The organism is Dolomitihabitans soli (assembly GCF_022213955.1).
Lineage (GTDB): Bacteria > Actinomycetota > Actinomycetes > Streptosporangiales > Streptosporangiaceae > Streptosporangium_A > Streptosporangium_A soli.
Window position 1 is genome coordinate 346029 of record NZ_JAKNTW010000002.1, and the last position, 57671, is coordinate 403699.

A 57671-nucleotide genomic window follows, 5' to 3' on the forward strand; every position below is an offset into this window, starting at 1 on the left:
GGGGGCTGGCCTCCGAGCGGATCACCAAGACGCTGGGGAGGCTCAGCCCGAACGAGACGATCAGTGGCATTCCGGGCTCGCCCACCGATCACTTCGGGGTTCCCTTCAGCATCACCGAGGAGTTCGTGGCCGTCTACCGGATGCATCCGCTGATGCCCGACGACTACAGCCTGCGCGCCGCGCTGGACGACTCCGGCATCCGCCGGTGCACCCTGCGCGACCTGGCCGGCCCGGCCGCCCTGGAGGTCGCCTCGGCCGTCCCCGCCGCGGACCTGTTGTACTCCTTCGGGACCGAACACCCGGGGGCGATCGTCCTGCGCAACTTCCCGCGCACGTTGCAGGAGTTCCTGCGGCCGGACGGGCAACCGGTGGACCTGGCGGCGACCGACATCCTGCGCTGCCGCGAACTGGGCGTGCCCCGCTACAACGAGTTCCGCAGGCTGCTCCACCTGACGCCCGCCCGCTCGTTCGACACGCTCACGGACGATCCGGCGCTGGCGGCGACGCTGCACGAGGTGTACGAGGGACGGCTGGAGGACGTCGACCTGACCGTGGGGATGTTCGCCGAGCGGCGCCCGAAGGGATTCGCCTTCAGCGACACGGCCTTCCGCGTCTTCATCCTGATGGCCTCACGGAGGCTCAACAGCGACCGGTTCCTCACCACGGACTACGCCGAACGGGTGTACACCCGGACCGGCCTGGACTGGATCGCGGACACCACCATGATCTCGGTGCTCCTGCGCCACCACCCGGAACTCCGCCCGGCCCTGCACCGCGTACCGAACGCCTTCGCCCCCTGGCGCCGCACGGGCCGCACGTGACTGCCGGGCTCGGTGAGACTGCCGGGATCGGCGGCCTGCGCGGGCGCTCCGGCCAGGACCGCGGCCATTGCATCGGGAAGGGGCATCGATGGTCCGGTGCTTGGTGACGGGGGCGACCGGCTACATCGGTGGCCGGCTGGTTCCCGAACTGCTCGCGGCCGGTCACGACGTCCGCTGCATGGTGCGGTCACCGGGAAGGCTGCGCGACCTGCCGTGGGCGGAGCGGACGGAGATCGCCCAGGCGGACGCGTCAGACCCCGGGCAGACCAGGGAGGCCTTGGAGGGGATCGAGGTCGCCTATTACCTGATCCACACGATGGGCACGTCGGGCGACTTCACCGAGGGGGACCGCCGGGCGGCCCACACCTTCGCCGCCGCCGCCGGGCAAGCCGGGGTACGGCGGATCGTCTATCTCGGCGGGCTCGCCTCCGGCGGGGGGACCTCCCCTCACCTGCGCTCACGCACCGAGGTCGGCGAGATCTTCCTGCGGTACGGCGTGCCGGCGGTGGTGCTGCGGGCCGCCGTAATCATCGGGTCCGGTTCGGCGTCCTTCGAGATGCTGCGCCACCTGACCGAGCGACTACCGGTGATGACCACGCCCAGGTGGGTACGCAGCCGTACCCAGCCCATCGCCATCCGCGACGTACTGCGCTATCTGACCGGCTGGGCGAGCGTTCCCGGCGTGGTCAACCGGGCGTTCGACATCGGTGGCCCCGACGTGCTGACCTACGCCGACATGATGCGGGGATACGCCGCCGAGGCGGGCCTGCCGCGGCGGGTGATCATCCCGTTGCCCATGCTCACCCCCGGGTTGTCCAGCCTTTGGGTCGGCCTGGTCACTCCGGTCCCGGCGGGCATCGCCCGGCCCCTGGTGGAGTCGTTGCGCAACGAGGCGGTCTGCGGTGAGCACGACATCGCGCACCACATCCCCGATCCGGCGGGCGGGCTGATCGGATTTCGCCGGGCGGTGTCACTGGCGCTCATGAAGATCAAGGAGGCCGACGTCGCCACTCGCTGGTCCTCGGCCTCGACGCCCGGCGCGCCCAGCGACCCGCTGCCCACCGACCCCGGCTGGGCGGGCGGCAGTCTCTACATCGACAAGCGCAGCAGGCCCGTCGAGGCCGATCCGGACGCGTTGTGGCAGATCATCGAAGGCATCGGCGGCGAGCGAGGCTGGTACTCCCTGCCCGTCGCATGGTGGACACGGGGATTCCTGGATCGGCTCGCCGGCGGCGTGGGGCTGCGCCGCGGCCGGCGAGACGCCGACCGGCTGCGGGTGGGCGACTCGGTCGACTTCTGGCGGGTGGAGGAGGTGGTGCCCGGCCGCCTCCTGCGACTCCGCGCCGAGATGCGCCTGCCCGGCCTCGCCTGGCTGGAACTGGGCGTCGTCCACGCGTACGGCCGGACCGTCTACACCCAGCGGGCGATCTTCCACCCTCGCGGGCTGCTCGGGCACCTCTACTGGCGAGCGCTCTCCCCTTTCCACGGACTGATCTTCGGCCAGATACCGATCCAGGTCGCGAGGGCCGCGGCCCAGACCTCATCGCGCTGACCGCCAGTTCGGCGCATGGAACGGTCCAGCCTGTATGCCCAACCGGGCTCCGGACCGCTCTCTGCCGTGGTCGATCGCGTGGATACCACGGCCGGTGACGCGCGGGCAGGAGTCCCATAAATCCCTTTTGCCTTGACTGCACCAAATCTGGCCCACTAGCGTCACTCTCTACGATACATCGTCTCTCTGAGAGAGACTGCAATAAGGGATGTGAACGCCCGTGAAGAGGGTGCAACTTGCGGCGGCGATGTTGGTGTCCGGGGTGACGCTCGTCGGTTGTTCGACGCCGACCGACGCCGTCCAGGACGATCAGGCGAAGAGCGGCCCGGTGAACAGCGAACAGGCCGACACGTTCCCGCAGATCGCGCCCAGTTCCGAGGTCGAAGCACTGCTTCCCGCCGGGTTGAAGAGCTCGAAGAAGATCACGATCGCGCTCAGCGCGGGTGCTCCGCCGACGTCGTTCATCGCGCCCGACGGCAAGACGAGCATGGGACTGAACGCCGACATCGGGCGGGCGCTCGCCAGGACCATGGGAGTGGAGCCCACGCTCGTCTCGATCCCGCTCGACGGCATCATCCCCGGCCTGCAGTCGAAGAAGTACGACATGGCCGTGGCGTCCATGTCGCCGAGCCCGGAGCGGCTCCAGGTCCTCGACATGGTCGCCTTCACCAAGGGCGGCTCCGCGATCGCCGTGCCCACCGGCAACCCGGACAAGCTGACCTCGACGACCCTGTGCGGGCTCCAGGTGGGCGTCGCCGTTGGATCGTTCCAGGCCACGACCCGGCTGCCGAAGCTCAGCGAGGAGACGTGCACGAGCAACGGCAAGCCGGCCATCAAGGCGATGGAGTTGCCCGACCAGAGCCAGGTGCTGCTGGCCATGTCGAGTGGACGCGTCAAGGCGGCCATGGCCGACGGCCCGGTGCTCGGCTACGCGCAGAAGACCCGGAACGCCAAGTTCGAAATTCTGAAGGACGAGTCCAGCCTGACCTCGACCGGTGGCATGGCCGTCGTCAAGGGCGCCGAGCTGACCCCGGCGGTCGTCAAGGCGATGGAGGTCCTGCACGGGCTTCCCGAGTACAAGAAGATCTATGAGAAGTGGGGGATGGCCGGCTATGCCCTCCCCGCCGGCGAGCTGGGCCAGCTCAAGGGCTGAGGCGAGCGAACCTGTGAGCGTTACCACCGGGGTCCGTCCGCGGACCCGCCGTCCCAGGAAGAAGAGCCCGTGGCGCTACGTCGCCATCGCGGTGATCCTCTTCATGGTGCTGTCGCTGGCCGACGTGGCGCTGACCAACCCGAACTTCGGGTGGCCGGTCGTGGGCCAGTACCTCTTCAGCGCCGTCATCCTGCACGGGCTCCTGCTGACGCTGGAGCTGACCGCCGTCGTCATGATCATCGGCTCCGTGCTGGGCGTCCTGCTGGCCATCATGCGGACGTCCTCCAACGAGTTCGTGGCCAGGGGCGCGTGGACCTACGTCTGGTTCTTCCGCGGCACCCCCCTGCTGATCCAGGTCATCTTCTGGTTCAACATCGCGGCCCTGTTCCCGGAGATCGAGCTGGCCGTGCCGTTCGGCCCGACACTCGTGGGCTTCGACGCCAACGCCCTCGTCACGCCGTGGACCGCGGCGGTGCTGGCGCTGTCGCTCAACGAGGGCGCGTACATGGCCGAGATCGTGCGCGGCGGCCTGCTGGGGGTCGACCGGGGCCAGTACGAGGCGGCACAGGCGCTCGGCATGCGGCCGAACAAGGTCTTCCGGATCATCATGCCGCAGGCCGTGCGCACCATCATCCCGCCCACCGCCAACCAGCTGGTGACCACATTCAAGAACACCGCGCTGGTCAGCGTCATCGGCCTCGCGGATCTCCTGCACAGCGCCCAGGTCGTCTACGCGCTGAACTACCAGACGATCCCGCTGCTCATCGTCGCGGCCTTCTGGTACCTGCTGCTCACCTCGCTGCTCAGTTACTTCCAGGCGCTGCTGGAACGCAAGTACTCCAAGGGGTACGCGCCCAGGTCGCGCCCGCAGGCCAAGTCCGAGCCCGCCGTACCGAAGGAGGTCTAGTGGGAACACCGATGATCGTCCTGAACGGGATCCAGAAGCGGTTCGACTCCGTGCACGTCCTCAAGGGAGTCGACTACTCCGTGGCCGGGGGCTCGGTCAGCTGCCTCATCGGGCCGTCAGGCTCGGGCAAGTCCACGCTGCTGCGCTGCATCAACGGGCTGCAGCCCGCCGACGAGGGCGAGGTCTGGGTCGACGGCGACCTGATCGGCCTGCGGATCGAGGGCGACCACCTGATCCCCCTGTCGGAGAAGGAGGTCGCCGACCAGCGTCGCCAGATCGGCATGGTCTTCCAGCGGTTCAATCTCTTCCCGCACATGACCGCGCTGGAGAACGTCATGTCCGGGCCGCTGCGCGTCAACCGCGCCCAGAAGGCGGAGACCCGCGAGCTGGCCAGGCAGTTGCTCGACCGGGTGGGCCTGGCCGACCGGGGCGACCATTACCCCAACGAGCTGTCGGGCGGGCAGCAGCAACGCGTCGCCATCGCCCGCGCCCTGGCGATGAAGCCCAAGGTCATGCTCTTCGACGAGCCGACCTCGGCGCTCGACCCCGAACTCGTGAACGAGGTGCTCTCGGTCATGCGCACCCTCGCCGCCGAGGGCATGACGATGATCGTCGTCACCCATGAGATGGGTTTCGCTCGCGAGGTCGCCGACCACGTGTGTTTCATGGACGATGGCGTCATCGTGGAGGAAGGCCACCCGGACGCGGTACTCGCCAATCCACAGACGGTGCGAGCACGAGAATTCCTGCGTAAGGCTGCCAACAGTGATCAACAGAATTGACATCCAGCGGGTACGTGATGAGACACCCGGCACCCGGAACCTGGTCCATCTGAACAACGCCGGCTGCGCCCTGCCCCCCTCGGTCGTCGTCGACACGACGATGGACTACCTCCGGGCCGAGGCCGCCCACGGAGGTTACGAGGTCCAGCGCGAGCGCGCCGGCCAGATCGAGGCGACCTCCACCTCGCTGGCCCGCCTGATCGGCGCCGACCCGTCGGAGATCGCGCTGGCCGACAACGCGACACGCGCCTGGGACATGGTGTTCTACGGCATGCGTCTCGCGCCGGGAGACCGGATCCTCACCTGCCGGTCCGAGTACGGCAGCAACGCCATCGCCTACCTGCAGCAGGCGAGGCGTTTCGGCGCCGAGGTCAAGGTCGTCGACGACGACCCGAGCGGGCAGATCGACCTCGATCTGCTGGAGGAGGAGCTGAAGGACGACAGGGTCAAGCTCGTGTCGATCACTCACGTCCCGACGCAGGGCGGCCTGATCAACCCGGCGGCGGCGGTCGGCGGGCTGGCTGAAGCCGCCGGAGTGCCCTTCCTGCTCGACGCCTGCCAGTCGGTCGGTCAACTGGCCCTGGACGTCGCCGACCTCAAGTGCGACGTGCTGACGGGAACCGGCCGGAAGTACCTGCGCGGGCCGCGCGGCACGGGCTTCCTGTACGTACGGGCGAGTGCCATGGACACGTTCGAGCCGGCCGTACTGGACAACGGGTCGGCGGTGTGGACGTCGCCCGCGGAGTTCGAGCTGAACCCCGACGCCCGGCGTTATGAGACGTGGGAGAAGAACTACGCGGCCGTCGTCGGCCTGGGCGCGGCCGTGGACTACGCCCTTGACCTCGGGATGGACGCGATCGAGGCCCGGGTGCTGGCACTCGGCGACCTGCTGCGGCGCACGCTCACCGGGATCGGCGGCGTCCAGGTGCACGACCTCGGCCAGAGCCGATGCGGGATCGTGTCGTTCACCGTCGACGGCCTCACAGCCGACGCGGTGAAGAGCGCGCTGACCGGCCACGGGGTCAACGTGAGCGTCTCCAAGGCCACGTCGTCGCAGTGGGACCTGCCCACGCGGGGACTGGCCGATGTCGTCCGTGCCTCGGCGCACTACTACAACACGGAGTCGGAGATCGAGCACGTCGGCTCGCTGATCGCCGGACTCCGCTGACCGGGGGAATGGATGCGATGATCACTGGAGCCGACTCGCGACTGGAGGAAGACGTGACAGAGGGGCCCGTCAAGCCGGTGTCGTTGCAGGGCGTGGACCGGGTGCTGACCGTGCTGGAGGCCTTCGTGGGGCAGGCCGAATGGCGCGTCTCCGATCTGGCCAAGCACCTGAACATGCACAAGGCGGTGACCCACCGGATCGTCCGTTCTCTTGAGGCCCGGCACTTCCTGGAGCAGGCCGAAGCGCGCGGCTCCTACTCCCTCGGCCCGGCCGCGGTGGCGCTCGGCCGGGCGGCCGGCCGGCGGGCGCCGCGGACGGCCGCCCGGCGGCACCTGATCCGGCTGGCCGAGCAGACGGGCGAGGTCGTGCTCTTCTACACGCTCAGGGGGCATCGGTACGTCTGCGTCGAACGGCTGGACATCAACGCGGAGACGGCGGTCACCGTGGAGATCGGCGACACCATCGGGCTGAACGCCGGAGCGGGGAAGACCCTGCTGGCGTTCCAGGACGAGCGCTTCATCCAGGAGGTCCTCGGCGCGCCGCTGCCGCGTTACACCGACAGGACGCCGACCGATCCGGAGGTCATCCGGGGCCAGCTCGACCGGATCAGGGCCGAAGGGATCTGGACGAGCATCGGGGAGATCACCCCGCACACGGTCGGCGTGTCGGCTCCGGTCCGGGACACCGAGGAGTCGGTGCGGTACTGCGTCTGCGTGACGATGCCGGCCCGGACCGTGGACGACAGGCGGCTGGCCAGCCTGTCGGCAGCCGTTCAGGACACCGCCACGGCCGTGTCGCAGAGCTTGGGATACCGCGAGGGCGGCGTCGAAGGGGATCGGACGACCACATGAGGATCGCGTTCAAAGCCGCAACTGTGATCACGGACCTGCTCGCCGACGACGCCGTCGACGACGCGATCGTCCTCGTGGAGGACGATCGGATCGCCTGGGCCGGACCGGCCGCGGCGGCGCCCGGCGGGGAGTACCCGGTCGTCGACCTCGGCGAACGCGTCCTGCTGCCCGGGCTGATGGACGCGCACGTGCATCTGGCCTTCGACGCCGGCGCCGACCCGGTGGCGAGCATGCTCGCCAGGGACGAGGAGGCACGACTCGACGGGATGCGGCTCGCGGCACGGCAGCTGCTGGACAGCGGCGTGACCTTCGCCAGGGACCTGGGCGCGCCGTACGGGCTGTCGGTGCGGATCCGCGACGAGATCCGCGCCGGCACGACGCCGGGCCCCCGCCTGATGGTCGCCGGCCGGCCGCTGACCCGTCCGAACGGGCACTGCTGGTTCATGGGCAACGAGATCGACGGACCCGGCCAGGCCCGGGCCGCCGTCGCCGAGGAGGTCAAGGCGGGGGCCGATCTCGTCAAGGTCATGGTCACCGGGGGGCGGATGACCCACGGCACCGATCCGCTGCGGTTCGAGGTGTCGGAGGCGTCCCTGGCGGCGATCGTGGACGAGGCGCACCGGCTCGGCGTCACCGTCGCCGCGCATGCCCAGTCGACAGTGGGGGTCCGGGCGGCCGCCGCCGCGGGGGTCGACTCGGTGGAGCACGCGACGTTCATCTCACCCGAGGGCGGCGACGGCTACGACCCGGCCGTGGTCCGCGACCTGGTGAGCGCCGGCACCGGGGTCTGCCCCACGCTCGGGGTCGCCGGCGCGCACGCCCACCCCATCGCGTTCGACGTCAGGGGCGGCTGGATCGCCCGGTTGCACGCCGCCGGCGTGCCGATCCTCGCGGGGACCGACTCCGGCATCCCGCGGCACCCCCACGCCGGCGGGGTCGTCGACGGGCTGCGCGGTCTCGTCGCCTCCGGCCTGTCGGTACGGCAGGCGCTGGCGGCGGCCACCGAGACCGGGATGCGAGCCGCCGGGCTGGAGAAGGCCGGCGCGGTGAAGCCCGGTTACCTGGCCGACCTGATCGCGGTCGACACGGACCCGCGTTCCGGCGTCGACGCGCTCCTCGACCCGGCGTTCGTCGTCGCGGCCGGCCGGGTCGTCAAGGACACCGTCCCGCGCTGACGTGGCCATCCGCCACCCGGCCCGCGGACGTGAGCTTCGCCGGGAAGCCGGCCGCTCGTCGGCATTCCGGCCCTGACGCCGGGGGCCCGCGCCCCCGTCATGGGATTCATAAGGGCAGCATCACGGGTGGCGGGCCGTCAGTATTCACATCGATCGATCCCGCATACAGCCCATGGGGCGCTGGCTGGCATGTGTGGACGCGCTGAAGATAGCTGAGGGACATTGGAGTCCGCGTCAAGCATGATTCTCACCTTGACTCGGACTCCGTTATGTTCGTTTCGTGTGTCGCACATCGGAATTCAGCACGATCAACGAGCCGGAACCCTGCAGGCACCAGTTCGACATATCCAGGTGCGCGAATTCTTTCGCGTTCGGTTGGACGCTGCCTCCCGAGGCCATGAAGTGGTCTCCCTCAAGGAGGAGCGACCCGTCGGCCAGTCGAACACCCTTCTTGCCGTCTTTGACAGCGGGTTCGACTCCGTCGCTCCATACGAGGACCCCGTGCACGCCCGCCCCGTATCGATTCTTGATGACCAGACATTTTCCTGCGCTGCTGTATTCTAGCTCGCCGGAGATCGAAGCTTGCATCTCGATCGGCATGACGTGCACCAAGATACGCGGATCAGCGCCGATGAAACGTGCCCTTGGCAGTGCCGGATCGCCTGTCTCGCCCGCCAGGATACCGCCGCATCCGCTGATCAGCAGAGTCAGAACTGCTAATCCGACACATGAACAAACCGTTCTGCGGGTCATCACCACTCCAGGGCAGAGCAAGGCCTACAGCACAACTCTATGACACAAGAAGCATGACGTTCTGCCATCCCACAGCACGGTGAGATGATCTCAGAAGAAACGATCCCGATTTATACCTCAAACTTAATTGAACTGCCTGTCTTCGGCTTCCGCCCCTGATGGTCTACGGCTGGAGCAGCCGGGCGGGGACGGCGTCGGCCAGCGCCTTGTATCCGGCCGGGTTGAAGTGCAGACCGTCGCCCACGTCGTACGCGGGCAGGAGGCGACGGGGGGCGGCGGGGTCGCGGGTCGCCTGGTCGAAGTCGAGCACCGCGTCGAACCTGCCGCCGGTCCTGATCCACTCGTTGACGGTCTGCCGGGCCGCCTCGCGGTATCCCTCGGGGTCGTCGTAGGGGTCGTTGCCGCCGAACGGGGTGAGGGTCGCGCCGTACACCTCGATGTCCTGGGCGTGGGCGCGGACGACGATCTGGTCGTAGGCGGCGATCAGATCGTCGGCGACCTGCTTCTGGGCGTCCTGGGTGGCTTCGGCGGTGCCGATGTCGTTGACGCCCTCGAAGACGACGAGCCATCTGACGCCGCTCTGCGCGAGCACGTCGCGGTCCAGCCGGGCCAGCGCATTGGGGCCCAGGCCGTCGTTCAGCACCCGGTTGCCGCCCGCCGCCTGGTTGGCGATGGCGACGCCGGCGGTCCGGGGGTCGTGCCGTAGCCGGCCTGCGAGCTGGTCGGGCCAGCGATCGTCGCGGTTCGTGGTGGCTCCTCTGCCGTCGGTCAGCGAGTCGCCCAGGAGGGCGAGCGCGGCGGCCCGCTCGGACCGCACCTCGACGCCGCTGAGGAGGTACCAGTGGTCGACGGGGGTCGCCTCCCGCAGGTCCCCGGCTTCGACCTGGTCGCCCGGCGCCAAGTAGGAGGTGGTCCGGGAGCCGGGGTGCGAGGTGACGGCGTCGGACGCCAGTCCCTCGGCGAGGTGGACGGTCACGGTCAGCACGGAGCCGGGCGCCGGCGCGAGGTCCAGCGGGTCGGACACGATCTGCGCCCCGACCGGGACGATCGCGGAGGAACGGCTGTAGAAGGTCACGGGCCGGGCGGTCCCGGGCCGGATCGCGCTCACCCCGGACGTCCCACCGCTCGGGAGGGCCACGGTGACCCGGGTGAGAGGCAGCGGCGCACCTCCGAAGGCGTTGGAGAAACGCAGCCGCACCTGTCCTCCGCCCACCGAAACCCGCACGGTCTGCCGCAACGTGCTGTCGGCCAGAACCCCGCCTTCCCGCGTGTACGGCGGTGGCGGCATGTTGTCCGGCTCGGCGCGTTGCGGCATCGCCGTCCACGTGACTACCCATCGACCCGCCGACGGCATCACCCCGCGCCTGGGGAACGCGGTGGCCGTGGCCCCGATCTTCAGTGCCTTATCCATGAACGGCTTCATCCTGTTTCTGACCATTCTCGGCGGAGGCTTGGCTGGTCGGCGCGGACCGCGACAGGAGACGCCGCCGCTCGCCGGTCGCAGGTCGGCGCCCTGTTCCTGGGCGGGTTCTCAGGGTGGGGTTCTCAGGGTGGGGTTCTCAGGGTGGGGTTCTCAGGACGGGTTCTCAGGACGGGTTCTCAGGACGGGTTCTCAGGGCGAATTCCAGGGCGGGTTCTCAGGGTGGGTTCCAGGGTGGCCGTTCTGGAACGTCCGAGCTCAGGCGTGGTGCGGCACCGGCACCTCGTCCCAGTTCTGCTCGGCTCCCCGGGCGAACGCGACCGCGAAGTCCGCGTCGCTCATGGCCGCCCGGATGACGGCGGTGATGCGGTCGACATCGCCGCGCTCGGCGGCGGGGAGGGGGGATCCCACTGACGCGCGGGCCGCGGCGGCGGCTCCCAGCAGCCGGGTGGCATCCTCGTGGTGTCCGGCCAGCGCCCGCGCGCCGGCGAGTCCTTCCAGGGCCAGGGCGACGGCGCGCGGATCGCCGGTGTCACGGGCCGCGGCCAGCCCGTCCAGGTGCAGGGTCAGCGCGGCGTCCGCGTCGCCGCGCAACTCGGCGACGAAGCCGAGTTCGGCCAGAATCAGCGCCGCGCCGTTCTCGGCGTCGAACAGCCGGTTCCACTCCAGCCACCTGCCCAGATACGTCACCGCCGCGTCGTACCGTCCTTGCCGCCGCGCGATGAGGGCCAGCCCCACCTCCGCGAACTCCTCGGCCGGTTTGTCACCCTGTTCCACGGCCAGCCGCCGGCCCTGCTCGTGGAACTTCTCGGCCTCGGCGAGATCGCCGGTCAGCAGGGCGATCCGGCCGAGCTCGGACCATCGCGTGGAGGCCTCGGTCCACAGCCCGAGACCTTCGGCGATGCGCAGCCCGTCCTGATGCCACGCGCGGGCCCGAGGGTAGTCTCCCGCTATCTCCGCGAGTCTGCCGAGCACGCCCATCGCCTGCGACTGCCCCCACCGGTCGCCCACCTCGCGGAACAGTGCGAGGCTCTCCTCGCCGTGGCGTCGGGCGGAGACGAAGTCGCCGCGGACGTAACCTTGCGTGCTCCGGGTGACGAGAGCGGCGGCGATGCCCCACCGGTCGTCGAGGGCGCGGGACTCGGCCAGTGTCCGCTCGGTCAGTTCCTCGGCCACCGCCATGTCGCCGAACCTGGTGAGGGCCAGGCCGAGGAACCAGCCGGGCCGGGTCCGCTCGTCCGGGTCGCGGATGTCCTCGTACAGCCTGGGCACGGACCGGCTCTGCCAGGCCGGGCTGGTCCGATCGCCGGACAGCATGCTCATGCCGGCCTGCCAGGCCACGATCCGCGAGCGGTCGCAGGCATCGCGGGCGGCTTCCTCGCCGCTCTCCGCGGGTGCCCCGCCGTACTGGTTCACGGCTTTCTCCTCCACGGCGAGAGGCACGGCCAGGGAGCGCTTGGCCTCGGTGAGCCGGCCGCGCAGGAACCAGTACCAGACCAGCGCGTGGACGAGCCGCCGCGCGAGCCGCGCGTCGCCGTCGGCCGCGGCGCCGTCGAGCGCGCCGCGGAGATTGGCCGTCTCCGCGTCGAGACGCCGCAGCCACAACTGCTGGTGGTCACCGCGCAGGAACGAGTCCGCCTGCTCGGCGAACGAGGTGTAGTAGCGGGCGTGGGCACGCCGTACCCGCTCATGGTCGCCGGCGTCCCGCAGCCGTTCCAGGCAGTACGCCGCCACCGACTCGGGCAGCCGGTAGCGGGGGCCGTCGGGCTCGTGCGCGACGAGCACCAGGGAACGGCCGACGAGCCGGGCCAGCAGATCCACGACCTGGGCGAGCTTCACACCGGTTCCTGCGCAGACCGTCTCGGCGGCGTCCAGGGTGCAGCCGTCGGAATGGATCGCGAGCCGGCGCAGCACGATCTGCTCGGCCGCGGTCAGCAGATCCCAGCTCCAGTCGATCATCGCCCGGAGGGTCTGCTGCCGTGCCGGAGCGTGCCGCCGGCCACCGGTGAGCAGCCGGAACCGGTCGTCCAGACGCTTGGCCAGCTCCTGCGCACCGAGGACGCGCATCCGGACGGCCGCCAGTTCGAGGGCGAGCGGAATCCCGTCCAACCGGCGGCAGATCGCGGCCACCGCCCGGACGTCGTCGTCGGAGAGGTCGAAACCGGCCGACGCGGCCGCGGCCCGGTCCATGAACAGCCGGACCGCACCGGACCGCAGCGCCGCCGCCGGCGAGGCATCGGGTGCCGGCAGGTCCAGCGGCGGTACCGGCCTCAGCTGCTCGCCGGCGATGTCGAGTGGTTCCTGACTGGTCGCCAGGATCCGTACGCCCGGTGCGGCGGCCTGGAGCAGCGCCGCGGCCAGCCTGGCCGCGGGCTCGATGACGTGCTCACAGTTGTCCAGGACCAGCAGCAGGCGCTTGCCGCGCAGAGCGTCGGCCAGCCGGCCGATCAGACCGCGCGGCGCCCCCGCCGGTGCGGGCCCCGAAGCGGTGTCGTCCCGGATCCCCAGGGTCGCGGCCACCACCTCGGCCAGTTCGTCCGTCGCCTCCGCCGCGGCGGAGCCGATGGTGCACGGATGCGCGGCCAGTTCCACCAGCCACGTTCCGTCGGGGAAGGATTCCGCCAGCGTCGACGCGGTCTCCAGAGCCAGCCTGGTCTTGCCGACGCCGCCCGGACCGGTCAAGGTGACCAACGGGCTCGACATCAGCAGGGAGCCCACCTCGGCCACGAACTCCGAGCGCCCGATCAGGTCGGTGAGCGGTGTCGGCAGGTTGGTGCGGGGACGCGGTCCGGCGGTCGCGGGTACGGCTCGCAGGCCGGGATCGTGGCGCAGGATCTCCTGGTGCAGTGCGGCGAGTTCGGCGCCCGGCCGCACACCGAGCTCCTCGTCCAGGCGGCGGCGTAGTTCGTGGTAACGGTCCAGGGCTTCGCTCTGGCGGCCCGCGCCGTACAGGGCACGCATCTGCGCCGCGCGCAGCCGTTCCCGCAGGGGGTGCCGGTCCGTCAGGTCGGCGAGCTCGCCGACCAGCGGGCCGTGTTCTCCCAGCTTCAGGCGGGCTTCGGCCTGTTCCTCGATCGCCAGCAGGCGCCGTTCCTCCAGCCGCGCGATCGCCACGCGGGTGAAGGGCTCGTCCGCGAAGTCGGCGAAGGCGGGGCCCCGCCACAGGGCCAGCGCCGAGGTCAGCAGGGAGACCTGCGCTCGGGGATCCTCGGTCGTGAGCGCCTGAGCGGTCAGCGCCGTGAACCGGCTGCTGTCCACCGCGTCGTCGGTCACCCGCAACGCGTATCCCGGTGGGCGGTGGATCACCAGGTCGCGGCCCCCGCCCTGGGCCAGGGCGCGCCGCAGCCGCGACACGAGGGTCTGCAGCGAGCCTGCGGGATCGGCCGGCGGTTCGGTCCCCCACAGATCCTCGATCAGCCGGTCGGCCGAGACCACCAGTCCCGGCTCGGTCAGCAGCTCGGCGAGCAGCGCGCGAACCTTCGACTCCGGTACGGCCACGGGATCGCCGTCGGCCGTCCAGACGGCCAGCGGACCCAGCACCCCGAAACGCATAGGTCCCAGGTTATCTCCGGCGGCCTCGCGGAGCCGCGTCAGCGCACCTCAAGCGGATCGACAGCCGACCGCCAGCGCCGATTCCCAGGATGGACTCCGCCGGACAAAGCAGGCGTCACACCTGACCAAGGAGTCACTGATGAGCAGGTTCGCGGGGAAGAAGGCAGTCGTCACGGGCGGGACCCACGGAATGGGTCTCGCCATCGTCAAGGCGCTCCTCGAAGGCGGGGCCGAAGTCGTCCTCACCGGCCGCAACGAGAAGAACATCGAACAGGCGCGCACCGAGTTGGAGTCCGAGGCGGCGCACGTGGTGCGCTCCGACGCGGCGAGTATGGCCGACATCACCGCCCTGGCCGAGATCACTCGTACCCGGCTTGGACGTGTCGACTACGTCTTCGTCAACCACGGCATCGCGGAGTTGCAGTCGCTGGAGGAGGTGACGGAGGCGTCCTGGGACCGGCACTTCGACATCAACACCAAGGGCTCCTTCTTCACCGTGCAGGCCCTGTCACCCCTGATCAACGACTACGGGGCGATCATCTTCACCACCGTCGCCAACGATCTCGTCTTCCCGGGCATGAGTGCCTACTCCGGTTCGAAGGACGCGGTGCGCGCGTTCGCGCACGTACTGGCCGCGGAGTTCCTGCCCCGCGGGATCCGGGTGAACTCCGTCGCCCCCGGCTTCATCAAGACCCCCACCATGGGCGTCGCCGGGCTGACCGAGGAGGAGCGCCGTGATTTCGAGAAGCAGGGTGATGAGACGACCCCGCTGAAGCGCAACGGCACGGTCGAGGAGGTCGCCGCGGCCGCGCTGTTCCTGGCCGCCGACGCGACCTTCACCACCAACGTCGAACTGGCGGTCGACGGCGGATTCGCCCAGGGCCTGCTCGCCGCTCACTGACACCGCGGTACCCGGTCCCCGCACGGGCGGGGACCGGTGGTCACGAAGGAGAACGACACATGTCAGATCTGCCCGCACCGCACGAAGTGGCCGACAGTCCCGACGCCTCGGTCGCCGAGCATGTTCGCCGGTATATCGCGACCCAAGGGAGAAGCGGTTATCTGGAGGGTGGAACGACCAATCTGATCCTCACCTACCAGGGCCGGAAATCCGGGAAGCGCTACCGCACCGGATTGTTCTTCGGAGAGGACGACGGCAGTTACGTCCTCGTCGCCTCCGGCTCCGCCATCACGCACACTCACCCCGGCTGGTATCTCAACCTCATGGCGAATCCTGAGGCCCAGGTGCAGGTCCTCGCGGAGGTGTTCGCCGTACGCGCGCGCACCGCCGTAGGCCAGGAGCGGGCGCGGCTCTGGAAGATGATGACCGATCTGGCTCCCGTTTACCACACCTATGAAGCCAAAACTCGCCGCGTGATCCCGGTGGTCGTCCTTGAACGCAGGTGAATCGGCGGCGCTCATCCCAACCCACGATCTCACCTACGGACGAGGACAGATCCCATGGCCACGAAAACCAATGATTTCTCCAGCATTCAGGACACTTTCTTCGACTACATTCGGGACATCAAGTACGCCACAATGATCACAGTCGACCGGCAGAATCGCCCTCGCGCCCGCGTGCTCCTTCCCGCCTGGGAAATCACCGACGGACGGCCGGTCGGCTGGCTCGCCGCCTACCGGACCCCGATCAAGACCGCCCACCTGGCCGGCAACCCCCACACCACCTACTCCTACTGGAATGAACGGCAGAATGCCGTCTTCGTCGACAGCGTCTCGGTGTGGGCGGATGACGAGGCCGCCCGGCGGCACGCGTGGGAGCTGTATCTCACGGGTGGTCCGCCGGGAGTCGGCTACAACCCCGCCCGCTACTGGCCCGGAGGTTCCGGCGACCCCGACTATCACGTGATCCGAATCGAGCCCTGGCGCATCCAGCTCGTCCGGGGTTCCGACCTGCACAGCACCATCTGGCAGCCGGACGCGTGACCCGGTCGCCCTCGTGATGACCCCGCGGGCACCCGGGGCGACGGCACGCGCGGACCGAACCCGTCGAGCGTCACGGCTGGTCGACGGGAGACTCCACGCGCCGAAGGTCGCGGATGGCCGGAACCGACAGCAGCAGCACGACCATGACCACCACCATCGCCGAGGAGAAGAAGAGGTACGGCCGGACCCCGACCTGCTCGCCGACCGGCCCGGCCATGGCTCTGCCCACGGGCTGCATGATGAGGGAGCCCGCCACGTCGTAGGCATGGACCCGGCCCAACACCGCCGGGGGGATGTGGGTCTGCACACTGGTGTGGAACATGACCAGCCAGAAGGCCAGCGAGGCACCCGCGATCGCGTATCCGGACGCGATCAGCGGTGCCGGCAGGCCGAGGGCGACCGTGAGCGGGGCGAACACGAAGCCCGCCACGGCCACGGCGCCGCCGCGCAGCGGATACCGAGGCCGGATGCGGGTGGCGAGCACGCCGCCGAGGACGCTGCCGACGCCGAGCGCCGACAAGGTGAGCCCGAACACCGACGAGCCGTACGTGGAGGTGATCGTGCTGTAACCGAGGGTCTGGTTGGGGCCGAAAGCGGTCAGCGAACCCAGCGCCCAGATCGCGATGACACCCCACAGCCAGGTTCGGGACCGGAACTCTCGCCACCCCTCGACGAGTTCGCGGCGCATCGAGGACCGGGTCTCCGGCCGGACCCGCCCGAGGCCGCGCAGCCCCAGCAGGCACAGGCCGCTCACACCGAACGTCGCCGCGTCGACGGCGAGGACCGTGGCCGGTGAGGAGACGACGAGCAGCAGCCCGGCGAAAGCCGGACCGAGCACGATCATCAGCGACTCGGAGATCCGCAGGCACGCGTTGGCCTTCTGCACGTCCCTGGCGACCTGCGGGATGACGGTGGCCACGCCCGGCTGGAAGACGGCCGATCCCAGGCCGACCGCCATCAGCAGGAGGAGCACGAGCCAGAGGGGCGGTGTGGTCACGTAGAAGGAGGCGGCCAGGAGTCCCTGGACGGCGAGGCGAGCCGCATCGGCGCTCACCATCATCCGCTTGGGACCGAACCGGTCGGAAAGGACACCGCCGAATATCACACAAATTGCGAATGGCGCGATATGGGCGGCGAGAGCATAACCGACGCCACTCGGACCGTATCCTGATTCCAGCATGGCGGCGGTGATCGCCACGGGGAGCATCATGTCGCCGACCGCCGACGTGGTGCGCGCCATGAAGAAGAGAGTGAAATTGGTAGACCAAAGCCGATGGGAAAGTGGTGCTATCTGAACGGGAACCACGGGGGGTGATGTTTCCTTACTCGCAAGGTATAGTCATGAAATTTCCGGAGAAACCGTGGGCTGCTGCCCTTCGTGCCCGCACACCAGATCACGCAGCGCCCGCATGCCGACGGCGACGTCCACTGACTTCTCAGAATGAACGTCGCCGTCCTACCCGCCGAATCCTCCATCGACCGGTTCCGGAGATTTCGCAGGTGCGAGGTGCTGAGCGGGATAATCCGAGTGCCCCTTCCTACAACTCGACGAATACCGCGGACGCGTCGTCGTGCATTTTCCCGCGAGGGAACCTGGTACGGCCGGGATCGGAGAGTTCGATCTCCCTGACGGCGTCTATCAACCTGCGAGCGCCCTGCTTCTTCAGCGTCACGAACAGTTCCTCCCAGCTCCCGCGGCCGAACACCTCGGTCCACCGGCCGGCCCCGTCCGTGACGAGTCCCACGCTCCGCACCTGCGCCCTGGGCAGTCGTCCGTGGACCGCGCGCGCCGCCACTCCGGGGTCGCCGGCGGCGGTGAAGAACCCGCCCTCCTTGTTGCGGAACCCGTCATCGACGAACTCCTGATGCGCCCGCATGGCGGCATGCCATTCTTCCGTGCCGGCCACGAACTTCCGGAGTCTCGCGTTCGACTCCTTGAACTCGGCCCGTGCGCGGACCTCGTCGAGCCGGGTGTCGATGATCGAGGAGAACGCGCCGTCCACGGACTCCATCAGGATCACCGTGTCGGCCAGCACCAGATACTCGGCTTCGTCGCCGCCCCAGCGCACGATCGCCACCGTCGCCTGAGGCGTCCGGACATGTCGCAGGTCACAGGTCGACACGTGTGCCGCCGCCGTACGCGAAACGGCTTCCGACAGGCACCGCCGGAGATCCCGATCATGGTGTGTCACCGCGAGGTCCAGCAGCGCGCCCCCGAGGCGCGCGACGAACCAGGCCGGATTGTGGACGCAGCCCGTCTCGCCGTACGCGGGCGGGCTCACACCGTCCAGGGCGATGGCGACCCCGCCGCCATCCGATGAGGGTACGGCAGCGCCGATGAAATCCTCGTTGAGGACGCCGCCGGCCGAAGGGACGCTCACCATGTCTATCCGCATATCCGTTTAATACTCCATTCCCTCGGTGGGCGCGGGCAACGGGAACGGCGGGCTTTCGGCGACCCGCCACCCCCTGGAACGCGGACACCGGCGGATCGCCGTCATCACCGGCCCCGGCTACGCGCTGTCCAGCCGGGCGCGGCTCGACGGCTACCGCGTCGCGCTGGACACGGCCGGGGTGCCCATCGACCAGGACCTGATCGGCCGGGGCGACTCCTCGCCCAGGGCGAACCGCTGCCGCAGAAACCGCGTCGAACTCGCCACCGAACGTCGTCCGCGAAAGCACCGCGCCTCCCGCACGCTGACGGGTCTCCCCGTGGGCCCAGACGCCCGCGGGGAAGGTGACGGCTCAGTTCCCTGACGATGACGCGGCGGACATGGTTCAGGTCGTGCCGGGCCCAGGGCAGCTCTCGGCCGTACCTCCTCTGATCGACGTGTTACGGTTTCGGTCTGATCCGTAATTACCTATTGACGTTAAAGATTGGCATTCTTAGGTTTTCGGGCATGACCTTAATTCAGCGTCTGTCTGCTGCCGCACTGGCGGCCGCGACCCTGCTGGCCCTGGCCGCGCCCGCGAGCGCGCAGCCCGGCCGTACGCCCGAGGACCTGGGCGTGCCTCTCGAGGACGTCCTGCTGATCGGTGGCACGGCGGCCCCCGGCCCTGAAGGCAAGACCGTCCTGTGGGGCGCCTCCTCCGGCGCCCCCGCCCACCTCAACGCCGTCGATCCCGCCACCGGCGCCGAGGTGGGCAGATTCGACCTGCCCGGCGCGGGCGGTTCGTGGGCGGTCGAAGCGACGCCCGACGGCAGCGTCTACGTGGGCACGTACGGCCAGGGCAACCTGTTCCGCTGGACGGAGCAGGGCGGTATGAAGGACCTCGGCCGCCCGATCGCGTCGGAGAACTTCATCTGGTCGGTGGCGGCGGGCGAGGGCGCGACCGTCTACGGCGGCACCTCCCCGGGCGGCCGCCTGTTCTCCTACGATCCCGCGACCGGAGTGCGCGACTACGGCAAGCTGTCGCCGGCGCACGCGTACGTCCGCAGCGTCTCGTACGCGAACGGCAAGATCTACGCGGGCACCGAGGGGCCCGCCGCGGTTTTCGAGATCGACGCCGTCACCGGCGCGAGCAAGCAGCTCCCCACGCCGGACGGCCTGGATCCGGCAGACAAATGGGCTTATGACGTGAACGTCGCCGCGGGCTACGTGTACGTCCGTTACGGCGGCTCCTCCCCTGGACCCCTGCACGTCTGGGACATCGCCGCGGGCCGATGGAACGACGAGATCGACGTCGTGCACGGTCTGGACGTCTCGCCCCCGGACGAGGAAGGGCGGGTCTACCTGGTCAAGGGCGGCGAGCTGGTCCGCTACGACCCCAAGACCAAGGTCACCACGCCGACCGGCGTGCCGTTCGCCGGGCGGGTCGCCAACACGCGCGGCATCGGCTGGGCTGAGCTCGGCCTACCCGACTATCCGGGCAAAAGCATCGTCGGCCTGCTCTGGCGCGGCATGATGTTCCGCTACAACCCCCAGACCGGCGCCAAGTCGTTCATGCAGACAGGGGTCAGGGGCGAGGCGATCGACGTGACCGCGCTCACGGAGGGCCCGGACGGCCGCATGTACGCGGGCGGCTTCCTCAACGGCGGTTTCGCCGCGCTGAACGCCCAGACGGGCGAGCGCGAGGAGTTCCACACGTTCTCCCAGAGCGAGGACATGACCACCCACGACGGCAGGCTCTACATCGGCGCCTATCCCGAGGCCAGAGTCTACGCCTACGACCCGAAGCTGCCGTGGAACAGCACCGAGTACTCCCCCAGCCCTGAGCCCGGCCCCGCGGCCAACCCGGCGAGACTGTTCGACTTCGCCGCCGACAAGCAGATCAGGCCCAGGGCCATCGTCTCCGCGGGCCGCTACCTCGCCACCGGAACCATGCCCGACCTCGGCCACCTCGGCGGTGTGCTGGCCCTGTGGGACACGAAGACGGGCACGCTGAAGCACGCCCAGCGCAACGTGATCAAGGACCAGAGCATCGTCTCGCTCGCCTACCGCGACGGCATCCTCTACGGCGGCACCTCCATTTACAGCGGCCAGTCGGCGACCCCGCCGACGCAGCCCGAGGCCAAGCTGTTCGCCTGGTCGGTGAAGGAGAACCGGCTGCTGTGGGAGTTCGTCCCCGCGCCGGGCAAGCCCGCCATCCCGGAGCTCACGTTCGACGCGCTGGGCAGGCTGTGGGGGATCGCCGGCGGCGAGGTGTTCGCGGTCAGCACCGCAGCCATGAAGGTGGTCAAGCGGGTCACCCTGTCGGGCAGCAAGAGCTCCACCGGCCGGCTCGCCTTCAACCCCCGCGATCTCGCCCTGTACGGCGCGCACGCCGGACAGTACGTCTTCAAGCTGAACCCGTTGACGGGGCAGCACACCGTGCTGAAGGAGGGCCCCGTGCACCAGCTCGCGGTGCACAAGTCGGGAGACGTCTACTTCGCGGAGGGCCCGCGCCTGTTCAGGCTGGCGCGCTAGCGATCCGGTCGGCGGAGACGATCGACCGTAGATCGGCCTCGGTGAGGTGAGGGCGTTCCGCTTCTGCCGCACCCGGGCCGATCGCCGATCCTGCGACGTGTCCGCCGGGTGGTCGGCTCGTCGTCCGGCAGGCTGCGGTCCGGGAGGAACAGCCTGCCGTACGGGTGAACCCGACGGCACTCGCATGGGGGAGGCACCTCCCTCGCTGGGGGGAGTGCCGGTCTCCGCTCGGTGACTACCGTCGTAGTCATGATCGATTCTACTCACCGACGACGGTGGCCGGCGTACGCCGTCGCGGTCCTGTTCCTCGGTTACGCCACGGGAAAAGCCGCCTTCGCGTCGCAAGCGAGACTCGGGTTCCCGGGTGGCCCGCCCGTGTCGGCCGCCGAGACCGCGGAGTACTTCCTGGACCCGGCCATCGGGCAGTGGTTCGCGACCGCGTCCGGCGTGCTGGGGGCGTGCGTCGCCCTCGCCACGGTGACGGCGCTGGGGCGCAGGGTGCCCAGAACGTTGATGCTGATCGTGCTGGGCGGGATGGTGCTGGCCGTGGGCTACGGCGCGGGCGTCATGATCGTGGACGGGTTCATCGGCGTCGGCGTGGGCTGGCAGTGGTACCACGGCGTCCTCGGAGTCGTCGCGCTCGGGCTGTTCCTGGAGATGTTCCGGTCCTACGCGATGGAGACCAGACGTGTCACGGGCTGATCGGACGCGAGTGGGCGGGTACGGCGCGGCGGCGTGCTCCGCGCTCTACGGATCGATGAAGCTCGCCCAGGCGCTGGGGGCCAATGCCCTCGCCGACAAGGACCCGCTGCCTCCGGAGCTGCGCGAACGGCTGCTCGCGCGTGATCCGCTGTTCGTGGCGAGCCACTGGGTGCTGGCCACCGCCGCGGTGGTCGGTGTCATCGTCGCGCTGGCCACCGTACGGCCCTGGGGTGTGGCCGCGCCGCGGCGGCTGCTGGTCGCGATCGCCTGGACGCTGGGAGCCTTCATGATCACCCGGGCGATCGCCGGTATCGTCGGCGACACGCTGCTGCTCACCGGGGTCCGCCCGGCGCCTGTCGAACATGCCGCGCTCGCTGTGGACCTGGCACGCTGGGATCTGCTGCTGTGGTCTCCGTTCTTCCTGCTCTGGGGGACATTCTGGGCGATGGCCGGATGGCGTGCATTCTGCATGTCGGACCGGTGCGCGGCGAACTTCCGGCGGAGACGGCCTTTCACCAGAATGAAGGCATGAGTTCAGACATCACTCCCTTCCGGATAGAGATCCCCCAGGCAGACCTGGACGACCTCCAGACACGGCTCGACCTCGCCCGCTTCACCGACGAACTCCCCGACGCGTACGGCGTGAGCGTCAGTCGGGTCCGGCGGCTGGCCGAGTACTGGCGGAACGGCTACGACTGGCGCGCCTGGGAGGCGCGGCTCAACGCCTATCCGCAGTTCACCACTGACATCGACGGGCAGCGGATCCACTTCCTGCACGTGCGATCCCCCAAGCAGGACGCGCTGCCGCTGATCCTCACCCACGGCTGGCCCGGTTCGATCGTGGAGTTCCTCAACGTCATCGAACCGCTGTCGAAGGACTTCCACCTGGTGATCCCGTCGCTCCCCGGGTTCGGCTTCTCCGAGCCGACCACGGAGAGCGGCTGGGGCAACGTACGCACCGCGCGGGCCTGGGCGGAGCTGATGGAACGCCTCGGGTACGACCGCTACGGCGCGGTCGGCAACGACGCCGGTTCGATGATCTCGCCGGAGATCGGCCGTCTCGCCGCTTCCAACGTCGTGGGCGTGCACGTCACGCAGATCTTCTCCTTCCCCTCCGGCGACCCCGCGGAGTTCACGGACATGACCGAGGAGGAGCAGGCTGCGATGGGGGTGCTGCAGCAGTTCTGGGAGGAGATGGGCGCCTTCAACACGCTGCACTCGCAGCAGCCGCAGACGCTGGCCCACGCGCTCGCCGACTCGCCCGTTGGGTTGCTGGGCTGGAACGTCCAGCTGTTCGACTTCGACCTCGATGACGACTTCGTGCTCACCAACGTCGCGCTCTACTGGCTCACCGGCACCGCGGGCTCCTCGATCCGCTTCTACTACGAGAACGCCAAGGCCGCGCCGCAACCGGCCGAACCCACCACGACGCCGATCGGGCTCGCCTCGGCCAAGGGCGACTTCCAGTCCATCCGGCGCTTCGCCGAGCGTGACCACAAGAACATCGCGCAGTGGCACACTCACGGCACCGGCGGGCACTACGCGGCCCACCTCGCCACCGCCGTCTACGCGGACGACGTTCGCGCGTTCTTCGCCGGTCTCCTCAAGGGGTAGCGGCGAGGCCGGCAGGCGGCAGGTCAGGGCGAGAACGGGGATCCAGGGTGATCGCCCACAGCCCGCCGTACCGGACTGGATCTCCGCTCCGCCCGCCGCCTGCCAGGGGCTCCGGCATCGCGGTCAGCGGGGCACGGACGCGACCAGGGAGAACGTGCCGTCGCCCTGGTCGCCTGCCGTGAAGGTGCCGCCTGCGGACTCGACCCTGTCCGCCAGGCTCGCCAGCCCGCTGCCGGTCCCCTGCGGGGCTCGCGCCACACCGTCGTTGGCGACGCGCAGCCGTACCGTCTTTCCGTCCGTCTCCACCTCGATCGTGCACAGCCGTGCGGCCGAGTGCCGGACGACGTTCGTGACGGCTTCGCGCACCACCAGGGCGAGCACCGGTGAAGCCTCCATGCCGACGGCGTCCACCTGGATCTCGACGCCGGCGGAGTCGAGCAGCGAGCGAGCGGACTCGATCTCCTCGACCAGGCTCAGCCGGGCGCCGCCAGAGGTGATCGAGCGCACGTCGGCGAGGCCCCGCACCGCCAGCGGGCGCACGTCCTCCAGCAGGAGCGCCGCCTTGCCGGGATCGTGGCCGATCACCCGGAGGGCCAGCTCGGCCTTGAGGGTGATGGCCGACAGGCTGATGCCGAGCAGGTCGTGCACGTCCCTCGCCACCCGGAGCCGCTCGGCGACCACCGCGCTGCCGGCGATCTGCCGGCGTAGGCCGCGCAAGTGTGCGGCCGCCTCGGGGAACCGGTTGAACGCGAACACCCCGATGGCGATCCCGATCATCGACGCGACCTGGTAAAGCTCATAACCGCCCACCTCCGGATAGAGCCGGAACACATACCCGACGGCGACGGCGGCGACCGCGAACACGGGCACCGACCAGCGTGCGGGCAGCCACAGCAGGATGTTGGCCACGGACAGGCCGACCAGCGCCGCCATGCTGCCGTTGCCCAGGTAGAGGGCGGCGGCGCCGACGATGAGGATGTGCAGCGGGAGCGTCCAGCGCCAAGCCGAAGGAGCCGAAGCCCTGGGGACGCCGTGGTAGAGCTGGAACGCGACGGCCAGGGCGGCGGCCACGGCAGCCACGGCCCAGTGGCGTGGATCCGTGGTGCCGCGGTCGGCGACGTTGTTGAGCACGATGACGGACACGTTGACGGTCATCGCGGTGAGGGCCCACCGGGAGAGCCCCGACGACTCGTCCGGCAGGTCGGTCCGGCCTGCGGGCAGCGGCTCGCGGGGTGCGGCGGCGACCGTTCTGGCCTCCGCGGCCGCCTCGCGGGAGATCTCCGCGATGCGGGTGAGCACGCCGGGGGTGAGCGGAGCCTGGCGAGACGCGCGCAGGATGTCGGCGAGCCGGGCGCCGATGGCCCTGCGCAGGTCGCCGGCCGCACGCAGGCGCTCGTTCGCCGCTTCCAGCCCGGCGAGCTGCCGGTTGGCCTCCTGGGTCTCGCTGAGTAACACGGCCAGCCGTACCAGGGCGAACAGCGTGAGCCCCATGTTCATGTCGATGACCGCGAAGCTGACGATCGTGGTGAGGTCGGGCCCGTGCAGTACGGCGGCCACCGAGGTGTCGGCCAGCAGCACCGCCCCGAACAGCAGCCATCCCGCCGGACCCGCGACGCTCAGCGGCATGGCGGCGGCCAGTGGCCCCGCGATGGGCCCCCACAGCATGGGGAAGGGCAGGTAGGGGCCGAAGGTCGCGACCCCGAGGACGGGTACGGCGCGGCGCCCACCCCGGACGACGAGAATGAAGAGGGCGACGACGGCCAGGACGAGGCCCAGGCAGACCCCGAGGGTGAGGGGCGAGGACTGCCCCAGGGCGTTCGCCATGGCGACGATGATCGTGAAGCGGGCCGGGATGATGAGAGCTATGTAGCCGAACACGAGCACCCAGCCTGTTGATGGCCTGAGCTGTGGCCACCTGCCTCCTTCGACTACCGTCACCTGCGTTGTTTATCACGCTTAGTATGCGCAGTGTGATTCGTGTACTCATCGCGGAGGATGTCCGGATACTCCGTGAGGCGCTGGTCGCCCTGCTTGGGTACGAGGAAGACATCGAGGTCGTGGCCCAGGTGGAGACGGGCGACGCGATCGTGCCCACGGCGCTGGCCCACCGGCCGGACGTCGCCGTGCTCGACATCGACCTGCCCATGCTCGACGGTCTGACCGCCGCCGCCGACCTGCACGCACGGCTGCCGGAATGCCGCGTGCTGATCCTCACCGCGCTGGGCAGGCCGAGCAACCTCCGGCGCGGGGTCGAGGCGCACGTGTCCGGCTTCATGCTCAAGGACTCCCGGCCACAGGATCTGGTGAACGCCATCCGCGACGTCGCGGCCGGCCGCCGGGTCGTCGACCAGCAACTCGCCTTCACCGCGCTCAGCTTCGCCGCCAGCCCGCTGACCGACCGTGAGGCCGACGTCCTGCGCCTGACCGGCGCCGGCGCCGCGCCCCGGGACATCGCCAAGGACCTGCACCTCAGTTACGGCACCGTGCGCAACTACCTCGCCTCCGCCGTGACCAAGCTGAACGCCCGCACCCGGCAGGACGCGGTCCGCATCGCCACCGAGGCGGGCTGGCTCTGAGGGCTCGGCCCCGAGCCTGCCTGCCTGCCTGCCTGCCTGCCTGCCTGCCTGCCTGCCTGCCACGAACGGTAGTTCCACGCCGTCGATGTGTATGTTTCGGGACATCTTCGAAACTTTCATCGCGCCGTCTCGGGCCAGATCGACTGAATATGACATCTGACCAAGTGCAATGCTTCTCTGAGCCAAGCCGAGGACTTTCGGAAACTTTCGGGAATCGTTGACAGTTCGGAGGAGCCGGGCGAACACTGTCGCCATCGGCAGACCTCAACCACTGCCGATCCGGGTCACCCGCCGCGACCTGATCCTCCGGTCGTCGACAACCGGCCGACCCCGCCGCTTTGTACGACGCGCGGCGCCCGTCCCCCCGGCCACCGACCGACAGCCCCGCAGGGTCGTATCGCGCTGCCTGGCCCCGCCAGCCTTCACGAGGAGGAAGCACGCACATGCACAACTCCCCCGCCCACCCGAAGAGCCGCAGACACGGCCGCATCAGGCTGCTCCTCGGCCGTGTCAGCGTCGTGGCGCTGGTCGCGGCCGCAACCATGACGCCCGGCGTCGCCAACGCGGCCCCCATCACCTCCAATCAAACCGGCACCAACAACGGCTACTTCTATTCGTTCTGGACCGACAGCCCCGGGTCGGTCTCCATGGAACTCGGATCCGGCGGCAATTACAGCACCTCATGGCGCAACACCGGGAATTTCGTCGCCGGAAAGGGCTGGAGCACCGGCGGACGCAGGACCGTGAACTACTCGGGCAGCTTCAATCCGTCCGGCAATTCATATCTCACGCTCTATGGGTGGACGAGAAACCCACTCGTGGAGTACTACATCGTCGACAACTGGGGCACCTACCGGCCCACGGGAACGTACAAGGGCACGGTCACCAGCGATGGCGGCACGTACGACATCTACCAGACGACGCGATACAACGCCCCCTCCATCGAGGGCACCAGGACCTTCAATCAGTACTGGAGCGTCCGGCAGTCGAAGAAGACAGGCGGAACCATAACTTCCGGCAACCACTTTGACGCATGGGCCCGCAATGGCATGAATCTGGGCAGCCATGATTACATGATCCTCGCAACAGAGGGATACCAAAGCAGTGGTAGCTCCAATATCACGGTGGACGGCGCCCCCGGTGGCGGCGGGGGCGGCGGGGGCGGCGGGGGCGGTGGCTGCACCGCATCGCTGTCCGCGGGCCAGCAGTGGAGCGACCGCTACAACCTCAACGTCTCGGTCAGCGGTTCGAGCAACTGGACCGTGACGATGAACGTGCCGTCCCCCGCGAAGGCCATCGCCACCTGGAACACCAGCGTCAGCTACCCCAGCGCCCAGGTGCTGACCGCCAAGCCCAACGGCAACGGCAACAACTGGGGTGTGACGATCCAGCACAACGGCAACTGGACCTGGCCGACGGTCTCCTGCAGCGCGGGCTGACCCCGGACACCCGAAACGTCGCACCTGTGGCGCGGCGGCCCATGGCCACCGCGCCACCCTGCTGCCGGCCGGTGACCACCGCGCGGCCGCGGCACCTGGTGAACCGGAGCCGCACACCAGGTGGTGGGTTGTGAGGTCCGGTCGACCGTCGTTCAGCTGGCGTGCAGAACTGCGCGCAGTGGGGTGGCGAACAGGTCTGGGTTATCGGCGAAGCCGGTGTGATCGCCGGGGAACATCGTGGGCTCGATGCCCAGTGCCGCGGCGAGTGCCCTGGCGGTGTGGTCGCATTCCTGCCCTGCCGAGTCGTCGCCGATGCCGACCACGATGCGGGTCTTGATCGAGCGGAGAGTGTCGAGGTCGGGCCGCCAGTGGTTGGTCCCGCGCAGTTCATGGGCGAACCACCGGCGTTCGTCGGCGACCGCCTGCGGGTCCCGTTCGCCGCCGAACAGGTGCTCCAGCGCGCCTTCGGGCATCGCGATGTCGGCGTCGGCCATGAACTTGGCCCAGGCGCCGATGACGTCGCCGGCAAGGTAGGTGGCGATGACCTCCTCGGTCTGCGCGTGGATCCGGTCGCGGTTGTCGAGCAGCTCGACCAGAGGGGGTTCGTGAGCGATGACGGTGTGGACCTGCTCGGGGTGGGTTTGAGCTAGGGCGAGCGCGGTGCTGGCACCACCGCTGGAGCCCAGGATCGCCGCCGGGCCGGCGTCCAGATGGGTCAGGAGCCGGGAAAGGTCGTCGGCGCGCAGTTCAGGCGTGGAGTCCTGGTGCGGGTCGTCGAGGTGGCTGCGGTTGATGCCGCGAGGGTCGGTGGTGAGCACCGTGTGATCGGTGGCGAGCAGATCGGCCAGGGGCGCGAAGGCGTCGGCGTCCATGGGGGCGCCGACAAGCGCCACCAGCGGCCCATGGCCGCGCATCTCATAGTGCAGGCGCGCGCCGGGGACCCGCAAAGTCTGGACGATGGGGATAAGAGCCATCGGGTCCTCCTGAGAATGTGGGCTGTCCGCCCCTCTTAAGCAACTGAACTGGACTGTACAGGAAAGTAATTCTGTACTCAACCGTTCAGTTAGGGGTAGGATACGAGGGTGGGCAGAGACAACAGCAGCAGATCGTCGGTGCCATCGGGCAAGCGTGCCGAACGCAACCGGCAGGCCATCGTGACCGCCGCACGCGAGATGTTCATCCGCGAGGGGTTCGATACCGGCATGGACGTGATCGCCGCCGCGGCGGGCGTGTCCAAGGTGACCGTGTACAACCACTTCGGCAGCAAGGAGGAGCTGTTCACCGAGGTCATCGGGCAGGCCATGGGCGAGGCGCACGCGACGATGGCCGAGGTCCGAGCTCGCCTCGCGGATACCGAGGACGTGCGCGAAGCGCTGCTCCACACCGCCCGCGCCCTGGTGGCCGCGGCCACCGACCCGTCCAGGCTGGCACTGCGCAACCTCGTCACCGGTGAACTGCGCCGCTTCCCGGAGCTCGGCCAGGCCTATCAGCGGAGCGGGCCGGCCCACTCCGCTGACGCCCTCGGCGAAGTGTTCGACGACCTGAGCGAACGCGGCCAGTTGGCCGTCGCCGATGTCGAGATAGCCGTCATCCAGTTCTTCAGCCTGATCATCTACCCGCATCTGATCGTCGGCTCCTTCGGCTCGGCCCTGCGCCAGGATCTCGCCGACCGACTCATCACCGACGGCGTGGACCTGTTCCTGAGCCGGTACCGGTCCGACCCGCCGACACGCTGACCATCGGCGCGAGCCCGGTCAGATGAGCCGCCGCTCCATCGCGACCACCACGGCGGCCGCCCGGTTGTCCACGCCCAGCTTGGCGAAGACGTGCTTGAGGTGGGTCTTGACGGTGGTCTCGCTGATGAGCAGGGCCCGCGCGACCTCCTTGTTGGCCGCGCCCCGCGCGATGAGCCCGAGCACCTCCAGCTCGCGTGGGCTCGGCGAGGACCGGCTCTTCCGGCCGAAGCCGTCGATGAGCTGCGAGGTGATTCTCTGGGCCAGGACCCGGCCGCCGGCCGCCGCCGTGCGTACGGCCGCCTGCAGCTCTTCGCGCGGCGCGTCCTTCAGCAGGTAGCCCGCCACGCCCGCGGCCAGCGCCCGCGACACGTCCGCGTCGGTGTCGTACGTGGTCAGCACGATGACGTGGACCTCCGGATGCTCCGAGCGCAGCCGCTCGATGGCGCCGACCCCGTCGAGCCCGGGCATGCGCAGGTCCATCAGCACCACGTCGGGACGCGTCGCCCGAGTCTGGGCGAGCGCCTGGTGTCCGTCGGCTGCCTCGGCGACCACCTCGATGTCGGGCACGCCGTGGAAGATGCCGCGCAGCCCGTCGCGCACCACCGGATGGTCGTCGACGATCATCAGGCGTACGGGATGCTCAGGCACAACGCGGTCCCTCCCCCCGGAGCCGACTCCACGGTCACCGTACCCCCCGATCGCGAGGCGCGCTCGCGCATGGCGATCAGCCCGTAACCGCCCCCGGCGGCGGCCGGGTCGAAGCCCGTCCCGTCGTCGAGCACGTCCAGCGTGACCTCCTCGTCCATGTACGACAGGGTCAGCGCCGCGCGCCCGGCCCGCGCGTGCCTGGCCACGTTCGCCAGCGCTTCCTGTGCCGCACGCAACACCGTCGTCTCCGCCTCCGACGGCAGCCGCCGCAGCTCGCCGTCCACCGAGACGGTCACGAGCACACCGGTGGCGACGGACCAGCGTTCGGCGACCGCGGCCAGCGCCTCGTGGAGTTCGGCCCGCTCCAGCGGCTCGGGGCGCAGGGCGTCTACGGAGCGCCGGGCCTCGTTGAGGCTGTCGCGGGCCAGCTGCTTGGCCAGCGAGATCCGCTTGCGTACGGTGTCCGGGTCATCGATCCCCTGCTCGGCCGCCTCAAGCTGGGCGATGATCCCGCTGAACCCCTGGGCGAGCGTGTCGTGGATCTCCCTGGCCAGCCTGGCCCGCTCCTCCAGCGTGCCCACCACCCGGCTCTGCTCGCTGTGCCTGATGAGATCCCGCGCGAACAGCCCCATGACGGTCGCCAGCATGATGTTGCCCACAAGGCGTCCCAGGACGGACGGATCGTGGGGGATCATCTCGATCAGCCCGCCCGCGGCGGATGACGAGAAGACGAGCATCACCGTGCCGGCGTAGCCCCATCGCCCGGGTAGCAGGAGGTACGGCAGTGCGAACATGCCGAACAGCGTCGTCTCGTACGCCGAATCCATCCTGATCAGCGCGAACTGCAACGCGATCAGCACCAGCAGGTGCCAGGCCATGGGATTGAGCCGTTCGAGGAGGGCGGGCCTGCGCGCGACGAAGAACGCGTACCAGCCGGCCATCAGCGCCGTGAGCGCGAGCGTGGCGGGATCAGGACCGCCCTCCAGGATCGCGATCGTCGCGGCGACCGTGAGGCAGGTGTAGAACAGCAGGTGGAAGACCCGGACCCAGCCCGCCTCATCCATCGCCCGATCACTCCCAGCGGAACAGCGCAGCCGCCAGGGCGGTCCCGAGGACGATTATCCCCGAAAGTATCAGCAGGGGCGGCAGCGTCGGGGCGTCGGACCAGCTCTCCCGCAGGGCGGTCACGGCGTGGGTGAGCGGCAGGTAGTCGCCGATCCTGTGCATCGTCTCCGGCATGCCTTGGCGGGGGATGGCCGCGCCGGCCAGGAAGATCATCGGAAACATGACCAGCAGCCCGATCAGCTCGGCGGTCCGTGCGCGTGGCACGACGGCGGCGATCACGAACCCGATGGCGTAGCACATCAGCGCGCTCAGCACGAAGGCCAGCGCCAGCCAGGCCGGATGCGCGGGCGGGTCCACCCCGAACCCGATCATGCCGACCCCCATCACGATGGCCGCCCCGGCGAGCGCCATCGAGAGCTGGGCCACGATCTGCGCGGTGAGCAGCACGAACGGCGAGACGGGGGTGGTCGCGAGGCGGCGCAGCACCTTCCGCTCCCGGTAGGTCGCCAGGGTCGCGGGCAGCGCGGTGATCCCGCCGATGGCCAGGATCATGGCCAGGTAGCCGGGCACGCGGATCTCAAGCTGGTTGCTGCCGCCGTTCAACATGAGCAGCATGGACGGGAAGGCGACCATGAAGAACAGGCTGCCCGGGTCCCTGGCCAACAGCCTGAGTTCCGTCGCCGACAGGTGGGCGAACGCCTTCATCGCCCCTCCCCCAAGAGCGCGAAGTACGCCTCTTCCAGGGAGCCGGTCCCGGTTCGGCCGATCAGCTCGCGGGGGCTGCCGAGCGCGATGATCCGGCCGTTGCCGAAGACGGCGACCCGGTCGCACAGTTCCTCGGCCTCGTCCATGAAATGGCTCACCAGCACCGCCGTGGTACCGGAGGCCTTGAGGTCGCCGATGAGCGTCCAGGTCTCGCGGCGGGCGACGGGGTCGAGGCCTGTGGTGAGCTCGTCGAGCACCACCAGTTCGGGGCCGCCTACCAGGGCCATCGCGAGCTTGAGCCGCTGCTGCTGGCCACCTGACAGGTCGCCGAACGCCTTGTTCGCGATCGGGCCGAGCCCCCAGCGCTCCAGCACCGCCCGCCAGTCGTCCGGGCGATCGTAGAACGCCGCGAACAGGCGCATGGCCTCGGCCACCCTGAGCCGGTCGGGCAGCTCACCCTGTTGGAGCTGCACGCCTGTGCGCTGGGCGAGGGCGCGGCGGCGTCTCGCGGGGTTCTCACCGAGCACGCGTATGGTCCCCGAGTCCGGCTTGCGCAGCCCGACCAGGCATTCCACCGTGGTGGTCTTGCCCGCGCCGTTGTGGCCCAGGACTCCGAACGTCTCTCCCCGCTCCACCGTGAACGACACCCCGTCGACCGCCCGGGTGTTTCCATAGTTCTTGCGGAGGTCCTCGACCTCGATCACCGTCATGCTCCGAGCCTGGCGGCACGCGAGGTCGCGCGGCATCGCCCGATCGTGCGGGCGCCATCCTCCTTCCGGAGGATGGCGTCACCAGCCGTGGCAGACCTGCTGCGGCCCGCACACGAAGACTTGACCGCTCCTGTCCAGGAGCGAGATCACGCCACCGACCAGCGCAAACTCATCGACCCAGCGCAGAACTCCGCAGCGTGGTCACGCCTTGGGTGCGGTGAGGAGGCGGAGAGCCGTCGCGAACAGCTCGGGCGGACAGCGCTCGGGGGCCAGCAGGGTGAGCAGGCGCATGCCGATGTCGAGGGATTTCAGGACGGCGTCCGCCTGTTCGTACGGCAGCTCGCCCAGTCCGCTGCCGGGAGGCGCCAGCGGATGGCGATCCCGGCCGTCGACGGGCGGGAACATCAGGGCGATGAGTTGCTCGCGCACGGCGGGATGACGGGTGGCGTGGATCATGAGCTCCACGGTTATCTGGGCGAACGCCTCCTGATCGCCCGCGCGCACCCGCTCGGCCCAGTAGCCGGCGAACTCCTCCACCAGGTCACCGGCGTCACGTCCGGCATGGAGCATGCGTTCCGCCTGCGTCCGCGCCTCCTGCCCGAGGCGGTGCCGCATGACCTCCAGCAGCAGGTCCTCCTTGCCGTCGAAGTTGGAGTAGATGGCGCCCTTCGTGAGGCCGGCCGCGGCGGCGACCTCGTCGACCGAGGCGCCCTGGATGCCGCGTTCCGCGAACACCTTCTCCGCGGCCTCCAGCAGCTTGAGCCGGTTGCGCTCGCGCTGCTCCTGCCGGGTGAGTCGTTCTGCCACCGCGTCGATCCCCTTCCGGTTGACATCCCACATGGTATATGGATACTGATCGGTATTCGAATACCAACTAGTATCTGAGGATGGCAGTGACCACTCGCCGTACGTTCTTGAAGGCCGCCGGCGTCGCAGGTGGGCTCACGCTCTCCGGCACGCCCGCCGCCGCCCTGGCGGCCACACCGCCGAAGAAGACCCTGGAGAAGGCCGACAAGCTGTTCGCGTCAGGCGAATTCGCCGCTGCGGACGCGCTCTACCGGAAGGTACTCACCGGCGATCCCGACCACGTGCACGCGCTCGCCCAGCACGCCTACATCACGCTCCTGGCCAACCGGCTGCCCGCGGCGAAACGCCTGCTGGGGCGGGTGCTGCGACTCGACCCTGGGCACGCCCGCTCGCTGACGGGTCTGGCCAACGCGTTGTGGCGCGGCGACCGGTACGCGGAGCTGGCCGAGTTGCTCCCCTCGGTGAAGGAGGACGGCCCGTCGGCGACGGCGGACCAGCTGAGGAGCTTCGCCGGGCGCAGGCCGTTCGAGATCTCCGGGCCCGCGACGGTCAGGGTCCCGTTCACGGCGACCGACCCGCTGCCGATGATCGAGATATCGGTGAACGGCGCCCCGCCCGAGCTGTTCTTCCTCGACACCGGCGCGCTGTTCGCACTCAACGAGGAGTACGCCGATCGGCTCGACGTCCCCATGTACGGCTACACGACCGGCAAGACGATGTACGGCGATCACAAGGCGTACCAGGGACGCGTGGACCGACTCGCACTCGGCGACGGCCTGCGCATCGGCAACGTCCCGGTCCACACGATCCCGGACTCGATCCGCCTCACCGCGCCCGACGGCAGGGTCACCCAGGGCGCGATCGGCACGAGTGTGCTGGCGCATTTCCTGTCCACCATCGACTATCCGGACCAGGCGCTCGTCCTGCGCAGGGACAAGCAGGCGTCCGTGCGCGCGAGGCACAGCGCGCCCATGTGGTTCCTGGGCGACCACTTCCTGCTGGCCCACGGCACCGTGAACGGCCTGGACCGGATGGTGTTCTTCGTCGACACCGGCGGCGGCGACATCGGGTTCACCGCTCCCCGCTCCACCTTCACCGCCGCCGGCATCGAGGTCCCCCCGGGCGAGGGCTACCATCCGGTGACGGTGCGCGAGGTGACGCTGGGCTCGGCTGTCCGTCACGACGTGTCCGGTCTGACCGGTGCGTTCCCGGCGTGGTTCGAGAGCGGATTCGGCTTCCGCATCGGCGGGCTGCCCACGCACGGGTTCTTCAAGCGGTACGCGCTCACGTTCGACTTCACGCGCATGCAGATCCTCATGGACCCGACGACCTGACGTCCTGGACTCTTCGATGATCACCAGGTCGAGCCCGTGGAGCGGCCGGAGAAGGTCTCCGGGGGCGCCTGGTGGTCATTCGGGTTCGGCCTGGTAGAGCGGCCCAGGGTGCCACGGCGTTTGGCGAGGTGTTCGAGCCGGTTGATCACCACCACCCCGGCGGCGGTGATGAGCAACGGCTGCGGTACAGACGGGCGGGACCGCCTGCGCGCGTTGCCCGAGCTCAGGGGGGCCCCGGCCTGTTCGGAACTGTTCCGAACGGCGTGCGAACTTGTCGAGGGGCGGCGGAGCAGGAAATGTTGCCGGTGCAGTCCCCGATCACCCACAGTCGGGAGGTTTACGCATGTCGCGGCCGCCAGAGGGACAAACCGATGACCACGCCGCTCTGACCCGGTTGGAGCTTCCATGCGGGAACAAGAACTTTACGCCTTCGTCGCGGTTGCAGAGACCGGGCAAATGAATCTGGCGGCAAAGAACCTCGGCTATTCGCAGCCGGCGATCACCTATCAGATCAAGGGATTGGAGCAATCCCTTGGCACCAAGCTCTTCATCCGAGCCGCGGAAGGGGCGCGGCTGACCGACGAGGGCAAGGCCGCGTTCCCCACGATCAAAGCGATTCTGGCACTCATCGAGCAGCTCCGTGCCGCCACCGGGATCGACCCGTCGATGGCCGCTGACGCGGTGCGGGACAATCCGTTCGCTGAGGCCCAGGGAGCTTGAGGCCCAGGGAACCTGAGGCCCAGGGAAACCTGAGGCCCGCATGAAACCGATGCCGTCGCTTCGAACGCGTCCGCGATCCGCCGGAAAATAATCGGTGGACAATGCGCATGACGCTGACGATCATCGGGGCTATGCGGCAGGAGGAGATCTGGAACGTCGACAGCGCCCAGAGCTATGACACGCCGGGCGCCGGCATGTTCGCGCCCGAGGTCCTGGGGCCGACCGTGGACCGCCTCGCCGACCTCGCGGGCGATGGACGGGCCCTTGAGTTCGCCATCGGAACCGGCCGGGTGGCCATCCCGCTCGCCGAGCGAGGGGTGCCTGTCACCGGCATCGAACTGTCCCACCCGATGATCGACCAGCTACGGACGAAGGCAGCCGAACCGACGATCCCAGTGATCGTCGGCGACATGGCGACCGCCACCGCCCCGGGGAAGTACACGCTCGTCTATCTGGTCTACAACACGATTTCGAACCTGCTCACCCAGACCGAGCAGGTCGCGTGCTTCCGCAACGCCGCCCGTCATCTCCTGCCCGGCGGCCGGTTCGTGATCGAGCTGTGGGTGCCCGAGCTGCGCAAGCTTCCGCCAGGTCAGCAGGCCACGGTGTGGGGTTCCGCGCCGGGCTACATCGGCTTGGACACCTACGACGTGCTGCGCCAGCAGGTCGTGTCACACCATTTCTCGTTCGACGAGAGCCGGCAGGCCACGTTGTTCCGCAGCCCGCACCGCTACATCTGGCCGTCCGAGCTCGACCTCATGGCCCAGTTGGCCGGGTTCGAGCTGGAGACCAGGCACGCGGACTGGGCCGGAGCGGAGTTCACCGAGGAATCGCGTTCGCACGTATCCGTCTACCGCATCCCGCCGGACCGCTGACGCCGGTGAATTCGCCCGGCGCACGGCGTCAGCGGAGGAGGACACGAACGGTCCGGCCACGGGCGGCCGGGTCGTCGGGCCAGCGGAGGAGGGTGCGATGCCCGTCGGTCTGGATGACCGCGCCATCCGCGCTGACCGACAGGTCGGTGTCGATGGCGGCGGCGTCGCCGATGCCCCGCCGGCGAAGAAGCAGAGGGCCGGCCGCCTCGCAGGTCGACCAGGCGAGGACGCCGTGGGCCAGCCGTACGGCCAGCGGGAGCATGAGTCCTGAGCGGGCAGGCAGGTGAAGGCGGTGGCCGTCGAGGAGCGGGGTGCCGTCGCGGTGCATGACGAGTGACTGGTCGGCGGGGCTGACGTTGAGTACGTGCAGGAGGCGCTGGCCGGCGGCGTCGAGGGTCGAGGTCACGACGATGCCGGGGAAGGGGCCGTCGTGCGTGTGGCGGGGGCGGGCGCCGAGCCTGGCGAGCAGGGCGGTCCAGAAGTCCAGGTGGCAGGGGTAGTCGCAGGTGAGCACCACCGCGCGGCCTGAACCCGCGCGGACCTCCGCCCCGACGGCGTGACCGGTCGTGACGTCCCGCGCGAACACGTCGGCCCGGTCCGGGTCGGTCGGGGTGAGCGGTTGGAGCACGCCCACGCGGACCTCGGCGGGCTCGGCGGGACAGCGGACGGAGGGGAAGTGCTGGGCGGTGCCCTCCACCAGTGGCCCGGCCCGCAGCCCGAGGGCGTCAGCCAGGATCGTGCAGGGAGTCCCGTCCACGTCGCGGACCGGGAGAACCCCGGCGAGCAACAGCCGGCCGCCCGCCAGGACGTGGTCTGCCACCCGCCGTTGCACCCCGGCTGCCAGGGTGGAGGCGCTGGCCAGCACGAGCACTCGTGCCCTGTCCAGTTCGCCGGGCTCCTGCAGGTCGATCGCGGGGAAGGAGAAGCCGGACAGCAGCAGGGCGCGGGCGAGAATGTCGCGGGGACCCATGCCGCGGAAACGTTCGAGGTCGGCGACCACGGCGGCGCGCTCGGCGTCACCCGGGTGGCAGTACTCGGTCAGGTAGTGGTCGGGGACGAACGCGAGTGCGAGGCCGTCGTGTTCCTCGTCCATGTCGGCGAGCAGGTGGGCCGACCCGCGTACGGCCTGCGTCACCTCCCGGGTGGCCTGGTACGTCATGCCGGGGACGCCCTCCGGCCCGATGGGAGCGGCGAAGCCGTGACGTTCGCCGGTGAAGGCGATGCGGTCGTTGCCGTCGCCCGAGGGGAGGTCGAGCGGAGGGTTGACGCCGCCGGCGAAGAGGTAGTAGTTGATCAGCCGGTTGCCCTGGGCGACGCAGAGGCGGGTCTTGAGATCGACCGCCGAGGGAGGCACCTGCTGGGCGAGGTCCTCGCCGTAGTCGCCGCTGCCCGCCTCGAATTCCAGGGAGGTGAGCGGCTGGTCGGCGTCGTGCACGGCGGCCATGAAGGCATTGCCGACATAGAGGTCGGCGACGTTCTGCACGGTGAGATCGCCGAGATAGTGGTCGGAGCCCGACGTCATCTGGGGCTTGCCCCGGTAGCCGCGGTAGAGCTGGCTGATCCCGATGGGGTAGGTGCGGCCCCGGCCGCCTCCGGTGCCGTGGATGTTGATCAGGAACGGCACTCCGCACACGCCATGCGATTCCGCCTGCTTCCGGAGGAAGTCGATGTAGCGGGCGTATCTATCGCGGTGGTAGTCGCCAAGATCGTGATGCAGCGCCGGCGCGGAGCCGGTGGGCGACCGTACGCCGGGCCCGTGGCGCCCGCCGGACCAGGCGGCGAAGTCGGCGAGGACCACGTCGGTGAGGTCGGGGCTGTTGCTGACCCAGGAGAGCATCCCGATCTCGTTGTCGAGCTGCACGGCGGCGACCGGTCCGCCCCGGGTCACCAGGTTGGCGGCCAGCACGGGCATGATCGCGGCATACCAGCCGGAGACCTCGTCGAGGAAGGCGGGAGACAGATAGTCGATGGTGCGGGTGGGGGCCGGCGCGCCGTCCCAGCCGACCGGGTGGACCTCGGGGTGTTCGTCGTAGACGCGGTACGGGATGCCCTCGTTCTTCAGCTCGGCCATCACGAACGGGCCGGGCCGGGCGATCACCAACAGGTCGCGCTCGGCCGCGAGGCGGAGGAAGGAGACGAGGTCGCGGTGCTCCGCCGTACGGCCGGCGAGGTCGACGGCGCCGTCGGGGAGCTCGTGGACCAGCCACGGCATGTAGGTCGCGACGGCGGTGCAGCCGATCTCCGCGAGCCGATCGAGGCGGTTCGCCCAGTCGTGCCGACGCAACCGGAAATAGTGCACTTCACCGGACATCACAAGCTCCGGCCTACCGTCCACCAGGATCCTGCGCCTGCTGAGGCGGACACTCCGCACGTCGGTCATGTGACCGCGTCCTCTCCGGAGAATGCCGGTCCGGGCCTTGCCGCGCATCCGGATCCTCACATATGGTCCCTGAAAACGGTTACTGCAACGTTACGGCGAGGGTGACAGATGGGCAACAGGCGTCTCACGGTGCGAGAGATAGCCAAAATCGCCGAAGTGTCGGTGGCGACCGTCTCCCGGGTCTCGCGCGGCACCGGCCAGGTGAGCCCCGAGATGCGGGAGCGGGTTCTCCGGGTCATCGAGGAGCACGGCTACCAGCCGAGCCAGATGGGTCGCGCGCTGGCCGAGCGGAAGCACGGCTCGGTGGCGATCGTCTTTCCCGGCCTGAGCGGGCCGTACTTCTCGGAACTGATCCAGGGCTTCGAGTCGGAGGTCGTGGAGGCGGGGGCCGGCGTGCACATCATGGCCACCCACAACCGGGCGACGGCCGACGCGGACGTGCTGGCGTTGGCGTCCCGGGTGGACGGCATCGCCGTACACGGCGGCACGGTCAGCACCGAGACCGTCCAGCAGCTCTCCGCCACCGTCCCCGTGGTGATGCTCGCCGGGTGGCCGCTGGACGGCATCCCCGCCGTTCGCGCGGACAACTCGGCGATCGGCAAGCTGACCAGGCACCTGCTCGTCGATCACGGCTACCGCAAGCTGGCCTTCGTCGGAAACCCCGGCGGGTCACCGGACGTGACCGAGCGGTGGGAGGCGTTCCTCGCGGCTCACCGCGACGCGCGAGTGGCCGCCCCACGCAATCCGGTACGGCTGGGCCTGCAACAATCCGACGGCGTCATCGCGGCGGGCGAACTGCTCGACGGCCGCAGCCGGCCACGTGCCGTCGTCTGCGCCAACGACGAGACCGCCCTCGGAGTCCTCATCGGAGCCCTGGGCCGGGGCCTGTCCGTACCCGGTGACGTGGCCATCACCGGCTTCGACGACGTGCCGATGTCGTCGCTGGTGCAACCGGGCCTGACCACGGTCAGGCAACCGATCCGCGAGCTGGGAGCGACCACCGCCCGGTTGCTCATCTCGGGGGTCGGCGGGCGAGGCGCGGTCATGGACGCGGTACTCGCCACCGAGCTGGTTCTGCGGGACAGCTGCGGCTGCGTCCGCGCCTGAACACCCAATCTGGAGGATCAAGCCGATGAGACGCCACACCCCCGTCTGGATGACCGTCGCCGTCCTCGCGCTCGCAGGCTGTACCGGTACCGAAGGATCGAGCGGCACCACCGCCACCGCTCCGGGCATGGTCGACTTCCTCGACTACGGGGACTTCGGCGGCGGGACGGCGCCACAGGCCAACTACAACCCCTACCTGGACGCCACCAGGCTCGGCGCCACCGACTACATGTACGAGAAGCTGATGGTCTTCGACAACTACTCGTGCACGCCGCGCCCCTGGCTGGCGACGGGCTTCGAGTGGACCGACCCTCGGACGCTGGTCCTCAAGCTGCGTTCCGGGGTGAAGTGGACCGACGGCCAGACGCTCACCGCCGAGGACGTCGCCTTCAGTTACCAGCTGATCAAGAAGCACGAGGCGCTCGACACCCAGGGCCTGTGGAACTTTCTGAGCTCGGTCGAGGCCACCGGTGAATCCACGATCACCATGAAATTCGACGAACCGGGCGCCTCGGTGTTCACAATGGCGATCAACGTGCCGGTCGTGCCCGAGCACACCTGGTCCAAGATCCCCGACCCGGTCACCTTCGTGAACACCGACAAACCCGTGAGCAGCGGGCCGTACACGGTCAAGGCGTTCAACCCGCAGCAGCTCACCATCGAGCGGAATCCCGCCTACTGGCAGGCCGACAAGATCAAGGTGCAGGAGATCCGCTTCCACAAGGCGGACGGCGGCGGGCCCATCGACCAGCTCAAGCTCAGCCGTGGGGAGTACGACCACAACGCGATGTTCGTGCCCGACGTCAAGAAGGCGTACGTCGATCGTGATCCCGAGCACAACCACTACTGGTATCCGCCGGGCGGCACCATCAGCGCGTACCTCAACCTCACCAGGGCCCCCTTCGACGACGTGGCCTTCCGCAAGGCCCTGACCACCGCCTTCGACCACCAGGAGATCATCGAGAAGGCGCAGCTCGGCTACGTGGACCAGGCGAGCCAGACCGGCCTCATCGTGCCCGCGCACAACAAGTGGCTGCCGGCCGGACTCCCTGGCAACGGGCTGGTCAAATACGATGCCGCCGCGACCGACGCCGCGCTCACCGCCGCCGGCTACCGCAAGGACGGTACGGGCCGCCGACTGGGCAAGGACGGCAAGCCGATCGCGTTCACCTTCAAGGTGCCCGGCACCTACACCGACTGGGTGGCCGCCGCCGAGATCGTCGTCGACGGCCTCAAGGCGCAGGGCTTCGACGTCGCCATGGAGACGCCCGACCCGCAGACCTACGAGAAGGACCGGGCGATCGGCGACTACGACGCGCTGTTCGGCGCGTACGGCGGCTCGTGCAACATGTACCGCAACCTCGCCGACCCGCTGAGCGGCGACCTGAGCGCGCCGATCGGGAAGAAGGCGCGGAGCAACTACATCCGGTGGCACGACAAGGAGACCGACCGGCTGCTGGAGGAGCTGCGCGTCGCCACCGACGAGGCCACCCAGAAGGAGGCCATCGCGGGAGTGACCAAGGTGATGATGGAGCAGGTGCCGATGATTCCGCTCTGGTACGGCGCCAAGTGGTACCAGTACCAGACGGACAAGGCGATCGGCTGGCCGGAGGAGAAGAATCCCTACGCGTCTCCCGGCGACAATCTGCTGATCATCACGAACCTGCGGCCGACCGGCTGATCATGAGGTACTTCCTCCGCCGCGCGGGCTTCTTCGCCGCCACGTTGTGGGCGGCGGTCACGCTGAACTTCCTCATCCCGCGCCTGCAACCGGGAGACCCGGCGGAGGCCATCGTCAGCAGGTTGAGCGGTGAGACCAGGATCGTCGATCCGGCCCAGGTGGAGGCCATCCGCAAGATGCTCGGCGTGCCGGGCGGCAACCTGCTCGCACAGTACGGCGACTACCTGTCGGCGGTGCTCGCGGGCGACTTCGGGGTCTCCTACACGTACTTCCCCTACACCGTCACGCACATGATCGCCGAGGGGCTGCCGTGGACGGTGGTCCTCGTCGGGGTCACGCAGGTCGTCTCCTTCGTGGCCGGCACGCTCCTCGGCGCGTGGGCGGCCTACCGGCGCAACAGCCGGGTCGACTCGTTGATCACACTGGGTTCGACGTTCGTCGGCACCCTGCCCTTCTTCTGGCTCGCGCTGGTGCTCATCTACGTCTTCGGCTTCACCCTCAACTGGTTCCCCGCGCAGGGCGGCTACGGCGGCGGCAGCAGCCCCGGCTGGACCTGGGCGTTCTTCTCCGACGCCGTCCAGCACAGCGTCCTGCCCGCGCTGTCCCTGCTGATCGTCGGTCCGGTCGGCTGGATCATCGGCATGCGCAACAACATGGTGCAGACCCTCGGCGAGGACTACGCACGGCTGGCCCGCGCCAGGGGCCTGACCCGGCGCAGGATCGCCCTCACCTACGGCGCGCGGATCGCGGTGCTGCCGAACGTCACCGGCTTCGCCATCGCGCTCGGCGGCATCCTCGGCGGAACCGTCCTCGTCGAATCGGTCTTCAACTACCCGGGGCTCGGCCGGATGATGCTGGAGGCCGTCTCCAACCGCGACTACCCGCTGATGCAGGCGCTGTTCCTGTTCATCACGATCGGGGTGCTGGCGGCCAACTTCCTGGCCGACGTGCTGTACGGCGTGCTCGATCCGAGGGTGCGCGGGGAGGAGGCGGCATGACGGAGGCGGCCCAGGTCGCGGCGGGCAGGCCGGCGCGGCTCCCTGGCTGGTTCGTCATCCTGTGGCGCAACCGCAAGTGCCGGATCGGTCTGGTCATGCTGCTCGTCTTCGTGGCGCTGGCCGTACTGGCTCCGTGGATCACGCCGTACGGCCCGCGCGAGGACGACTATCCGCCGTCGATCGGCCCGGTGGCGGAGCACTGGCTGGGCACCACCGCCCGGGGCGAGGACGTGCTCTCCCAGCTCATCCACGGCGCGCGGACCTCGCTGCTCGTCGGCCTGGCCGCCGGGGTGCTCTCGACCGTCATCGCCCTCGCCGTCGGGCTCACCGCCGGTTACCTGCGCGGCCTGGTGGACGAGGTGCTGTCGTTCTTCACCAACGTGGCTCTCGTCGTCCCGGTGCTGCCGCTCATGGTGACGCTGGCGGCGTACGCGCCGGTCAAGGGCCTGTGGCTGATCATCTTCGTGATCAGCGTCACCGGCTGGGCGTACGGCGCGCGGATCAAGCGATCGCAGATCATCACGCTACGCACCCGCGACTACATCACGGCCGCCAAGTTCGCGGGCGACTCCACGGCCCGCATCATCGTGCGCGAGATCATGCCCAACATGACCTCGCTGATCGTGGTCGGCTTCATGGGGGCCTGCCTGGGGGCGATCGGTGGCGAGGCGGGGCTGGCCTTCCTCGGCCTCGGCGATCCGCAGACCACGAGCTGGGGGACCATGCTCAACCAGGCCAACAACGGCGGCGCGATGCTCACCGGGCAGTGGGCCTGGCTGGTCGCGCCGGGCCTGGCGTTCGCCGCGCTGATGACCGCGCTGACCCTGATCAACTTCGGCGTCGACGCGCTGAGCAACCCGCATCTCAGGGAGGACTGACATGGCGCTGCTCGAAGTGCGCGAACTCTCGGTCACCTACCGCCCCCGCGACGGCGTGCCTGTCCGCGCGGTGGACCGGGTCAGCTTCGACGTCGCCGAAGGCGAGTTCGTGGGGCTGCTCGGCGAGTCCGGCTGCGGCAAGTCGACCCTCGGCAACGCCGTACTCCGGCTGCTGGACAAACCCGCCGCGATCACCGGCGGCACGGTCGTCTTCGACGGCACCGACATCACCACGGCCAGGGAGGAGACCCTGCGCTCGATGCGCTGGGCGCGGATCTCCACGGTGTTCCAGAGCAGCATGAACTCGCTGAATCCCGTCATCACGGTGGGGGCGCAGTTCGAGGACACCTTCCAGGCGCACGGGATCGACCCCGGACACCGGGCAGCGGAACTGCTGGCGATGGTCTCGCTCGATCCGGTGGTGCTGCGGCGGTTCCCGCACGAGCTGTCGGGCGGCATGAAGCAGCGGGTCGCGCTCGCCCTGGCGCTCGCCCTCTCCCCCCGGTTCGTGCTGCTCGACGAGCCGACCACCGGCCTGGACGTCGTGGTGCAGCGCAGCATCCTGGACCGGCTGCGCGAACTGCAGGTGGAGCTGGGGTTCGCGGTGCTGTTCATCAGCCACGATCTCGGCACGGTCATGGAGATGGCCGACCGGGTCATGGTGATGTACGCCGGGGAGATCGTGGAGGACCAGCCGGCCAGGGCGATGACGGCCGCCCAGCTTCACCCCTACAGCCGGGGCCTGCTCGGCTCCTACGCCGATCCGCGCGCGGCGCAGATCAGCGTCACCTATGTTCCGGGACGGCCACCGGACCTGTCCCGGGAGCAGCGGGGCTGCCGGTTCGCGGCCCGCTGCCCGATGGTGGTCGACGCCTGCCTGAGCGAACATCCCGAGCTGCTGCCCGCCGGTCAGGGGCTGGCTCGTTGCCTGATGGTCGACAGCCCGGCGATCCCCGGCGGGTTCGCCGTCCCAGGACGGGCCCGGGTGGACACCGCCGAAGGCCCGCCGGTGCTGGCCGTCCGGGATGTGGTGAAGGACTACCGTGGCGGGACGCGAGCGGTCGACAAGGTGTCGTTCGACCTGCACAGCGGCCGGGTGACGGCGTTGGTCGGCCAGAGCGGGTCCGGAAAGACCACGCTGGCCAAGCTGGTCACCGGGATCGAACGGCCGACGGAGGGGTCCGTGCGGTTCGGCGCCACCGACGTCGGCGCGTTGCGCGGCCGTAAGCTGCGGGCGTACCGGAGACACGTCCAGCTCGTGTTCCAGGACCCGTTCGCCGCGCTGAATCCCACCAGTACCGTGGCGTACGCGCTGTCCCGGCCGCTGCGCAATCATCTGGGCCTGTCCGCGGCCGAAGCCGGGGAACGGGCCGCCGACCTGCTCGAGGTCGTCGGCCTGGCACCCGCCGCGCAGTACCTCGACAAGCTGCCCCACCAGCTCTCCGGCGGCCAGCGCCAGCGCGTGGTGATCGCTCGGGCGCTGGCCCCCGAGCCTGCGATCCTGGTCGCCGACGAGCCGATCTCGATGCTCGACGTGTCGATCCGCGCCGAGATCCTGGAACTGCTCGACCGCCTGGCCCGCGACCGCGGCATCGCCATGCTCTACATCACCCACGACCTGCTCAGCGCACGAATGCTGGCCGACGAGGTGCTGGTGCTGAGTGAGGGCCGGGTGGTGGAGGGCGGCCCGACGCTCCGGGTCATCCGGCACGCCGAACACGCCTACACCAAACTCCTCCTGGACGCGCTCCCCAAACCGGTCTAGGCGTTGACCTCGACCAGTACGGCGCCTGGCTGGGGGAGGACCAGTTCCACGATGAGGCGTCCGTTGGCGTCCAGCCGGGCCGGTGCCGGCTCCACCGTCAGGGCGTCGGACGCGCGGAGCCGGTGCCACTGTTCCTCGGTCGGCCAGTCGCCGACGCCCAGGCGTTCCGCGAGCGTGGCCACGTCGCCGTGTGCGCGGTCCAGCCTGGTGAGCGTGACCTCCCCGGCAGGCTCGCCGAGCACCAGCCGTACCCGGCGGCCGAGGCCCGTGCCGCCCTCGGCCTTCGTGTGGTCGAGGGTGTGGTTCCAGACCAGTACGGCGAGCGAGCCGTCGGCGCGGCGGCTTGCCCAGCTCCGCACCAGGCCATCGGCCCCGTCGCCGTCGGCGGTGACCGGCAGCTCGGTGTCGCCGAGCCGCGACAGCAGCCACAACGCGTGGTAGCGGGCCTTGGCGACGCCGCCGACGGTGATCAGCCCGAACCCGCCGTGCAGCAGCCTCGGCGGGCGGCCGAGCTCCTCGAAGTGATCGGACGCCACCCAGTAGGACAGCGCGTCCAGCCGGCCCGCCGAAGATCGCATGCCGTCCAGCAGGAACATCCCGGCGGCGGCGCCGTCGTTGACCGGGTTGAAGTGCGTCGGGGTGACGCCCCACTCGGTCCACAGGATTCGGGCGTCCTCGCGACCGAACCTGGCCAGCGTCGGACGCAGGTCGAGCGGCGGGCTGCCGTAGGTGTGCGTGGAGACGAAGTCCAGCGGTGCTCCGGAGTGCGCCACATGGTCGAGCAGTTCGTCGACCCAGCCGGCCGCGGCCGAGGAAGGGCCGCCGACCTGGAGTCCGGGGTCGACGTCCTTCACGGCGAACGCGGTCACGTCGTACAGGCGCAGCCACTCCTTGCGGGTGCTGGACCAGAAGACCTCCAGATTCGCCTCGTTCCACACCTCGAAGTCCCAGCCGCGCACCTCCTGCAGGCCGTATCGGTCGACGAGATGCTGGACCAGTGCGCGGACCAGGTCACCCCAGCGCTGCCAGTCCTTGGGCGGGGAGATCACGCCCCGGTATTCGAAGACCGTGCGCTCGGGGTCGGCTGCCAGGTCGCGGGGCATGAAACCGATCTCGACCACGGGCCGCAGGCCGATCGCGAGCACCGCGTCGTAGACCTGGTCGACGCCGTCGAAGTCGTACACCGGCTCGCCGTCCACCTCACGGTACACGCCGAGGTCGTCATGGAAGATCGCGTGCGCTCGCACCGATTCGACGCCGATCTCCTCGCTGACCCGCCTGAGCGCGCCGAGCAGTTCCTCGCCGATCGGCCGGCCGCCGCTGAGGTCGGCGCACCGGAGCTGGCTGAGCCGCTCGCTGCCGATCATCGGCTGCCACGGCCGATGCAGCGCCGTACCGGACGCGGCTGTGTCCACCGTCATCGTGACCAGCGGTTCCTCGCCGTCCCTCGGCACGATCGAGGCCCCCGGCACGGCCTCGCCCAACTCCCCCGTGACCGTCACCTCGGGTACCGACGCCACGGCGTAGTGGTACGCCCTGCCCGGCTCGCCAGTCGTGTCGACGTACCACGTCCCCGGTACGGCGAGCACGTCGCCGCCCTGGTGGTCCACCGGCGCGAACGGCCCCGCCGCCCCCTCGGCCCGATGCACCAGGTAGCCCACGGCGCCCTCCACCGGCTGCCACCGCAGCGTCACGTGGCCCTGACCCGCCTCCACCCGCAGCCCGCCGGGCGGCGGCAGGATCGGCGGCTCACTGTGCCGGTCGGCGTCCGAGCGACGCGAGATCCGCGACTCCCAGTCCGTGCGTGCGTCGAGGTTGTGCTCGGCGTTCGTCACGTGTCAGTCTCCATAGATCGTGAGGCTGTAACCGGTTTCTGAAAACCATACACTCACCTCCGATGCGGAACAACCGCCTCTCATCAGCGACGGCGCACGAGATCGCCGACTCGATGGCAGCCGCCACGACCCTGGAGTCAATGGGCAGCCCACCCAGGCCGGCGCCGCTCTCCGCGATCCGGCGCACCGCGGCGTCGCGAACGGCTAACCAGGGGAATCGACCACGTTGGACCGGTCGACGTCGAAGCGCGGACATGCGAGGGACAGTGCGAGGGACAAGGTCGGCGCTGCCGCGCGAAAGGAGACGTCGGCGCGGATAGAACAGTTCCATACCGATGCTGAACCGAACCCGAACTCAGGGCTCCTAACCTACTGGTCAACCATCCAGCGGGTGCGAACGGAGTTCTGCCATGGCGATGAGCCCGACCGATCTCCCCTTGAACACGATGCTGAACGGACTCGCCCCTTCCCTGAGCGAGGAAGAACTCTCGCTGGTCCGCGGCTGGCTGTCCGGGGAGAACGGCACCGCGTCCCCGGGGTTCACCTCCGGCCGTGAACGGGCGGTCGGCGAGTTCGCACGACCCGGTGATGACGATCCGAAGGCGATCCGCACCGTCGGAGTCATCGGCGGAGGTACGGCCGGCTATCTGACCGCGCTGGCCCTGCGCGCCAAACGGCCGTGGCTGAAGGTCACCCTGGTCGAGTCGTCCACCGTGCCGATCATCGGGGTGGGCGAGGCCACGGTGCCGCTGATGGTGACGTTCCTCCACCACTACCTCGGCATCGATCTCCAGGAGTTCTACCGGGATGTCCGGCCGACCTGGAAACTGGGCATCAAATTCGACTGGGGACCGAATCCGGCGGGTTTCATGGCGCCGTTCGACTGGGCGACGAACTCGGTCGGCATCCTCGGCTCCCTCGCCGAGCAGGACGACATCAACGCGTTCACCCTGCAGTCGCTGCTCATGTCGGCGGACCGCACCCCGGTGTTCAGCCCCGGTGACGAGCCGGTCTCCTTGATGAAGTACCTGGCCTTCGCCTACCACCTGGACAACGAACGCTTCGTCCGGTTCCTCACCTCGCTGGCGCGGTCCCGGGGGGTCGAGCACCTCGACGCGAAGATCGCCGATGTCGTGCTGGGCGACGACGAGTGGGTGGATCACCTGGTCACGACCGACGGCGGCCGGCTCTCCTTCGACTTCTACGTCGACTGCTCCGGCTTTCGGTCGTTGATGCTCGGCAAGGCCATGGAGACGCCTTTCCACAGCTATTCCGACAGCCTGTTCACTGATTCCGCCGTGACGGGAAACGTCGGCCACGGCGGCAGGCTCAAGCCGTACACCACGGCGAGAACGATGGACGCGGGATGGTGCTGGAACATCCCCACCAGGCAGGACGACCATCTCGGCTATGTGTACTCCTCCGCCGCGCTGAGTGACGAAGCCGCCGCCGACGAGTTGGCACGCTGCTACCCCGGTGTCAGTGCTCCGCGTTTCATCAGATTCCGGGTGGGGCGTCATGAGTCGGCGTGGCGGGGCAACATGATGGCGATCGGCAACTCCTTCGGGTTCGTCGAGCCGCTGGAGTCCAGCGGCCTGCTGATGATCACCCAGGGCGTGCTGGCGCTGGTGGGCTCGATGCCGGCCTCGTGGTCGGATCCGGTCGGCAGGGAGGTCGTCAACGCGGTCCTGACCAAGAAGTGGGATGAGATCCGCTGGTTCCTGTCGATTCACTACCGCTTCAACACGCGGCTGGACACACCCTTCTGGCAGGAGGTTCGCAGCCGGACGGACGTCTCGGGCCTCCAACCGCTGCTTGAGGTGTACGCCGCGGGCGCGCCCCTGCGCATGCGCGACTCACTGACGCGCAGGCACCTCGAAATCACCGCGCCGACCTTCTACGGCCTCCAGGGCATCGACTGCGTCCTGCTCGGTCAGCGGGTGCCCACGCGGTTGCTGCGCTCCGCCGAGCCGATCGAGCGGTGGCGGACCCGAAAGGCCGCGGCCGACGTGCTCGTACGGCGGGCCCTGCCGCAACGGGAGGCGCTGGACCTGTTCGAGTGCGAACCACGGTTGCACGACGAACTGCTGAAGGACCGGGACAGCTGGGTGACCCGATCCGCCGTCGCCCTGTAGGCACCGGAGGGAGAAGCGATGCAGCAGCACTCATCGACCGCCGCCATGGTGGACTCCGTCACCCCGGGGAGGTTCCGGAATCTGATGAGTTCCTTCCCCAGCGGAGTCGCGATCGTGACCACCACGGGGCGGCGGGGAAGGCCGTTCGGCATGACCGTGTCGTCGCTGTGCAGCCTGTCCCTCCAACCGGCGATGCTGCTCGTCTGCATGCGCAACGAGAGTGAGACCCTTGCCGAGATCGTCGTTCGCGGCGCCTTCGCGGTGAACCTGCTCCATCGGGACGGGCGGGAGGCCGCGGTCCTCTTCTCCTCGACCGCGCCCTCCCGCTTCACGGCCATCGCCTGGGACACCACCCCGACCTGGTCGCTGCCCGCCCTGCCCGAGCACGCGCACACCACGATGGAGTGCGCACTGGACAACGTGGTGCGGGCGGGCGACCACACGTTGATCATCGGCAGCGTCGCCGACGCGACGGAATGGCGGCAGGACCTCGCTCCGCTGCTGTACGGCCTGCGCCGTTATGCGACCTGGCCCGAGAATTCCGGACCCGTGTAAACGGTTTCTCCCGCGACCAGCCACCATGACCACGCGCCCGCCCATGCCGCGTTAAAGATCGAGGCTGGACGCCGTTCGCGAATTGATACTCCGTGATCGCCGTCGGGCACGGCGACCATACCAGACACGACCGAATGATCCGTACTTGCTCGCGGCCGCGTCGCGTCGCGAACGGCGAAACAGCGGTAACGACGAATTACCCTACGAGCGACGGAAGTCCGAGTGTCGATGCTCGTACGACTCACCGGATCTCGTACGAGAACCGACCGCTTGACATAAATGCGCCACCGTCGTTAGCTAATAGGGTGTCTAAAGCCATCGGCGCACTTGCAAAAGAAATGCTGGCAGGACTCGCCGGTAACACGGTCGGCACTCAGGTGGTTACGGTGGGGAATTGTTAGGTCCTGTCGATGGTTCCGCGCAGGCTCTGATCGGCAGGCTCCACGTTTCTCCCATCACCGTGGATCTGCGGTCCGCATGCGGCCCCGCGTCGTGGTCGCCCCCGTCCGCGGGTGACCCGATGATCGCGGCGCCGTACGTGGTGCTCGCCGAGCGAGCGGACTACGGCGAGTTCGCCGCGCTCCAGAGCACGCTGCACCGGCTCGGGGTGCCGAGTGTGCGGCTCGACGCCGGGAGCGTGGCGACGATGGAGGTCACCCTCCAGGTCGGCGACGGCTCGGTCACCCTGGACGGCGACCGCATCGCACCGACCGTCGTCTGGGCGCGGTCCCTCTCGCCGCGGGCGATCCCCGGCGAGGCGAGTCCGGCGGTGAAGACGCTCCACGCCGACTCGTGGTGCGCTTTCGTCCGCCAGCTTTCCACCCTCTCACCTGCGAGCCTGCCGGGACCCGGCCCCGGCCGTCTGGAGCAGCTCACCAGCGCGGCCAAGGCCGGGATCCGCACCCCGCGAACGATCGTCACCACCGATCCCAGGGCGGCGGGCGCCCGGATATCGAGTCGCAGGATCGTGGTGAAGGTGCTCGACGAGCACTTCGTCGAGACGGAGCCGGGATTCCTGGTCGGCGTGTTCCCGGAGATCGTGGACCGGGAGGAGGTCGTCCAGTGGTCACCTCTCGACTTCCCGATCATCGTCCAGGAGTACATCGCGCACGATAGGGAGTTACGGGTCTACTACCTGGCCGGAGCCGTCCACGCCTTCGCGGTGACCAAGGACGCGCCTGACGCCCCCTGGCGTGCGGAGTCATCCGTGTCGGTCACCTCGGTGACGGCTCCGCGGACGGCCGTCGAGGTGGTCCGGAGGCTCGCCGGCCTCTGGGGCCTGACCTACGGCGCCTTCGATCTGCTGCTCACCGATGGAGAGGTGGTGTTCCTGGAGGTCAACGTGGACGGCGACTGGCGCTGGTTCGAGTCGAAGGCCGGCACGCCCGTCGTCTCGATCGCGGCGGCTCTCATGATCAGGAAGCTCCACCTGGCGGCGCTGCGGCACGTGACGCCGACGCCGCCGATCGATATTCTCGATTTCCTGTTACTGGGGACTCGAACCGACCGCCCTGGACGGTCTTCCGTGGTTACCGAGCGATGTGAAATCAAGGAAGGCGCATGAGTCACGCGGCTTCATCTCATCTGAACTGCTCGATACTCGGTCCGCTTGAGGTCAGGGTGGACAATCGTAAGGCTATTATCGGCGCGCCAAAACAGCGGTTACTTCTGGCGGTCCTATTGTGCCGGGTGAACGCGATCATCCCGTCGGCCCAGTTGATGGATGCGCTATGGGGCGAATTACCGCCGCGAACAGCCCGCAAGAATCTCCAGGTATATGTCTCGGCATTGCGCCGAATTGTCGGCGACCGAATCAACTTCCAGGGGTGGGGATACCGGTTCGAGGCCGAGCAGGACGAACTCGACCTCCTCAGGTTCCAGGCGCTGGCCGCGGCCGGGCGCAGCGCGATCCGGAACGGCGACCCCGTCCTGGCCGCCGAGCTGCTGCGGGACGCCATCGGCATGTGGCAGGACCAGCCCCTGGCCGAGTTCTCATCCGTACCGATGATCGCGGGCGAGGTCGACCGGTTCACCGAGCTCTACCTCTCGGTCTATGAGGACTGGGTCGAGCTGGAGATCGAGCTGGGCCGCTACGTCGAGCCCCTGACCGGCCTCGACATCCTCGCGGCGCGGTATCCGACCCGCGAGCGCATCGCCGCGTCGAGAATGACGGCGCTGGCCCGATGCGGGCGTACGGCCGAGGCTCTGTCGCATTTCGAGGCCCTCCGCAGGCACCTGGCCGCCGAGATGGGCATCGATCCGAGCCCGGTGCTCAAGAGCCTCTACCAGGACATCCTCCGGGGTGACGGTTCCCAGCAGCCGGACCGGCTCACCAAGGCGAGCCGGTCCGGGCCCGCCCTGGTGAGGCCGGTTCAGACCGCGGCCAACCAGCTGCCGCGCGACATCGCCGACTTCGTCGGCCGCGAGGCGGAGATCCACCGCGTCGCGAACGAACCGGCCACGGTCACCCTCATCACCGGCGAGCCGGGCATCGGGAAGACCACCCTCGCCGTGCATGTCGCGCACCGGCTGGCCCTGTCGTTCCCTGACGGCGTGCTCGTGGTCGCGCTTCAGCACCGGCGAGGGGTGCTGAGAGCCATCGCGGACATCCAGCGGGAACTCCTGGAAACCGTGGGGTTGAACGTCGAGGGGGTACGCGACGACATCCTCGCCTCGGTGTGGCGGTCCTGGCTCGCCAACCGGAAGCTCCTGCTGATCCTGGACGACGCCCCCGACGAGTCGAGCGTCCGCCTGCTGCTGCCCGGCACCTCGGCGAGCAAGGTCCTGGTGACCAGCCTGAGCAGGCTCAGCGGACTGGAGTCCGTGGCCCGGATCGGCCTGGGAGAGCTGTCCGCCGCCGAGGGGATCGAGTTCCTGAAGAACCTGATCGGCCCGGAGCGAGTGCTCGGCGACCTGCCCGCCGTCATGGCCGTCTTCGATCGGTACGGGCTCTCGCCGCTGACCCTGCGCCTGCTCGGCTGCAGGTTCGCCCGGCTGCCGCACGTGCCTCTCAGCTATCTGGCGGACCGTCTCGGACGGGCCGAGAGCATTCTCGACGAGTTCGTCGCCGGCGATGTGTCGCTACGGGAGCGGTTCGAGGAAACCTACAACCGCCCGTCGTGGACGCACCGTGCCGCGTTCCTCACGCTGGGCGCGCTCGCGGGGCCGCCGTTCAGTCATGACGAACTCGTCGCCGCTCTGCACGGGACCGCCATGCCGGCGGAACGGGTCATCGAATCACTGCTGGAGGCCAACATCCTCTCGGTTCCCGACAGCGAGGTGACCGCCCACTCCATGCACTACACCATGTCACCGCTCGCCCATCGGTTCGCGATCGAACTCCGCCGGACCTGCTCCCTCTGAGTCGGCGGCGGACTCGCCGGCGGACTCGCCGGCGACCGGGGTCACGGGGGCGTCGAGGCCGCGCAGCGCGGGGCTGGTCGAAGCCAGCGCGCAGCCTGCCGCGAGCAGGCCGCCGATCAGGAGCAGCGCGCCCGCGCCGCTGACGTACTCCGCCAGAAGGCCGCCGAGCAGCGGGCCGACCGGCGTGAGGCCCATGCTCGCGACCGTGAACAGCGAGACCAGCCTGCCCATCATCTCGTCCGGCACGAGCGTCGCGACCAGGACGCGCAGCACCACGTTGAGCGCCGGTACCGTGACCATCGCCAGGAAGAGCGGCACGACCGGCCAGTAGGGCCCGAACGGCAGGGCGGCCGCGCAGACGGCGAGCGCGAAGAAGCCGACCACCGCCAGCATCAGCTTCCCCGGCGGCAGGAGATCGCCGATCTTGGCTGACACCGTCGCGCCGAGCAGGCCGCCCAGCCCCATGCCCGCCAGCACGAACCCGGTCGCGGTCGGGTCGCCGCCACGGCCTTCGACGAGCACGATCACCGGCAGCAGCAACGCGTTCGCGACGAGGTTCGCGACCAGGGAGAACATCAGCCCGGCGCGCAGCCCGCGCTGACGCCACAGCCAACGGCCCGCCTCGATGATGTCCGACCGCATCTTGGCCTTCCGCGGCTCCGGAGCGGTCTCCGGGCGGCGGGGAACTTTGGCGATGATGACGCACACCATCGAGATCAGATAGGTGATCGCGTCCACCACGAACGGCACGGCCCGTCCCAGGGCGAACAGGAATCCGCCCAGCGGCGGTCCGGCGAGCGAGGCCGCGTGGCTACGCGCCTCTTCCTGGGCGTACGCCGACGGCAGTTGCTCGGCGGGCACGATCGCGCGGATCGCCGTGGCACGTGCGGGGCTGGAACAGGCGTCCGCCGCGCCGTTCACCACGGCCACCACGATGATGTGCCACAACGCCACCTGCTCGGTGAAGATCGCTACGGCGAGGGCGGACATGGTCAGGAAGCGGACGGCCTCGCTGCCGAGCAGGATTCGGCGCCGGTCCCAGCGGTCCACCCATACCCCCGCGGGGAGGGAGACCAGGATGTTGGTGACGATCCGGCAGGCGCCGGTGACTCCGGCCAGCGCGGCGGAACCCGTGACGGCCAGGACCAGCAGCGGGAAGGCCAGCCAGGTCAGCGTCGATCCCAGCCCGGAGGTCGCCGCGCCGATCCACAGCATCTGGAAGCGGAGGTTGCGGCGCAGTGGCGGTAGCTCGCTCATGGTGCCACCTTCGTCAGCGTGTGTTCCGAGGTTCCCATTCGGTGGTTCACGTCCAGTTCGGACCCGGTATGGCCCTGGTATGCCATCGCTGCGAACACAGCGGCCCCTCCACAGACGGTCAATATTCGTGATCTCCAGTGCCGCGCGGACGGACGTGGAGTTCCGCGAGACCACGGCTGAGGTGGTTGCCACGCCAGCTCAGCCGGTCGAGCGGCGTCACCGGCGTGAGGCCGGGGAAGCGGCTGACGATGGCGGTGAGCGCCACGGTGAGCTCCAGCCTCGCCAGCGGAGCCCCCAGGCAGTAGTGCGGGCCCAGGCCGAACGTCAGGTGGTTGCCGACGGCCGGCCGGTCGAGGTCGAGCAGATCGGGATCCCGGTGGCGCGCGGGATCGCGATTGGCCGCCCCGGTCGACAGCAGGACACGGCTGCCCGCGGGGACGAGCGTGTCCCCGACGCGCACGTCCTCGGTGGCCGTCCGCACGGTGCCGAACGGCCCGGGGGTGTTGAACCGGAGCAGTTCCTCGACGGCCTGCGGCATCTTCGCCGGATGGGCGTGGAGCGCGGCCAGTAGTTCGCGGCGGGCCATCAACTCCACCACGGACATGCCGATCATCTGGGCGGTGCTCTCGTACCCGGCGAGCAGCAGCGTCGCGCAGAGCGAGACGAGCTCGTCCCGGCTGACCTCACCGCCGGGTTCCCACCCGGTGACGATCGAGGAGAGGACGTCGTCACCGGGGTCGGCCAGCCGCCGCCCGACCTCGTCCCGGAAATAGGCGTCGAGCCGATCGAGGTTCGCCGTCACGGCGGCTCGGTCGCGGATCGGGCGGGTGAACGCGGAAGCGGCCCAGGCGTACAGGTCAGGCCGGGCCGCCGGGGCCAGCGCGAACAGCTCGCACATGACCTGGAAGGAGAAGGGGTGCGCGAAGGCCGCCATGAGGTCGAACCGCTGCCGCCTTCCCAGCGGTTCGAGCAGGTCCGAGGCGACCGTCTCGGCGGCCGCCCGGTACGAGCCGATGCGGTACGGCGCGAACGACGGGGTGGCGAGCCTGCGGATTCGCGTGTGGTGCGGCGGGTCGTAGCTGACCAGCGTGACGTCCAGCGCCCGCCTCCGCACCGCCCCCACGGCGCGACCGGCCTGAAGGGAGAAGCGGGGGTCCAGGAAACCGGCACGGACGTCCGCGTCACGAGTGATCATCCATACCGGTTTCCCGGCGGGCGTCACCACCCGCGCCACCGGGCATGCCGCGCGGAACCGCGCGAGACTGGAATAGGGATCGGCGAGGAACGTTCCGTCAAAGGGCGTTCGTGGCTGTGCTTCCCGTTGCTGCGCTTCCCGTTGCTGCGCTTCCCGTTGCTGTGCTTCTCGTGGCGTCATCTGCGGGCCCCTCTCTCTTTGTCCGCCGGTCTGGGGCGATCGGCACCGCTCCGGTCACGAAGTCGGCGGCCGCCGCGGCGCCGCCGGATTCGTTCAGCCGGGCGCCGAGCCACCGCACGCGGTTCCGCAGCGGCTCGTCGTCACAGGCCGCCTTGAGCACCTCGGCACCGCCGGTGAAGCGGACCGCTGCTCCCGAACGCACGCACGCCTCGGCCAGCAGCGGCTGCTCTGATCCGGCCGGGGCGACGGCGAGCGGCCGGCCGTACCTGAGCGCGTTCAGGACCGGGGAGGTGGTGCCGTTCGTCAGCACCAGGTCGGCCAGTTCGATCAGCGGGCCCATCCACGGCCGGCGGACCACCACGACATCCGCGTCCGCGGCCGGGTGCGGAGCGCCGGAACGCGCCTGTTCGACAACGGCCTGGAACGGGCCGCCGGTGAAGGTCACGTTCAACCTCGGCCACAGGCTCTCGCCGCCGAACACCCGGCCCAGGTGCACGTAGACGACAGGCTTGCCCACCCGGGCCAGGTGCCCGGCCAGCCGGTCCAGCGCGGGTGGATCGGCGCGGGGTTCCCATGAGCACGGCCCCACGTGGTGGACGCCTTCGGGCAGGACCGCGCCGGGGTACTCCAGTGCCGGATCACCGCGCAGCAGCAGACCCGCCCCGATGAGAGGGCGGTCCGGCCGCCGGTCGCGGCGGTACGGCAGGCCGGCCTGTTCGCGGGTGGCACGGTAGTGGCGCAGCAGCTCCCGCAGCCGCCATTCCCGCAGGACGACACGCTCCGGCTCCCCCTCGACCTGGTCGCGGTAAGGCCACAGGTGCGCCGCGAATCCCAGTACCGTCACCGGCAGGTCGAGCGTCTCGGCGGCGAGGAGCACGCCGTGGCAGAGGAGGGAGGTGACCACGGCATCGGCCCGGACGTCGCGGGCCGCGTCCAGCACCGCTCGATACTGGGACATCCCGGTCTCGACCCAGCGGCCCACCGAGAAGGCGCCGGCTCCGCCGTACTCGTCCGCGGGAAGGATGGGCAGGGCCGTCTCACGCAGCGCCGTCGCCGTGCCGGGCCGGGCGAGGGTGAAGACGGAGTGGCCGCGCCGGCGCAGTTCCAGCCCGACCGCCACGGCCGGGTACAGGTAACCGGGATCGCTGAACGGGCACAGGAGGACGTTCATGCAGGTCCGGCCGGATCGAGGCCGAGGTGGTGGGCGAGAAAGGTGATGGCGTCGGCGAGCAGCGCGGTCTTTCTCGACGCCGCTCTGGCGCCGTGGCCGACGTCCCGTTCCAGCCGGTACAGGAACGGCCCGGGAGCGGCGGAGCCGTGCTGGAGCGCGGCGCACATCTTGCGGGAGTGCGACGGATCCACGCGGGTGTCGGCATCGGCGACGGCGAACAGCACCGGCGGATACCGCAGCCCCTCCCTCGCCCGGTGGTAGGGCGAGTAGGCGTGCAGGGCGCGGAACTCGCCGGCGTCCCGCACGCTGCCGTACTCCGCCCGCCAGCTCGGTCCCATGCCCAGACGCTCGTAGGCGAGCATGTCGAGCAGCGGCGCGACGCAGACGACGGCGGCGTATTTCTCCGGGTGCTGGGTGAGCGCGGCTCCGGCCAGCAGTCCTCCGTTGGACTCGCCCAGGACGCCGAGCCGGTCCGGGCCGGTCCAGCCGTGCTCGATCAGGAAGTCGGTGGCGGCGTCGAAATCGTCGAAGACGTTCTGCTTGCGCACCCCCGTGCCGGCGCGGTGCCACTCCTCGCCCTCCTCGCCACCGCCGCGCAGGCACGGGATCGCGTAGATCCCGCCCGCCTGGACCCAGGCCAGCGCCTGCGGCATGTAGCCGGGTGACATCGACATCCCGAAACCGCCGTATCCGGTCAGGACCGCCGGACGCGGCCGATCCGGCTCACCACCCGGGGAGAGGATGAACATGCGGACCGGAGTGCCGTCGTGGGAGTCGAACGTCACCTGGCAGGTCTTCACCTGGGAGGGGCCGGTCGCGACGGACCGCGACCACGGCTCGGTCGTGCCCGCGCGGGCGTCGTATCGCAGCACCCGCGGCGGCGTCGTGTGGTCGCAGTAGCTGAACCAGACCTCATGCCCGCCCTCAGGCCGTACGGTGAACCGGCCGACGTCTCCGCTTCCCGGCAACGGCACGGTCGCCAGTTCGCCCCCGTCGGCCAGGTCGTGGACGGCGATCTCGGATACGGCGTGCCGGCTCCAGGAGACCAGGGCGAGGGGACGCGGCAACTCCGCGTCCAGCAGCGGCACGAAGTCCTCGAGCACCGCGTCCGGCCGCTCGGGGATCAGCGTCCGCCAGTTCGCCGGCGTGGGGTCGGCGGCGGTCGTCACGACGATCCGGCCCCTCGGCGCGTCGAGGTCGGTGCGCAGCCACACGGGATCGGACGGCGTGGTCCCCGGGGCGATCAGCAGCCTGC

50 protein-coding genes (2 of these 50 cut by a window edge) are annotated in these 57671 nt (G+C 69.5%); 31 read left to right on the forward strand and 19 right to left on the reverse strand.

Annotation, left to right across the window (positions count from 1 at the left end; translation table 11 throughout):
• The 8 genes from MBA17_RS06395 to MBA17_RS06430 all read left to right on the forward strand — a co-directional run.
• Positions 1-821, forward strand: the 3' end of a protein-coding gene (locus MBA17_RS06395) for a peroxidase family protein (protein ID WP_238495343.1). Its footprint begins 1168 nt before the window's first position; the window shows 821 of its 1989 coding nt (coding positions 1169-1989); the start codon falls outside the window, past its left edge; its stop codon occupies positions 819-821.
• A gap of 88 nt (positions 822-909) precedes the next feature.
• Entirely contained in the window at positions 910-2373 is a 1464-nt protein-coding gene (locus MBA17_RS06400) for an SDR family oxidoreductase (RefSeq protein WP_238495344.1), read from the forward strand.
• Between the two features lie 220 nt (positions 2374-2593).
• Entirely contained in the window at positions 2594-3526 is a 933-nt protein-coding gene (locus MBA17_RS06405; RefSeq protein ID WP_238495345.1) for an ABC transporter substrate-binding protein, read from the forward strand.
• Between the two features lie 13 nt (positions 3527-3539).
• Positions 3540-4433 (forward strand): amino acid ABC transporter permease, encoded by an 894-nt coding sequence (locus tag MBA17_RS06410; RefSeq protein ID WP_238495346.1) that lies wholly within the window; start codon positions 3540-3542, stop codon positions 4431-4433.
• 11 nt (positions 4434-4444) lie between these two features.
• Positions 4445-5215, forward strand: a complete 771-nt coding sequence (locus MBA17_RS06415) for an amino acid ABC transporter ATP-binding protein (protein ID WP_238495631.1) — start codon at positions 4445-4447, stop codon at positions 5213-5215.
• Positions 5199-6383, forward strand: coding sequence for an aminotransferase class V-fold PLP-dependent enzyme (locus MBA17_RS06420; protein WP_238495347.1), 1185 nt, complete (start codon positions 5199-5201; stop codon positions 6381-6383). The genes MBA17_RS06415 and MBA17_RS06420 overlap by 17 nt, the downstream gene beginning before the upstream one ends.
• A gap of 53 nt (positions 6384-6436) precedes the next feature.
• Positions 6437-7234 carry an IclR family transcriptional regulator gene (locus MBA17_RS06425; RefSeq protein WP_238495348.1) on the forward strand — a complete coding sequence of 266 codons (798 nt, stop codon included), beginning with the start codon at positions 6437-6439 and terminating at the stop codon, positions 7232-7234.
• A complete protein-coding gene (locus tag MBA17_RS06430) occupies positions 7231-8409 on the forward strand; it encodes an amidohydrolase family protein (RefSeq protein ID WP_238495349.1) in 1179 nt (392 codons plus the stop codon). The genes MBA17_RS06425 and MBA17_RS06430 overlap by 4 nt, the downstream gene beginning before the upstream one ends.
• Positions 8410-8676: 267 nt before the next feature.
• On the opposite strand, the gene MBA17_RS06435 is transcribed toward MBA17_RS06430, so the two are convergent.
• From MBA17_RS06435 to MBA17_RS06445, 3 genes are all read right to left on the reverse strand, one after another.
• Complete coding sequence (locus tag MBA17_RS06435) at positions 8677-9162, reverse strand: hypothetical protein (RefSeq protein ID WP_238495350.1); 486 nt, start codon at positions 9160-9162, stop codon at positions 8677-8679.
• A 163-nt stretch (positions 9163-9325) separates the two neighbouring features.
• Positions 9326-10573, reverse strand: coding sequence for an SGNH/GDSL hydrolase family protein (locus MBA17_RS06440; protein WP_238495351.1), 1248 nt, complete (start codon positions 10571-10573; stop codon positions 9326-9328).
• 267 nt (positions 10574-10840) lie between these two features.
• Positions 10841-14134, reverse strand: coding sequence for an AfsR/SARP family transcriptional regulator (locus MBA17_RS06445; RefSeq protein ID WP_238495352.1), 3294 nt, complete (start codon positions 14132-14134; stop codon positions 10841-10843).
• A 139-nt stretch (positions 14135-14273) separates the two neighbouring features.
• Here MBA17_RS06445 and MBA17_RS06450 point away from each other — a divergent pair, with 139 nt between their 5' ends.
• The 3 genes from MBA17_RS06450 to MBA17_RS06460 are packed head-to-tail and all read left to right on the forward strand — an operon-like array spanning position 14274 to position 16078.
• A complete protein-coding gene (locus MBA17_RS06450) occupies positions 14274-15035 on the forward strand; it encodes an SDR family oxidoreductase (protein ID WP_238495353.1) in 762 nt (253 codons plus the stop codon).
• 59 nt (positions 15036-15094) lie between these two features.
• Complete coding sequence (locus tag MBA17_RS06455; RefSeq protein WP_238495354.1) at positions 15095-15541, forward strand: nitroreductase family deazaflavin-dependent oxidoreductase; 447 nt, start codon at positions 15095-15097, stop codon at positions 15539-15541.
• 54 nt (positions 15542-15595) lie between these two features.
• Entirely contained in the window at positions 15596-16078 is a 483-nt protein-coding gene (locus MBA17_RS06460; protein ID WP_238495355.1) for a pyridoxamine 5'-phosphate oxidase family protein, read from the forward strand.
• Positions 16079-16148: 70 nt separating this feature from the next.
• Here the strand turns inward: MBA17_RS06460 and MBA17_RS06465 are convergent, their stop codons facing one another.
• Both MBA17_RS06465 and MBA17_RS06470 read right to left on the reverse strand, forming a co-directional pair.
• Positions 16149-17384 carry an MFS transporter gene (locus tag MBA17_RS06465; RefSeq protein WP_455432705.1) on the reverse strand — a complete coding sequence of 412 codons (1236 nt, stop codon included), beginning with the start codon at positions 17382-17384 and terminating at the stop codon, positions 16149-16151.
• Between the two features lie 232 nt (positions 17385-17616).
• Complete coding sequence (locus MBA17_RS06470) at positions 17617-18474, reverse strand: protein phosphatase 2C domain-containing protein (RefSeq protein WP_238495357.1); 858 nt, start codon at positions 18472-18474, stop codon at positions 17617-17619.
• Positions 18475-18499: 25 nt separating this feature from the next.
• On the opposite strand from MBA17_RS06470, the gene MBA17_RS50245 reads away from it, so the two are divergent.
• The 5 genes from MBA17_RS50245 to MBA17_RS06495 all read left to right on the forward strand — a co-directional run bounded on the left by MBA17_RS50245 (position 18500) and on the right by MBA17_RS06495 (position 23301).
• Positions 18500-18835: a type 1 periplasmic-binding domain-containing protein gene (locus MBA17_RS50245; protein ID WP_455432706.1), complete on the forward strand. Its 336-nt coding sequence runs from the start codon at positions 18500-18502 to the stop codon at positions 18833-18835.
• Between the two features lie 143 nt (positions 18836-18978).
• Complete coding sequence (locus MBA17_RS06480) at positions 18979-20985, forward strand: outer membrane protein assembly factor BamB family protein (protein WP_238495358.1); 2007 nt, start codon at positions 18979-18981, stop codon at positions 20983-20985.
• Positions 20986-21234: 249 nt separating this feature from the next.
• Positions 21235-21687: a hypothetical protein gene (locus MBA17_RS06485; RefSeq protein WP_238495359.1), complete on the forward strand. Its 453-nt coding sequence runs from the start codon at positions 21235-21237 to the stop codon at positions 21685-21687.
• Positions 21674-22219, forward strand: coding sequence for a DUF3995 domain-containing protein (locus MBA17_RS06490; protein WP_238495360.1), 546 nt, complete (start codon positions 21674-21676; stop codon positions 22217-22219). The genes MBA17_RS06485 and MBA17_RS06490 overlap by 14 nt, the downstream gene beginning before the upstream one ends.
• Positions 22216-23301: an epoxide hydrolase family protein gene (locus MBA17_RS06495; protein ID WP_238495361.1), complete on the forward strand. Its 1086-nt coding sequence runs from the start codon at positions 22216-22218 to the stop codon at positions 23299-23301. Before MBA17_RS06490 ends, MBA17_RS06495 begins: the two co-directional genes overlap by 4 nt.
• Positions 23302-23424: 123 nt before the next feature.
• On the opposite strand, the gene MBA17_RS50250 is transcribed toward MBA17_RS06495, so the two are convergent.
• Complete coding sequence (locus tag MBA17_RS50250; RefSeq protein ID WP_238495362.1) at positions 23425-25179, reverse strand: sensor histidine kinase; 1755 nt, start codon at positions 25177-25179, stop codon at positions 23425-23427.
• A 92-nt stretch (positions 25180-25271) separates the two neighbouring features.
• On the opposite strand from MBA17_RS50250, the gene MBA17_RS06505 reads away from it, so the two are divergent.
• Both MBA17_RS06505 and MBA17_RS06510 read left to right on the forward strand, forming a co-directional pair.
• Positions 25272-25877 (forward strand): response regulator transcription factor, encoded by a 606-nt coding sequence (locus MBA17_RS06505; protein ID WP_238495363.1) that lies wholly within the window; start codon positions 25272-25274, stop codon positions 25875-25877.
• Between the two features lie 443 nt (positions 25878-26320).
• A complete protein-coding gene (locus tag MBA17_RS06510; RefSeq protein ID WP_238495364.1) occupies positions 26321-27316 on the forward strand; it encodes a glycoside hydrolase family 11 protein in 996 nt (331 codons plus the stop codon).
• A gap of 152 nt (positions 27317-27468) precedes the next feature.
• Here the strand turns inward: MBA17_RS06510 and MBA17_RS06515 are convergent, their stop codons facing one another.
• Positions 27469-28290 carry an alpha/beta fold hydrolase gene (locus tag MBA17_RS06515; protein ID WP_238495365.1) on the reverse strand — a complete coding sequence of 274 codons (822 nt, stop codon included), beginning with the start codon at positions 28288-28290 and terminating at the stop codon, positions 27469-27471.
• 108 nt (positions 28291-28398) lie between these two features.
• Here MBA17_RS06515 and MBA17_RS50255 point away from each other — a divergent pair, with 108 nt between their 5' ends.
• Positions 28399-29052, forward strand: a complete 654-nt coding sequence (locus MBA17_RS50255) for a TetR/AcrR family transcriptional regulator (protein WP_238495366.1) — start codon at positions 28399-28401, stop codon at positions 29050-29052.
• Positions 29053-29070: 18 nt separating this feature from the next.
• On the opposite strand, the gene MBA17_RS06525 is transcribed toward MBA17_RS50255, so the two are convergent.
• The 5 genes from MBA17_RS06525 to MBA17_RS06545 form a co-directional block, all read right to left on the reverse strand.
• Positions 29071-29700 (reverse strand): response regulator, encoded by a 630-nt coding sequence (locus MBA17_RS06525; protein ID WP_238495367.1) that lies wholly within the window; start codon positions 29698-29700, stop codon positions 29071-29073.
• Positions 29676-30764: a sensor histidine kinase gene (locus tag MBA17_RS06530; protein ID WP_238495368.1), complete on the reverse strand. Its 1089-nt coding sequence runs from the start codon at positions 30762-30764 to the stop codon at positions 29676-29678. Before MBA17_RS06530 ends, MBA17_RS06525 begins: the two co-directional genes overlap by 25 nt.
• A gap of 7 nt (positions 30765-30771) precedes the next feature.
• The gene (locus MBA17_RS06535; RefSeq protein ID WP_238495369.1) at positions 30772-31470 is read right to left on the reverse strand and encodes an ABC transporter permease; all 699 of its coding nucleotides are present in this window, start codon (positions 31468-31470) and stop codon (positions 30772-30774) included.
• Complete coding sequence (locus tag MBA17_RS06540; RefSeq protein WP_238495370.1) at positions 31467-32180, reverse strand: ABC transporter ATP-binding protein; 714 nt, start codon at positions 32178-32180, stop codon at positions 31467-31469. Before MBA17_RS06540 ends, MBA17_RS06535 begins: the two co-directional genes overlap by 4 nt.
• 201 nt (positions 32181-32381) lie before the next feature.
• Entirely contained in the window at positions 32382-33020 is a 639-nt protein-coding gene (locus tag MBA17_RS06545) for a TetR/AcrR family transcriptional regulator (RefSeq protein ID WP_238495371.1), read from the reverse strand.
• Between the two features lie 47 nt (positions 33021-33067).
• Here MBA17_RS06545 and MBA17_RS06550 point away from each other — a divergent pair, with 47 nt between their 5' ends.
• Positions 33068-34321, forward strand: coding sequence for an aspartyl protease family protein (locus MBA17_RS06550; protein WP_238495372.1), 1254 nt, complete (start codon positions 33068-33070; stop codon positions 34319-34321).
• Positions 34322-34341: 20 nt separating this feature from the next.
• Here the strand turns inward: MBA17_RS06550 and MBA17_RS06555 are convergent, their stop codons facing one another.
• Positions 34342-34497 carry a hypothetical protein gene (locus MBA17_RS06555; RefSeq protein WP_238495373.1) on the reverse strand — a complete coding sequence of 52 codons (156 nt, stop codon included), beginning with the start codon at positions 34495-34497 and terminating at the stop codon, positions 34342-34344.
• Positions 34498-34726: 229 nt separating this feature from the next.
• Between MBA17_RS06555 and MBA17_RS49230 the strand changes: the two genes are divergently transcribed.
• Positions 34727-35041: a LysR family transcriptional regulator gene (locus MBA17_RS49230; protein WP_274385017.1), complete on the forward strand. Its 315-nt coding sequence runs from the start codon at positions 34727-34729 to the stop codon at positions 35039-35041.
• A 107-nt stretch (positions 35042-35148) separates the two neighbouring features.
• Entirely contained in the window at positions 35149-35916 is a 768-nt protein-coding gene (locus tag MBA17_RS06565; RefSeq protein WP_238495374.1) for a class I SAM-dependent methyltransferase, read from the forward strand.
• Positions 35917-35944: 28 nt separating this feature from the next.
• Here MBA17_RS06565 and MBA17_RS06570 read toward each other — a convergent pair whose 3' ends face one another.
• Positions 35945-38296 carry a beta-galactosidase gene (locus MBA17_RS06570; RefSeq protein WP_238495375.1) on the reverse strand — a complete coding sequence of 784 codons (2352 nt, stop codon included), beginning with the start codon at positions 38294-38296 and terminating at the stop codon, positions 35945-35947.
• 108 nt (positions 38297-38404) lie between these two features.
• On the opposite strand from MBA17_RS06570, the gene MBA17_RS06575 reads away from it, so the two are divergent.
• Genes MBA17_RS06575 through MBA17_RS06595 form a run of 5 tightly spaced genes read left to right on the forward strand, consistent with a single transcriptional unit; the run spans position 38405 to position 44725 of the window.
• Positions 38405-39403 carry a LacI family DNA-binding transcriptional regulator gene (locus MBA17_RS06575; RefSeq protein ID WP_238495376.1) on the forward strand — a complete coding sequence of 333 codons (999 nt, stop codon included), beginning with the start codon at positions 38405-38407 and terminating at the stop codon, positions 39401-39403.
• A gap of 25 nt (positions 39404-39428) precedes the next feature.
• Positions 39429-41084, forward strand: a complete 1656-nt coding sequence (locus MBA17_RS06580) for an ABC transporter substrate-binding protein (protein ID WP_238495377.1) — start codon at positions 39429-39431, stop codon at positions 41082-41084.
• A gap of 2 nt (positions 41085-41086) precedes the next feature.
• Entirely contained in the window at positions 41087-42082 is a 996-nt protein-coding gene (locus MBA17_RS06585; protein WP_238495378.1) for an ABC transporter permease, read from the forward strand.
• Positions 42079-42960 carry an ABC transporter permease gene (locus MBA17_RS06590; protein ID WP_238495379.1) on the forward strand — a complete coding sequence of 294 codons (882 nt, stop codon included), beginning with the start codon at positions 42079-42081 and terminating at the stop codon, positions 42958-42960. Before MBA17_RS06585 ends, MBA17_RS06590 begins: the two co-directional genes overlap by 4 nt.
• A gap of 1 nt (position 42961) precedes the next feature.
• Entirely contained in the window at positions 42962-44725 is a 1764-nt protein-coding gene (locus tag MBA17_RS06595) for an ABC transporter ATP-binding protein (protein ID WP_238495380.1), read from the forward strand.
• On the opposite strand, the gene MBA17_RS06600 is transcribed toward MBA17_RS06595, so the two are convergent.
• Positions 44722-46560 (reverse strand): GH39 family glycosyl hydrolase, encoded by a 1839-nt coding sequence (locus MBA17_RS06600; protein WP_238495381.1) that lies wholly within the window; start codon positions 46558-46560, stop codon positions 44722-44724. The two genes, MBA17_RS06595 and MBA17_RS06600, sit on opposite strands and share 4 nt — an antisense overlap.
• A gap of 410 nt (positions 46561-46970) precedes the next feature.
• On the opposite strand from MBA17_RS06600, the gene MBA17_RS06605 reads away from it, so the two are divergent.
• From MBA17_RS06605 to MBA17_RS06620, 4 genes are all read left to right on the forward strand, one after another.
• Entirely contained in the window at positions 46971-48695 is a 1725-nt protein-coding gene (locus MBA17_RS06605; protein ID WP_238495382.1) for a tryptophan halogenase family protein, read from the forward strand.
• Positions 48696-48713: 18 nt separating this feature from the next.
• Positions 48714-49250 (forward strand): flavin reductase family protein, encoded by a 537-nt coding sequence (locus tag MBA17_RS06610; RefSeq protein WP_238495383.1) that lies wholly within the window; start codon positions 48714-48716, stop codon positions 49248-49250.
• A gap of 520 nt (positions 49251-49770) precedes the next feature.
• Positions 49771-50814 carry an ATP-grasp domain-containing protein gene (locus tag MBA17_RS06615; protein WP_238495384.1) on the forward strand — a complete coding sequence of 348 codons (1044 nt, stop codon included), beginning with the start codon at positions 49771-49773 and terminating at the stop codon, positions 50812-50814.
• A complete protein-coding gene (locus MBA17_RS06620; protein WP_274385018.1) occupies positions 50811-52613 on the forward strand; it encodes an AfsR/SARP family transcriptional regulator in 1803 nt (600 codons plus the stop codon). Before MBA17_RS06615 ends, MBA17_RS06620 begins: the two co-directional genes overlap by 4 nt.
• On the opposite strand, the gene MBA17_RS06625 is transcribed toward MBA17_RS06620, so the two are convergent.
• The 4 genes from MBA17_RS06625 to MBA17_RS06640 form a co-directional block, all read right to left on the reverse strand.
• Positions 52560-53870 (reverse strand): MFS transporter, encoded by a 1311-nt coding sequence (locus MBA17_RS06625; protein ID WP_238495386.1) that lies wholly within the window; start codon positions 53868-53870, stop codon positions 52560-52562. The two genes, MBA17_RS06620 and MBA17_RS06625, sit on opposite strands and share 54 nt — an antisense overlap.
• 118 nt (positions 53871-53988) lie before the next feature.
• Positions 53989-55065, reverse strand: a complete 1077-nt coding sequence (locus MBA17_RS06630; protein WP_238495387.1) for a cytochrome P450 — start codon at positions 55063-55065, stop codon at positions 53989-53991.
• Between the two features lie 97 nt (positions 55066-55162).
• Positions 55163-56416, reverse strand: a complete 1254-nt coding sequence (locus MBA17_RS06635) for a glycosyltransferase (protein WP_238495388.1) — start codon at positions 56414-56416, stop codon at positions 55163-55165.
• Positions 56413-57671 carry the 3' portion of a prolyl oligopeptidase family serine peptidase gene (locus tag MBA17_RS06640; RefSeq protein ID WP_238495389.1) on the reverse strand. 817 nt of this gene lie beyond the right edge of the window, so only the last 1259 of its 2076 coding nucleotides appear in the window; its start codon lies off the right edge, out of view; its stop codon occupies positions 56413-56415. The genes MBA17_RS06635 and MBA17_RS06640 overlap by 4 nt, the downstream gene beginning before the upstream one ends.

Coding starts and splice junctions, on each gene's coding strand:
- MBA17_RS06575 (WP_238495376.1), top strand. CDS start 38,405: ATGGGCAACAGGCGTCTCACGGTGCGAGAGATAGCCAAAATCGCCGAA.
- MBA17_RS06400 (WP_238495344.1), top strand. CDS start 910: ATGGTCCGGTGCTTGGTGACGGGGGCGACCGGCTACATCGGTGGCCGG.
- MBA17_RS06445 (WP_238495352.1), bottom strand. CDS start 14,134: ATGCGTTTCGGGGTGCTGGGTCCGCTGGCCGTCTGGACGGCCGACGGC.
- MBA17_RS06495 (WP_238495361.1), top strand. CDS start 22,216: ATGAGTTCAGACATCACTCCCTTCCGGATAGAGATCCCCCAGGCAGAC.
- MBA17_RS06625 (WP_238495386.1), bottom strand. CDS start 53,870: ATGAGCGAGCTACCGCCACTGCGCCGCAACCTCCGCTTCCAGATGCTG.
- MBA17_RS06590 (WP_238495379.1), top strand. CDS start 42,079: ATGACGGAGGCGGCCCAGGTCGCGGCGGGCAGGCCGGCGCGGCTCCCT.
- MBA17_RS06595 (WP_238495380.1), top strand. CDS start 42,962: ATGGCGCTGCTCGAAGTGCGCGAACTCTCGGTCACCTACCGCCCCCGC.
- MBA17_RS06430 (WP_238495349.1), top strand. CDS start 7,231: ATGAGGATCGCGTTCAAAGCCGCAACTGTGATCACGGACCTGCTCGCC.
- MBA17_RS06630 (WP_238495387.1), bottom strand. CDS start 55,065: ATGATCACTCGTGACGCGGACGTCCGTGCCGGTTTCCTGGACCCCCGC.
- MBA17_RS06605 (WP_238495382.1), top strand. CDS start 46,971: ATGGCGATGAGCCCGACCGATCTCCCCTTGAACACGATGCTGAACGGA.
- MBA17_RS06565 (WP_238495374.1), top strand. CDS start 35,149: ATGACGCTGACGATCATCGGGGCTATGCGGCAGGAGGAGATCTGGAAC.
- MBA17_RS06415 (WP_238495631.1), top strand. CDS start 4,445: ATGATCGTCCTGAACGGGATCCAGAAGCGGTTCGACTCCGTGCACGTC.
- MBA17_RS06540 (WP_238495370.1), bottom strand. CDS start 32,180: ATGACGGTGATCGAGGTCGAGGACCTCCGCAAGAACTATGGAAACACC.
- MBA17_RS06515 (WP_238495365.1), bottom strand. CDS start 28,290: ATGGCTCTTATCCCCATCGTCCAGACTTTGCGGGTCCCCGGCGCGCGC.
- MBA17_RS06455 (WP_238495354.1), top strand. CDS start 15,095: ATGTCAGATCTGCCCGCACCGCACGAAGTGGCCGACAGTCCCGACGCC.
- MBA17_RS06535 (WP_238495369.1), bottom strand. CDS start 31,470: ATGAAGGCGTTCGCCCACCTGTCGGCGACGGAACTCAGGCTGTTGGCC.
- MBA17_RS06460 (WP_238495355.1), top strand. CDS start 15,596: ATGGCCACGAAAACCAATGATTTCTCCAGCATTCAGGACACTTTCTTC.
- MBA17_RS06470 (WP_238495357.1), bottom strand. CDS start 18,474: ATGCGGATAGACATGGTGAGCGTCCCTTCGGCCGGCGGCGTCCTCAAC.
- MBA17_RS06550 (WP_238495372.1), top strand. CDS start 33,068: ATGGCAGTGACCACTCGCCGTACGTTCTTGAAGGCCGCCGGCGTCGCA.
- MBA17_RS06610 (WP_238495383.1), top strand. CDS start 48,714: ATGCAGCAGCACTCATCGACCGCCGCCATGGTGGACTCCGTCACCCCG.
- MBA17_RS06530 (WP_238495368.1), bottom strand. CDS start 30,764: ATGGATGAGGCGGGCTGGGTCCGGGTCTTCCACCTGCTGTTCTACACC.
- MBA17_RS06480 (WP_238495358.1), top strand. CDS start 18,979: ATGACCTTAATTCAGCGTCTGTCTGCTGCCGCACTGGCGGCCGCGACC.
- MBA17_RS06440 (WP_238495351.1), bottom strand. CDS start 10,573: ATGGATAAGGCACTGAAGATCGGGGCCACGGCCACCGCGTTCCCCAGG.
- MBA17_RS06620 (WP_274385018.1), top strand. CDS start 50,811: ATGAGTCACGCGGCTTCATCTCATCTGAACTGCTCGATACTCGGTCCG.
- MBA17_RS06585 (WP_238495378.1), top strand. CDS start 41,087: ATGAGGTACTTCCTCCGCCGCGCGGGCTTCTTCGCCGCCACGTTGTGG.
- MBA17_RS06485 (WP_238495359.1), top strand. CDS start 21,235: ATGATCGATTCTACTCACCGACGACGGTGGCCGGCGTACGCCGTCGCG.
- MBA17_RS06545 (WP_238495371.1), bottom strand. CDS start 33,020: ATGTGGGATGTCAACCGGAAGGGGATCGACGCGGTGGCAGAACGACTC.
- MBA17_RS06635 (WP_238495388.1), bottom strand. CDS start 56,416: ATGAACGTCCTCCTGTGCCCGTTCAGCGATCCCGGTTACCTGTACCCG.
- MBA17_RS06450 (WP_238495353.1), top strand. CDS start 14,274: ATGAGCAGGTTCGCGGGGAAGAAGGCAGTCGTCACGGGCGGGACCCAC.
- MBA17_RS06615 (WP_238495384.1), top strand. CDS start 49,771: ATGATCGCGGCGCCGTACGTGGTGCTCGCCGAGCGAGCGGACTACGGC.
- MBA17_RS49230 (WP_274385017.1), top strand. CDS start 34,727: ATGCGGGAACAAGAACTTTACGCCTTCGTCGCGGTTGCAGAGACCGGG.
- MBA17_RS06580 (WP_238495377.1), top strand. CDS start 39,429: ATGAGACGCCACACCCCCGTCTGGATGACCGTCGCCGTCCTCGCGCTC.
- MBA17_RS06435 (WP_238495350.1), bottom strand. CDS start 9,162: ATGACCCGCAGAACGGTTTGTTCATGTGTCGGATTAGCAGTTCTGACT.
- MBA17_RS06510 (WP_238495364.1), top strand. CDS start 26,321: ATGCACAACTCCCCCGCCCACCCGAAGAGCCGCAGACACGGCCGCATC.
- MBA17_RS06570 (WP_238495375.1), bottom strand. CDS start 38,296: ATGACCGACGTGCGGAGTGTCCGCCTCAGCAGGCGCAGGATCCTGGTG.